The organism is Clostridium sp. Cult1 (genome assembly GCF_021655095.1).
Lineage (GTDB): Bacteria > Bacillota > Clostridia > Tissierellales > Tepidimicrobiaceae > Schnuerera.
This window is the reverse complement of record NZ_PPXW01000001.1, coordinates 2,030,924-2,079,501: the sequence shown is the minus strand read 5'-3', so window position 1 is coordinate 2,079,501 and position 48,578 is coordinate 2,030,924. Positions and strand designations below refer to the sequence as shown.

The window sequence follows — 48,578 nt, the reverse complement described above, 5'->3', positions numbered from 1 at the left end:
TCCTATAAATTAATTATCATTATAAAACAAAAAACTAACATAGTCTTATTATGTTAGTAAACAATTTCTTATATAATATTGATTATAATATTGATATTTATCCCCCGCTAAATCTTTGAATTTTGGGTGCCTCTTTTACAACTAACTTATAGAGTATATCATGTATAGAAATTATTTGCAAATGATCAATTGGAAATTCCTAAGTGTTTGGGTTTACTCCTATCATTATAACTATCTTATACTTGTATATCTTTCTATATTCTCATCACTTAAAAATTCATAAGCCTCATTTATCTGTTGAAATATACTGGTTGCATCTGGTGATTTGTTTAAATCTGGATGATATTCTTTAGCCTTTTTCCTATAGGCTAATTTTATTTGATATTTGTCTGCATTATAGGGTACACCTAACAGATCACAACTTTTCTCATATTTGTTTTTGAACTCTATATTAGGATTAGCATAATTGTACCCATAGTTAGTTTGCCCATCATAGCTATAATTCTCCCTTTGAGAATTTTGATATTCATACCATTGTCTAAATTGCTCTTCCCACTCTTTCTGTTGTTCAGCATAACGTCTTTCTTGTTCTCTTCTTTTTCTTTCTTCTTCCATCCTTTTATAGGCATATTTATATTCATCAAAAGATTGGAATCTATAGCTTATACCGTCAATTAAATAATTGGCCCGGTCAAATAAAAATTCAGTTAAAATATATTTTAGATATTTTAAATAGGATACAAATTTAGTGCCTAGAATTGGAAATACAACAAAGAACAATAAGGTTAATAATACTACAGGATTGGCCAATATTAGAATTCCAAAAGGGCCAGCCAAAAGCATAAGGATTAGACAACCTCCCATGCCTATTAAAGCTACAAATCCTATTGCAATACTTCTCACAAATGTTACTATTGTTTCTATTAACTTTATCACAATATCTAGTATAACTGATATTAGCTGGGCTATAGCAAATAAAATTTTGCCTAATATCCTTTTGAATATATCCATTTATATTTTAATCTCCCCTTAATTTAAAATTTTCTTCAGCTTTCCAGTTTATATTTTAAACTAATTATGTTGTTTTAGAAAACTTTGTCTTACATTTAGGACAAGTAATCATAATTTTCCCTTTTCCTTTTGGAAGTCGTAATTTGGACTTACAATTTGGACATTTAAAATATCTATGAGTTTTTCTATCTTTCATACGATTCTCTGTTCTTTTAAACCAAGCATATATAGGGCTTACAAACATAGCAAATTTATAATTCTCCATTCTACGCTTAGATATGTCTTTTGAAAAGATTCTATAAATGCTTATACCTAAAGGAATATAACTTATCAATAATAGTATTTGGATTTTTGTCAACTGTCCAATGAATGTTAATAATAATGATAATATTATCAAGATCATAGAAAGTTGATCTCCGCCATATCTTCCAGCCATAAGTTTTTTTAACCAATTCATTTACATTACTCCTATAATAAATATTAAGCCATTAAATGTAGCTTAATATTTATTATACATTCTTTTTGATAAAAAAGATAGTGAATCCCCTTATTAATAATCTATACTAGCTTTTTGTAAAATAAAATTTAAACTTTTTATTAGGAGCTAAAAAATCTATTAATAACTTAGCTTCTTTTGCATCAGCTACAACATTTACTCTCTCATCGGAAGGTAAATCTATTTGAAGAATTTGAAGCTCACCTTCATATCTATTATACTTTTCATTGTCAATTGTAACATAATAAGTATTTCTGGGTATACCATTATTATTAGGTATAATTTTTCCTTTTTTAATCAGTCGAGATTCTTGAGAACGAATAACATACTCTCCAGGATCTGAACGATTGGTATGAACCTGTTGTAATAAATCTAACTCTACTTCTGTTAGATTATCTTTTAATTCTATAGGAAGTAGAATAATATCCTTTCTAATAGAAGATATTATTTCTAATTCCTCTGTTGAAGCCATAGAATCTCCGATAATAATATAATCCAACCCTAATTGTAAAAGGTGTTGAGCTGAAATAATTGGATTAAGTTCTCTATGTTTCTCTAAGGTTGGTAATCCTTCATATACAGGTCCCCTTCTCCTATAATGACTGGCAATAAACCCCATGGTTTTTATACCATATTCATTAAATATTTTATTCTTTTCAATAAGCAATTCCTCAGATATTCCTGTATGTTTCCTAGGATAGAAATTATGACATGCATTTATTTTGTCAACTTTACCTCCATACTTTATAAATTCTTCAATTTGATTTTTATCAAATGTTGTAGCATTTACAGATATTCCAAAATCGTGTTTTTGTGTCATTTTAGCAGCTTCTTCTAATGTAAATCCATAATCTAACCTTATATAGTCAATTTTATATTTACTAAAATCTAATTGATCAAAGTAACCCTTTGATATATCTACAATAGTAGTAAAACCAAGTTTCGTACTTAGATTTAATATTGTTTCAAAATCTTTCATAAAATTTTTTTTTACTTCTGGTATATGTGCTGATGTAAATAGTAAATCTATACCTAAATCATTGGCTTTTTCCATGTATTGTAGTATTTCTTCTATGCTGTTATCCATACCTGCATAAACAGATATCCCTATCAAATATATCACTCCTCTTTACATAAAACTCAAGGCGAAATATTTCGCCTTGAGTTTTATGATATATATTAATCAACTGGATCCTTAAAACCTATTAAATATGTGGCAATAAATCCACCAATATAAGCTCCGATAATTCCTAACAAATAGTGCAATACATGACCTTGGTCAATAAGAATTGCTAAAGGTAACCCAGATATACCCATTCCCATGGCTCCGGCTTTAAATGGTGCAACAATGGCTCCACCTATAGCTCCACCTATACAAGCTCCAAGGAATGGCTTACCTAACGGTAAAGTTACCCCATAAATCAAAGGCTCACCAACACCTAGAATTCCAACAGGCAAAGCACTTTTGATTGTCTTTTTCAATCTTTGGTTTTTTGTTTTAAAATAAACTGCAAAACTAGCACCAACTTGACCAGCACCAGCCATTGCTAGTATTGGTAATAATGTTGTCACACCTGTATTTTGCAATAAATCTGCATGTATGGGAGTTAATCCTTGATGAAGTCCTGTCATAACTAAAGGTAAAAATGTTCCTCCTAATATTGCTCCTGTTAAAACTCCTCCTTTTTCTATAGCTCCTGTAACTGCCATTCCAATTCCATCAGAGATGGCTCCGCCAATGGGTTGTAATATAATTACTGCTACAAATCCTGAAATTAAAATGGTTAATAATGGTGTGAGTATCAATTCTACTGATTCATGAATAGATCTTCTTAACCTTTTCTCAAGCATTGATGCAAACCACACAACTAATAATACCGCTATTATTCCGCCTCTTCCTGACACTAATTCTCTACCAAACAATGTCAAACCTGCCAACCCTGGAGATATTGTAATTCCTGCCATTAAACCTCCAATTGCAGGAGAACCACCAAATACCCTAGCTGCATTCATTCCAACCATTATTGCCATATATCCAAATACCGCTCCTGAGAAAACTCCCAATAAGCCTGTGATATTAGGATTAATATTAGTTGTCTTCATGAGAATATTATTAATTCCCATTATTAATCCAGAACCAATAAATGCTGGAATTAACGGAATAAATATATCAGATATTTTCTTTAAAGTATCACTTGGAGCTGCTTTATATTGTTCTTTTACCTGTTTTTTTACTGTAGCAGCATCACCAAATTCTACAACATCCTCAACAGATATGGAAGTAGTTTCTCTAATCCTGTCTGATACTTTTGATGCAACTCCTGGTCCTACAACCACTTGAATTTGATCCCCTGAATCAACAATCCCCATTACTCCGTCTACCTTTTCTAAACCTTCTTTCTTAAATAAAGATTTATCTTTGAGTTTGATTCTCAATCTAGTCATGCAGTTCTCAAAACTAATAATATTGTCTTCCCCGCCTACGTTTTTGATTATTTCAGACGAAATTCTGCTGATTTTATCGGTCACTTTAATACCTCCTTTTATTATTTAAATACTCCCTGTTCACCCCTTTCGAAGTCTTTATATATAATCCTTCATCCAATCCAAATAGCTTGTTTGTTTTTACATTACTTAGCTGAATCTTCTGCAGCAATAGCCTTATATATAGAACCATTATTCTTTTCAAGAAGTTCTATGGCTTTTTCATAGCTGCATCTTGCTTCTATCATAACTATGGCGACTTTTGGTTTATTGTTTGATAGTTTTAAATGCCTTTCTGCCTCCTCTTCTTCAACTCCTGTAGCTTCCATAATGATTCTCTTTGCTCTATTCATTAATTTAATATTGGAAGGATTTAGATCTACCATTAAATTATTATATACTTTCCCCATGCCAATCATAGAAGCAGTTGAAAGCATATTTAAAACCATTTTTTGTGCAGTTCCCGCTTTTAACCTAGTAGATCCTGTAATTACTTCTGGTCCTACAATTGGTGTTATAGATATAGTAGCTATTTTTGTGATTTTACTATCCTGGTTACAAGATAAACCAATAGTTGTTGCACCTATATTATTTGCATATTCCATTGCCCCTAATACATACGGAGTGTTTCCATTGGCTGTTACTCCTACTACTATATCTTTTTCTGTTAAGCCTATCTTTACTAAATCCTCTTTTCCAGCTAGTGAATTATCTTCTGCTCCTTCAATTGCATCAGTTACCGCTTTCATTCCTCCTGCAATTATTCCGATAACTTGATCTTTATCTGTACTAAAAGTAGGTGGGCACTCAGAAGCATCAAGTATACCTAATCTACCACTAGTTCCTGCTCCTATATATACTAACCTACCTCCTATTTTAAAAGACTCAATTATCTTTTCTACAGCCTTTGCTATATTTGATAATTCTTTTTCCACTGCATAAGCTACAAGTTTATCTTCCTCATTCATAATCTTTAATACTTCTAGTACTGGTTTTTTATCTATCCCTTTAGATTTAATATTAGATTTTTCTGTTATTAAACTCATTTCCGCCTCCTATTTATACCTCTTATCTTCTAATGCTTCTCTTGTAGTTTTTAAATAATTAATAACTTCATCATAACGTTTACATGCAACTCCGATAAAAAGGCTATCTATAACTAACAACTGAGCTATCCTAGAAGCCATAGCACCACTCCTAAAGTTATTCTCTACGCTGGCAGTAAATAATACAATATCAGAAACATCTTGTATAGGCGACTTACCATATTGAGTTATGGCTATGGTAGTAGCCCCTCTCTCTTGAGCTATCTTCAGTCCTTCTATAACTTCCATGGTTCTACCTGAATTTGAGATTCCTATAGCTACATCTTTCTCAGTTAAATGGACTGCTGATGTTACTTGAATATGATGATCCATAAACATAATGGAAGGAATATTTATCCTAGCAAATTTGTATTGAGCATCTAGAGCCACTATTGATGAAGCTCCAATTCCAAAAAGGTGTATTTTTTCACATTTATCGATCACTTCAATAGCTTCACTCAAACCATGGGTATTTACCAAATTACAAGTATCTTGAATTGCTTGAATACTTCCTGCTGATAACTTGTTTAAAATAGTTCTAGGCGAATCATCCACATTTATTATCTCGTGAAGTATTTTTTCTTTTTTTGAATTTTGCGCTGTGTTCAAGGACAAGCCTATCTTTAAATCTTGATAACCACTTAATCCCAATGTTCTACAAAATCTAACTACACTGGCCTCACTTGTTTTACTTTTTTTTGCCATCTCCGAAACAGATAAATTTATAGCTTCCCTAGAATTATTAAGGATATAGTTAGCTATTTTCTTCTCTGATGGCCTGAAACTTGACATCCCCTGTTTCATTTTTGTAAAAATTGTACTATCCACCTTTACCAGCTCCAATTCTTTTATTATCTTTATTATAATATATGTGAAATTATTTTTCAATACTTTCTTTTATTTTTGAAACTTATTTTCATTTTTCAATAAAATAATAAGACAAAGGAGTGAAATCCCTTGCCTTATTATTGATATTAAGACTAGTATTTACTTTTCTTTAAAGTTACAGTCATTATATTCGACTGGCCTTTTTCTGCAACCCCATCTGCTTTTTCAATAGATTCTATTCTCCCCGTATTAGTAATAATTATTGGTGATATTAATGATTTCCTTTTTTCTTTAAGAAATTCTAAATCAGCTTCTAAAATCACATCCCCTTGTTTTACTTCTTGCATTAATGCTACATGTTGAGTAAATCCTTCTCCTTTTAATTTAATGGTCTCTAAGCCCACATGAATTAAAAGTTCTATACCTTCTTCAGATCTGATAACAACACAATGGTTTGATTTATAGGTACTAGTTATCTCCCCATCAAAAGGTGCTATTACCTTCCCATCGGTAATCTCAATTGCTATACCTTCTCCTAATCTCTTTTCAGAAAAAGCTTTATCATCTACCTCTTCTAATGGAATGATTTTACCTGACATAGGAGCTAGAATATGGATTGGTTTGTTTTTTTTGAAAAAATTCATCAAAACAGCATCACCTCTTCCGGTATTATTATAACTATTATACCACCATTAATTAACCTTTCCCCATACTTTGCATAAATTCATTATATAAAGGGTTAAATAAATAGAATATAATACAGTAATTAATGTTCCAAAAGTTAAAGTTATAGTGTTTACATCAAATATATCACCACCTATAATCCTTCCTAAAATAGACCCAATTATTAATAATCCTAATATTTTCAAAAAATAATTCTTCCCTATTTTTATCCCTTGTTTAAAAGAAAATCCTATACTCTCATCATAATATACTATATAACTCTCTGTAACTCTTATGAAGATTGAAAAAACAGCAAAGCCAACTAGGATAGTTATGCTGCTAAACATGAGTAACGTCATATTTTTTGGTGATACCTTGATTAATTCTATTAATAATAAAGTAAAAATAAATATGACTCCTGTAAAAATCAAATTAATAATCAATAGTCGTGGATAATAAGATAAGGCTTCTGAAAAAGATTCTTTTTGATCAACAGAATTATCTAAAGTGACTTTCTTTGCTATTATTAACCCATAGGCTGTTATGTATATTTCAATTAATGAAATTCCGATAATTTTAAGGAAGTTTAAGTTAAGAAGTAATTTAAAATCAAATGTTAAATCTATTTCTGAAGATTTAATGAGAGGTAAATCAAAATTTACTGTTATCAATGTAATAATTATTGATAATACAAGATAGATTAAAAGCTTGCTAAAATTATTCTTGAATATAATGAATACTTCTTTCATCATTCCAATTTCCCCTTTCGTTATATAATCCACTGGATGATATCCATCTTAAAACCAGATGGTATTTGGTTCTTATTACATAGTTCTATGTATTCTTTAATTATCCTTCTAAAATTTAAATTAATTGTCCAATCATCTAAAATAATTACCCCTTTTTCCTTATAAAGATAGCTGACTATTAAATATCCTATCACATATATATTTAAATACTTATTATTTTTACTATTTGTTTTCCCTGATTTAATATTTATCAGAATATTATTCATAAGTTCAAATTCATCTTTGGCAAATAGTAAATTTCTTCTAGTCAGACTCCCAGTTAAATCATCTTTCTCCAGATTAGCACCATGTTGAATAAGGCAAGCTATTCCCTCTTCAATGATTTTTCCAATACTTCCATATAAAAGTCTATTCTTTTTTGATATCAGTTTGAACATAAATATGATTTTACTTTCAATGGGAAGCTGCCTACTATGATACATTTCATGGCTCAATATTTTAATAAATTCTTCTCTTTCCCCAATATATCTTCCATAATTGATGAATATATCTTTTCTATTAATAGTAAAACCCCCATCTATTCCTCCGCTATAAAGATATATATTGGATCTAATTGGCATTTGTTTTGGAACGATTTTATATACTTCTTTTAAAGCTTTTTCAATTATAATATGACTATTTTTTTTAATGTATTTAATATCAAGTTTTAACAATTTTAAATTTTTCTTTAATTTTAGAAACTCATATTTATCTGCATAAGTTTCATTTTCAACAACTCTTTTTAATTCTTCTTTAATTTGAGTTGTATCTTTTAATTTTCCAATACTGTTTTGATAATTTAAAAATCCTCTCATCCCTTTTGTCTTTATAAAAGCATTCCACAGTGTTTCATCTAAAAATTCTTGCTCAAATATCTGGATTAATATCTCCATTGATTCCGTATCGATAACCACCCTATCCCCCCATTTCTAATGGCCTATATTAATATATACGACTATTAGAAATGGGGTATGAGTATTTAATCCTTATTAACCTTTTTCATCCATTTCTTAAACTCTTCCATTCTTTCCAATGTCTCTTCATATCCTTGATTGTAAAGATTATTTAATTTAAGGGGATCTTTCTCTAATCTATCCACCATCAAGGGGGCAATTGGTCTAAAAACAAATATATAACCTTCTCTTTCTAAATTTGCGATTTTTTCTAAAGTAATATTGTATTTAATATGCCTTTTTTTGATAGCCTGTAATATTGTAGGATATTTTCTCAAATAATGCTTCGAATATACTCCTAATTTTTGCTCTTCTTTTAAATAATCTTTATTTCTAGTAAGTACTACTACATTGTACTGGTTTCCATCCTCAATAGATTTTTCTATAGGAATAGAATCAGTAATTCCCCCGTCAAAGTAAAGCTTTCCGTTTATCTCAACTGGGGGTGATATAATTGGAAGACTACTAGATGCTCTTAGCACCTTATTCATAAATTCCTTATTGTCTCTAGATTGACTTTTTTCAAAGTATTTTGGATGTCCTGTTTCAACATCAGTTACACAAACTTTAAATATTGTTGGGGAATTGAAAAAAGTATCATAATCAAAAGGTACTAACTGATTAGGTAGTGTATCGAATAAAAATTTCATATTGAAATAGCTTCTTTCCTTAATTAAATGTCTAAATCCGGAATAATCCTTATGGGATACATAGTCTACAAAGACCTTTTTATTCCTTTCTTTCTGTTCTGCCACAAAATTAGCACCGTTATTTGCTCCCGCTGATACTCCTATTACATAAGGAAATTTAATACCTTCATCCATAAAGGCTCTTAGGACCCCTGAAGTATAGGCTCCTCTCATGCCACCACCTTCAAGGACTAAACCTAACTTTTTATTCATCTAATATCGCCTCCAACATAATATTACACCTATTGAAACCCTTCTGCATAGAATATATTTGAAGGGAGGAGTCAATGTGAATTATAAAAACAAAATTACAGCGTATGCTAAAATAATAGGTGGAAACATAGCCCCTAATATATATGGTAACATATTTTTTGATGATGTGGCAGGGGGAACAGAAGTCTATTTGGAAGTATGGGGTCTCCCCTTATACCAACCTGCCGAAAATGGAAGAGAACCTATAGGTCCTTTTGGTTTCCATATACATGAATTTGGTGTTTGTGAAATTTCAGATCCAGAAAACCCTTTCCAATCTGCCGGAGAACACTATAACCCAACAAATCAGCCCCATGGAAACCACGCAGGAGATTTTCCTGTAATATTTTCAAATAATGGATATGCAAGAATGAGCTTTTTTACTGATAAGTTTAAACCTAGGGATGTTATTGGAAAATCAGTAATAATTCATCAGAATCCTGATGATTATAGAACACAACCTGCTGGAAATGCAGGTAAGAGGATGGCTTGTGGAGTTATATGTAGACTTTATTAGGAAAAAAGGTCAGATTTTTCGTCTGACCTTGGGACTTATATTATTAAAGGAAATATAATATCTATCTTCGTTCCTACTCCTAAAGTACTTTCTACTTCTATTTCTCCATCATGAACTTCGATTATCTGTTTAGCAATAGTCATACCTAGCCCTGAACCTTTATGACTTTCACCTGTGTTTGTTCCCCTATAATATTTTTCAAACAGATTATCTAAATCTTCCTTGGAAATCCCTTTGCCATTATCTTCTATTTGAATATAGATTTTATCCTTTTTCTCCATCGTAATGATGATTTCCGTATCTTCATCATTATGAACTATAGAATTATAAATAAGATTGGTAAAAGCCCTTTGCAACAGAGATCTATCAAAGAAGAAAATAATCTTTTCTTTTTTTGGATTAAAGAGTATTCTCCTTTCCTGATAGTTAGGATTATTTAATACATCAATGGTAATATCTCTTATGACTTCTACAAGATCCTCCTTTTTGTGATTTATGGGTATTAAGCCTCTTTTTAAAACCTGAGTTAGCTTCAAATCCCCAAGTAATTTCTCCATATATTCAGCCTTTTCTTTAATTATATGGGAATATTCCTTTATTTCATCCTGGCTTAAAATATATTCTTCATCGGCCATTAATTCTCCATAACCTTTAATGGAAGCTAGAGGAGTTTTTAAATCATGGGATAGATTGTGAATCCATCCATTTTTAAGATTAAGTTCTCTAATTCCTTCCCTTTTTACTGTAGGGTTACCATCTTCTTCAAAAATATATTGGTCAAAGGTTAAGGAGAAGTTACCTAGCTGATTCCATTCTCCTTCAGAGTAGTCATCTGCTAGAAAAAATCTATAGATTATAAAGATATTAATATTAAAGGCAATAATAACAGATAATACAAGAATTAATAAAAACCTTAATAAAATTTTCCACTTCATTTTATTCATCCTCTATAACTAACTTATAGCCTAAACCCTTTGCAGTTATAATATATCTTGGATTAGCCGGATCGTCCTCTATCTTTCTTCGCAGGTGCCTAATATGGACCATCAATGTATTGTCATATCCCTCGAAATCATAGCCCCATACTTCTGTTAATATTCTATTTTTACTTAAAATTTGATTTGAATTTTGAACTAAATATAAAAGTAGATTATACTCCTTAGCAGTTAAAGTTAGAGGAATACCTCTTTTTTTAACTTCTCCTTTTTCTCTGTTAATTTCAATACTTCCAAAAGTTATTATGTCTTTTTCATTGTGTTGATGCTTTAAAGCCATATATTCGCTTCTCCTAAAATGGGCTTTAATACGATATGCTACTTCTTTTGGACTAAAAGGCTTAGTAATATAGTCATCTCCACCAATACCTAATCCTAAAAGCTTATCTACATCCTCATCCATAGCTGATAAGAAAATAATAGGTACAAGGGTGAATTCCCTTAGTCTCCTACAAACTTCAAAACCATCAATATCTGGCATCATTATATCTAAAACTATAATATCTGGACTTATCTCTTTTGTAATTTTGATAGCCTCATGGCCACAAGTAGCTTTATAAATATTTTTGAAATCTTCTTTTAATAGAACAGCTTCTAATAAGTTCAAAATATCAACTTCATCATCTACTAACAATATCTTCTTATTTCTAATATTGATCATATCTATATCAAGCAAAACCTCTCCCTCCTATTAAAGCCCGTTATACAATAATTCTTAATGATTTTCCTTTAATTTCTAAAATATCTTACTTCTTTAAGCAATATCCCTTTTTATAAAACTACTATATCCAAAACCAAATACACTAATTAGCAATATGAAACTAACAATATATACAATATTTCCCTTGCTGAAAATTTCCATATCACCTCCTAAAGCTGCCATAATAGGATAAGTCCAAGGATAAAGTATCCAGTACCTAGAGTTAGCTACTATTATAGCTGGTAAAGTTAATCCAATGCCAACTCCTAAAGGAATAGCCATATAGGAAAATCTAATACTTAAACTATAAAGAATAGCCATAATAGGTAAGGCTGCTATATACATCACCATAGGTTTTGTAAAAATAACTTTATAAGGTATATTCCCTTCAACACCAATAATTTTTCCTGCCGCTAACATACTTATAATCAAAACCAATATATTTATAAACACAAGTAGACATCCTAGGATAAACTTTATCCCATATACCTTTTGTTTATCTATTGGCAGACTAAGATAATGTTTCCAACTGTTATTGGTATTTTCAATTCTTGCAATTAAAGTCATAACGATGCTTACTAGAATTGGAAAAAGAATACTGGCATAAAAAATCATACTTTGACTATAAAGTTGTTCCCAAACATTTTGTCCCTTCCCTGTGAATAAATCATAATAACGGATTAAGTTAATAACCCCTTGAGCTACCATAAATATAGGGGCTAGAATAACAATCAACAATATTTTAGTATTTTTTAACTTTAAAATTTCGATTTTAAATATATCTTTCACTTAATTCACTCCTAACCTATTTCTTTTCTATTAAAGAAAAAAATCCCTATTAGTAAAAAGGCTATCCCAAAACCAAAACCATATTGTAGTGGAATATTAGTATTTATAGTTGGGTCTGGTAAGGTATAAATTGTATGGGCATAAGGAATAAATTTAGATAACCTTTCTGACTGTGCAAAAAACAAGGAAGACGCAACCCCTACAAATCCAATGGCTAATGCTATATTTGTATTACTTATTTCAGCACTTATAAAGCTTTGAACACTTATTAAACTAGTAATAGCAAATATCTGGTAAATAATGTATTTTGAAATTAATATAATATCTACTGTTTCAGGAAATCCTAATGCTCTACCTACAATAAATAAGACTATGCCATTGGTAAGTATCATTATGTTGCTTAATATAAATACTATAAACCACTTAGCTAAATATACTTTCTTCTTTGAAGCTGGAAGGGCCAAAGTGTTTTTCCAGTTATTTGACTTATATTCAATATAATATACCATTGAAGCAAATATAGTAACAACTAAGGGCAAGAACAAAAACCACATAAAGTGATGTTGCATTAGCAATAGATTCCATGAATTTAATCCTTCATTAGCTTCTAAGCTCATAAAATAATCATAGCGAAGATAAAGATTTATAAAACTAAGTCCACCTGCTAAAATCGGTGTTAATAAGGCTATAGGCCATAGAAAACTCTTTTTTTGTTTTAGAAATTCTCCCTTCAATAGTTGGTAAAATTCCATCATTACTCTATTCCCCCTGTCAATTCTAAAAAGACTTCTTCTAAGTTTTTCTTATTTTCGCTTAAATGAGAAACTCCATAGCCCTCTAATACCAATGTCTTGTTTAATTCTTTTATATTTATTTTCCCCTTAGATATATAAAGCTTTCCCTCTCTATTCTCCACAACATAACCCTTTCTTTTTAAAAATTTTTCTGCTTCTAAAAGTGGCTGCGCTCTAATAGCAATTTCAAGATTTCCCTTTGCCTTTAATTCCTCTAAAGTTCCCTGAAATAATAGGTTCCCCCTGTGAATAATGCCTACATGATCAGCTATTAATTCAATTTCACTTAAAATATGGCTGCTAATCAGCACAGTAGCTCCTGTAATTTCAGGAAGACTAATTATTAAATTTCTAATTTCCCTTACCCCTGCTGGGTCCAGGCCATTAGTAGGCTCATCTAGTATTAAAAGCTCTCTATTTCCCATTAAAGCTTGGGCAATCCCTAATCTTTGTTTCATGCCCAAAGAAAAGTTTTTTACCCTTTTATTTTTCCATTTAAATAAATTTACAATCTCTAAAGCTTTATCTATTTCCTTTTTATCTATTTGCAATATCTTTCTTATTATTTCTAAATTCTCATAGGCTGTTAAATTTTCATAATAAGAAGGAGACTCAACCATTGCCCCTACCTTTCTTAATATTTCCATACGGTGGATCCCAATATCTTTGTTAAATAAATAGACTTTTCCTTTTGTAGGTTTCATTAAGTCTAAAAGCATACGAATAGTAGTGGACTTCCCGGCACCATTTGGACCTAAAAAACCGTACAAAGCACCTTTCCTCACTTTAAGATTTACATTCTTTACTGCTGCAAATTTACCAAAATCTTTAGTTAATCCCTTTGTTTCTATAATTAATTCATCCACTCAAATCCCTCCTAATTAATTACTTTTGATCATTTATAATTTTATAGGGATCAACTTAACTCTTTATTAACAGAACCTTAATTCTACTTTAATTTTCATATGAATCCAAATCCAATTAAAAAAGAGCCTATAGGCTCTATAATAGTAATATCAATGGTTAGGTAATGTTTAACTTTCAGCTGTATTATTTTTAATATATCTAAACAATTCCTCAGGTAAATTGTAATCATTATCTTCCCCTTAATCAAATATACCTATTAAATTGAAGATTACCATATTTTATCCAACTTATCGGCATAAAAATTAATAGCCTTTTTATGCTTTTTTATATTCTCATCTGAGGATGTTTGGGCAATACTAAACAACAATATTTCCATTGCTTTAGAATACCATTTTAAATTGTACAAAGTCATTGCATAAAAAGCTTTCATTGCTTCATATTGAGGAAACTTTACCAATCCTTCCTCAAATATCTTTTTTGATTTTTCATATTTACCTAATATTCTATATGTGCTTCCTAAGCCTAAATAAGCACCCCTTAGTTCTTCATCAGGTAATCCTATTGAAATGGCTTTTTCATAATATTGTATTGCATTTTTTTCTAAACCCAGTGCATCAAAACTCCAGGAACAATGATAATTAACTATTGGATCATTAGGATATCTACCTACAAGCTCTAATAATACCTTATTAGTTTCTTTTAATTTGCCTTCTTTTCTTAATTGAATTGCTATTTCCAAATCCTACATGATTAGTCCTCCTATATTCAAGGATTAAACTTCCTTATAATATAGTACATCTTTAACCATCTCAGACCTAATCTCCCAAATATTAGCTTGGATTCTAAATATATCCCATTGGTCAATTTCAAATACCCTTATCCAACTATCCATTATCCTTTTTCTTTCTTCGGGATAAAAATGGATAATCTTCTCATCCATAACAGAAAAAGCATCTTTAAATCCTTTCCTTTTTATATCCTTTAAATATTCTTCTTCATCTTTCTCATCTTTCGGTATATATAAATGATTCAATACATAATCCCATTTCATCCCATCAAAATAGATGATTTCAGATTCATCTACTTCCAACACATAAACCACAGTATCTAAAGTTGGTCTCAACATATTTTCTTCACTAATTGAACACCATATAGGGAATTCTACCTCTTTAGGCTTAGGTACAATCTTGTTTGCCTCATTTGTAAACCAATTATAAAGTTTTATAATATAATCAGCTATTTCTTCAAACTTTTCCTCTAAATGTTTTCTTTTAATTCTAATTACTCCATTATTCTTTAAATCATCTAAACTTTTAATGTCCTGCCTAGTCCAAAGAATTACTTTTTTTGAATTGCTTCTATTATTGATCATTCCATTCACTCCCTTTCAAAAAATGCGACAGCAGAAACTGCCCTGCTGTCTTTCCTATAATGTTATAAATTGTACATCTGGTAAAGCATCTTGTAATTGTAATCCAATGCTTATATCATTAACTTTTTTGGTATCTGGAGGAGTTCCCATAACTATATGTGTAATATGATTTTCTTTCGCAAAATCGATCATAGCTTTTAAAATATTCTTGGACCTAAGGACCGTTAAATCTGCCCCTGCTTTCTTAGACACATTAAATAAATATTCTAAGGCTTCTCCATCGTCAATATATTCCAGAAACTTTTCTCCTTGGCTTACTACATGTATTACATACAGCTTATCATCTTTAGTTTTAACTAACTTATAACCTTCTAGTATTAATCTTTCACAGGTTTTTTGCTGGGTAACACATACCATAACTTTAGCATTTTTCATATGAAATCCCCCTTTAAAGAGTGATACCCATTACATTATAACATGAATTTATAAAAATGTTACCTATTCCGCTATAATTTATTGCTGAATTAAAAAAGAAGAATAGGATAGTCACATCCATCCTATTCTTCATCCATTAATTCCTTTTCTCCCATTTCTACTAGCTTCCTAGTCATAAGGCCCCCTACAGGACCTGCTGTGAATATATTAGTTACTGGATCTAGCTTACCCTTATTTGTAAAAGTATCTGAAACCCCTAATTCCTCTGCCAATTCCATTTTCATCTCATTTAATGCCTTTATAGCATTAGAATCAATAGGTCTTTTCTCCATATAATCACCTCTTAAGATAGAATTGTTTCTATCTTATTTTATCTAATAATGGAATATAAATACCAACCAATTTAAGGATTAAAGGTAAAATTTACCATATGTTTTAATTAAAAAAATAAGCAGCTAACGCTGCTAGTATTTATGGCGGGAGTATGTGAGAATCGAACTCACCCAAGAGGCTCCTAACCCCTCGCGCTGGTTTTGAAGACCAGAGGGCACACCAGCACCCATCTACCCCCATATTAAGGACAAATGTCATTATACAACATTTTTTTCAACTTTTCAAGTATTTATTCAAGTTTTTTTGCTATTACCATCGAATTATGTCAAAATAACAATTTGCCCACAAAGCCTACATATTTATACTTCAATACCCTTTCTTGCTTCTACACCTTTATTATAATAATGCTTAATCTCCTTCATTTCTGTTACTAAATCAGCTATTTGGATTATCCTTTCATCTGCATATCTACCTGTTATTATAACTTCTACATTTGATGCCTTATTATTAATTGCTTCTATAGCTTCCTCTATAGTAAATAGATTATAATATATTGCTATATTCAGTTCATCTAAAATTACTATATTATAATCGCCTTCCTTCAAAATATTTTTACATTTATCCAATCCAATTCTTGCTAATCTAATGTCTTCCTCTTCCGGGTCCTTATATATGAAACAGTCTCTGCCAAATTGCTCTATAACTAGATTAGGTAAATAATCTACACTTTTAAGCTCACTGTATTCCATTCCTTTTATGAATTGACCTATGAATACTTTTTTACCAGCACAAATAGCCCTTAGGGCTAATCCTAATGCAGCAGTAGTTTTCCCCTTTCCATTTCCAGTATATACATGTATGTATCCTTTATCCATCTTTTATTCCCCCTTAGAATTGATATGTTAATTATAACATACTGTTTTCTATGTAATTTTTTTACTTAATTTATTAGACCCCGTAGCTAGTTGGTATGATAGATACAATAAGATTTTCTACAAATGGGGAAGGGAGAATCCCCTTATAATTGTAGTTTTACCAGCACCATTTCTGCCAATAAACCCATATAAGTATTCCCTTTCTTTAGTGCATGACTTTGTTATAAATTATAGGGTTTAAGAACTAATAAAATGAGTCTAAAAAGTTTTAAGTTTCAATATCTATTATTATATTTATATAAAAAAACCCCGCCTATAAAAAGCGGGTATGCTTTATATACTTATAGCTACTAATCGATGGCAGCACTTGCTTTTTTGCTTCTAAAATAATATCCTACTCCCCATTTTGTATGAATATACTCTACATTACTAGAATCCTTTTCAATCTTTTCTCGTAATCGTCTTATATGAACATCTACTGTCCTTAAATCTCCAAAATACTCATATCCCCAAATAGTTTCTAGTAATTCTTCCCTTGTAAATACTTTTCCAGGATTAGATACCAATAAATAAAATAGGTCGAACTCTTTACCAGTTAAAGATATACTTTCATCTCCTATGGTCAATTTCCTACCTAGGGTATTTATAGTAAAATCATCTACTTTAATAGTTTGATTGTCTATCTGGAAGTTCTTCATATTTACCCTTCTTAATATTGCCTTAATCTTGGCTTTTAAAACTAAGATATTAAAAGGTTTAGTTATATAATCATCGGCACCGTATTCTAAGGCTAAAATTTTATTTATATCCTCTTCTTTTTCAGTTAAAATAATTATAGGCACTTGGGAGTTATCTCTGATAGTTTGACAGAGAGCCAATCCATTGCCATCAGGAAGAGCTAAATCTAGTATGACTAAACCATAATCCTTCTTTTTTATTTTTTCTACAGCTTCTTTTATGCTATAGGCTGCATCAACAAAATAATTGTCTTGCTCTAAACTATATTTTAATCCTTTTACAAAGAGTTTATCCCTATTTATAACTATAACTTTAGTACTCATCTACATCACTCCATGGTTAAAAAAGATAGAGTTTATTATTTTTCTTCTAAAAGCGTTCTTTTATCTCCATCCCTTTTGGTTATTTTCAATTGATCAAAATATTCTAATAACAGTAAAGCAACTTTTCTATTGGTATTCAATATATCTCTAAATTGGGCAACGGTAATATACTCATTCTCTTTCATATATTCTTTTAGTAATTGAATACCTTCTTCATAAATGGGTTTATATAGGTAAACTTCATCATTTAGTCTAAAAATCTCCCCACTGTTAACCAAAGAGTTTATTACCTCATCCACTTGATTGGAGTCATATCCTACAGTTTTTATGAGTTCTTCTTTTTTAGGTAATGTAAATCTTTTTTCTTTAAGGGCTTTAACTATACTATTTTTTATCTCTAACTGAATGTCACTGTATTCAATTTCAAAACCTGCCATATGAATACTTTCCATTTTTTGTTCTATAAGCCCTTTTTCTATTAATAAGTCTATAAACCTTTCACCTACTTTAGCAGGGGCATTGCTTAAAAATCTACTACGTATTTCTTCCTTAGGCATTCCTATTCTTAAAGGATATCTTTTATGGAAAGAATCTAACTCCTCAACAATCTTTTCACTTAACTCGTTAAAATACTCTGTATGAATTACATGAAAATCCTTAGTTAGACTAAATAATATAACTTTATTTGATTTAATCAAATTATTCACATCTTCTTTTACCTTTTCTTCTAACATGGCGGTAGTTGTAGAGATTCCCTTTATAGTTGGAAAGTATTTACTTTTATCTAGTATTATTTTTTCTATAATATCAATAGATTGTCCTTTTTCCTTTATTTTGAGTTCTTTTATAGCTTCTTCATCAAAAGGCTGCTTTTTAGAAGGATTAGGCTCTAGTATTTCTCCACCACCGATGGTAAACATAGGTGAGTAAAACCTGATAATAAACCGATCTCCCCTCTTAGCAACTACCTTTTCTTCTAATCGTAATTGAGCGTATGCTTCTTCTCCTGGGTTTAGGATTTCCTTGTCTAAAAGGACTATCCTGCAAAGCAACTCTTTAGTTCCGATATATAGTCTTAGTCTAGTTCTATTTTTAATTGATTTATCTATACCCTTTATAAGTTTAACCTTTACATCCAACATTAAGGTTTCCTTCATAGAATCTTTAGGAGCTATTACATCTCCTCTATGGACTTCATCTTTTTTAAGCCCTGCCATATTTATAGCTACCCTTTGTCCAGCAAAAGCAGTTTCAGTATCCTGATCATGGACTTGTAAGGTCCTTATTCTAGCTATGTTATTTCCAGGGAAAACTTGTATTTCATCTCCTATACTTAAACTTCCAGACAATAAAGTCCCAGTTACTACTGTTCCGAAACCTGATATTGTAAATACTCTATCTACTGGAAGTCTAGGCATATCCTCAGTTTCCCTATCTCCCATTTCCAAAGTCAACTCGTCTATCAACTTTATTACTTCATCAATTCCAGTTTTTTTAGTAGAAGATACAGGTATAATTGGGGCATTTTCTAAAAAAGTCCCTCTAATTTGTTCCCTTACGTCCTCTTTAACTAATTCTAACCACTCTGATTCTACTAAGTCTGATTTAGTTAATACAATAAATCCTTTTTCTATTCCTAATAAATCTAATATAGCTAAATGTTCACTTGTCTGGGGCATTACTCCTTCATCGGCTGCTATTACCAACAATACTATATCCATTCCCATAACACCAGCAAGCATGTTCTTTATAAACCTTTCATGGCCAGGAACATCTATTATACCTGCCCTTTTCCCACTAGGTAAATCAAAATAGGTAAAACCAAGTTCAATTGAAATACCCCTATCTCTTTCTTCTTTTAATCTGTCTGTATCTCTACCAGTTAGGGCTTTTATAAGTGTAGTTTTGCCATGGTCTATATGGCCTGCTGTTCCAACTATAATATGTTTCATATAATGCACCCTTTCACCTTATTTAATCCAAATAATAATCCATCTACTATTATATCAAATTCTTCTTCCCTTACTGTTCTTAAATCTATATATAGATTATCTTTATAAACCCTGGTGATTATTGGAATATTGTATTCCCTTAAGGCTATTTCAAGTTCTGTAATGCTCTGTTCTTCTAAACTTATCATTATACATTTAGTTGGTATTTTTTCTAAAGGTAAAGAGCCACCACCTACTTCTGAATAATTGTCAACTATTTTTAATCTACAGTTCTTAAGATCTATTTTTTCTATAATCATATTATATAGTTTTTCTGCTTTTTTTTCTAATTTATCAGTCCCTGCTGATAACATTTTCAATGTTGGTATTTTTTCAATTGCAGTTTTTTCATCAAGATAAAGTCTAAGAGTGGCTTCTAAGGCTGAAATTGTGAACTTATCTACTCGGAAGGCCCTAGTAAGTGGATTTTTCTTCATAGCATCTATATATTCCTTTTTTCCAACTATAATGCCTGCTTGAGGGCCTCCTAATAATTTATCTCCACTAAAAGTTACTATATCTACTCCTTTTTTAATGGATTCCTGTACTGTAGGTTCATATTCTAAACCAAATTTAGACAAATCTATTAATACCCCACTTCCTAAATCTTCGATTAAAGGAAGATTATATTTTTCCTTTAATGGATATAGGTCTTCTGCTGATACAGACGATGTAAAACCTAGTATCCTATAGTTACTGGTATGAACCTTTAACAATGCAGCTGTTTCCTCTGTAATGGCATTTTCGAAATCCCATAGATGGGTTTTATTTGTAGTACCTACTGCTCTTAAAATTGCACCACTTTGTTCCATTACATCAGGTATCCTAAAAGAGCCTCCTATTTCTATTAATTCTCCTCTAGATACTATTACTTCTTTTCCTTTTGCCATTGTACTTAAGACTAATAATACTGCTGCTGCATTATTATTAACAACCATTGCATCTTCCCCACCGGTAATTTCAACAATTATATCCTTTAAATGGCTATATCTTGAGCCCCTTTCGCCTTTATCTAAATCATATTCTAAATTAGAATAGTTAACGGCTATATCTTTAATATTTTCCATAATCTCTTCACTAATTAAGGAACGGCCAATATTAGTGTGGATTACTACTCCTGTTCCATTGATTACCCTTTTAAGTTTATAGGAGTTTTTCATTTTTGCTCTTTCTACTATTAATGATGGTAGGTTAGTATTCCTTTCCTTTACTTCTTCCTCTTTTAATGATTTGTTCTTTATATCCTCTCTTAAAAATTCTATCTCTTCTCTAATTGAATCTACTACTAATTTTCGTGGCATTTCTTTTACCAAGGTTTTTATGCTATCAATTTCTAATAACTCATCTACTTTAGGAATTAATTTAAATAAACTTTTTCTCTGATTCATGCAATCCCTCTCTTTTATTCTACTATTAAATAATGATCTTCTTTTTCCACTACTTCTCCTATTACTGCATACTTAGTTGAAATGCTGGATAATTCCTTTAATAGTTTTTCTACATTATCCTTCGATATGGAAATTAACAACCCTCCTGATGTTTGTGGGTCGAATAATATGTCTTCTATCTCATTTGGTATATTGTTTACAAATTTTACATTGTTACCTATATGTTCTCTATTAGAATAGGCTCCTGCTGGAACTAACCCCATTTTGGCATATTCAATTGCCTTAGAAATTATGGGTAAGTTTTTATGGTTTATTTTTATAGTTACTGAACTAGATTCTGCCATCTCTAGGCTATGGCCTAATAACCCAAAGCCTGTTATATCTGTTACACTATTAACTTGAACATTATCTACTGCTTCTTTTGCATACTTATTTAATGTAGACATTACATTAGTGGCTTCATCGTAGGCTTCCTTATCTGCTAATCTTCCTTTAATGGCTGTGTTTATTATTCCAATACCTAAAGGTTTGGTTAACACTAACAAGTCCCCAGGCTTTGCATTGCTATTGGTTAATACCTTATTAGGATTAACGAATCCAGCAACAGATAATCCATATTTAGGTTCATCATCTTCTACTGTATGTCCTCCTACTAAAATAGCTCCTGCTTCAGCTACTTTATCATGGCCTCCTTTTAATATTTGAACTAATATATCGGGACTCAAACAATTTGGAAAACCTACTATGTTCATGGCTAGTTTAGGCTCTCCTCCCATAGCATATACATCACTTAAAGAATTAGCTGCTGCTATTTGTCCAAACAAATAGGGATCGTCTACAATTGGAGTAAAAAAATCTAGAGTTTGTATTAAAGCTAATTCATCATTTATCTTATAGACTGCTGCATCGTCAGCAGTATCTAATCCTACTATTAAATTATCATCAAAAGTTTTTGGTAGTTGGCACAAAACCTGTGCCAATATATCGGGTCCGATTTTAGCTGCTCACCCAGAGCTTTTAGTTAATTCGGTTAATTTTTTATCCATATATATCACTTCCTTTACTTTACAATAATAAGTTCCTTAATGTTTTCAAATTTCTTTTCACCTATACCAGATACATTCATAATATCTTCAAGGGTTTTAAATGAAGTTTGTTCCCTATATTCTAGTATCCTTTCTGCTAGGACTTCACCAACACCTGGTAGAGACATTAGTTCTTCTTTAGTACAAGTGTTAATATTAATTTTTACTTTATTGTTCCCTTGACCTAAATTAGAATCCTCCAAGGGTATTTCTTCTTCACCAATTCTAGGTACATGGACTTTCTCTTCATCCGACAATTTCCTAGCTAAGTTTATTTTATCCGAGTCTGCATCTTTTTTCAATCCTCCTGCTAAATTTATTGCATCTATTACTCTAGAGCCAAATTTTAATTCTACTATCCCTGGATTATATACTTGTCCGCTTACATGTACCATTATATATTCATCTTCTTCATTTGTCTCTATATCTTCCTCTAATTTCATAAGAAGTTCTTCTACTTCATCTGGATTTTCATTGTAAGTATTATTGGCAGATAATAAATTTTTATTTATGTAATTAAAACCTGATATTAAAAATATGATAATTATTATTATGATTACAAGTAACTGTTCTTTTTTTGAAAAAAATGCCATGCCTTAAGTTCACCCTCTCCTATAGATTAATCCATAATATATATTCTATATCTTAACAGAATTTCCTTCTTTCTAAAAAAATTTTACATTTCTATTAATTATTTTGTTGTTTTCTGATATACTTATAATTAATCCAATAAAGGAGGGAGCTATTTGAAAAAAATCATATTAATTATATTACTCCTATTTTTTACTACATATAGCATCTCTTTTGCAGATAGCCTAAACCTTTCTGGTGAAGGTGCTATACTTATTGACTCAGATACTGGTCAGGTTCTATATGAAAAAAATCCTCATATGAAATTACATCCAGCTAGTACTACTAAAATTATGACTGGAATACTAGCCTTAGAGCTTGGCAATATGGATGATATTGTAACTGTTGACGAAGAAGTGGTCAGGCTTACTGATGGTAGTCATATAGCATTAGAGCCAGGTGAACAACTAAAGTTTGAGGATCTATTAAATGCCTTGCTAATTGAATCTGCTAATGATTCTGCCTTAGCTATTGCAAAGCATATTTCTGGTAGTATTGATGAATTTGTTAAGCTAATGAATGATAAAGCAAAAGAACTAGGTGCCCTAAATACAAACTTTGTAAATCCTAACGGTTTGTCAGATGATAGTCATCTAACTACTGCTTATGATTTAAGTTTAATGGCACAATATGCTATGAAAAATAACAGTTTCAGAGAGATTGTCTCCAATTATACTTATACTATACCTAAAACCAATAAAAAAGAAGAGGAAAGATATTTAAAATCTGCCAATAGGTTGCTCTATAGCACTCAAAAAATAAATGTAGATGGAAATTCTGTTCCCATAAAATACGAAGGTATTAATGGAGTAAAAACTGGATACACTTCAGTAGCCCAAAATTGTTTAGTTGCTTCCGCTCAAAGAGGCAATCAAAATTTAATTGCTGTAGTATTAAAATCCAATGGTAAAGAAGTTTTTTCAGATATACACAAATTGTTAAACTATGGATTCAATAATTTTGAAAAAGTTAATGTGACAACTAAGAATTATTTTGTTGATAATATTGAGATAAAAGATGCTATAAATCCTATTGTGGCAGGTATAATCAAAGAGGATCTACCTGTTTCAATACCAAAAGGATCCATAGATAAAATAGATAAAAAAGTCTATATTGATAAAGAAATAGAAGCCCCCATTGAGAAAGGGCAGGTTTTAGGAAAGGTTGAGTACTATTTGCAAGGTCAGCTTTTAGGACAAGCAGAGATTATATCTACTTTAGATATAGAAAAAATACCTCCTGTAACTATTGTTCAATGGCTTTTAAGTAAATGGTATCTATTATTAGTTGGTTTATTTGTCTTATATAGAGTTGTGGTTATTGTCAAACGTAAGAAAAATAGAAGACGAAGGCGTTCTTTATATAAAGTTCCAAGTTCTTTCCAATAAAAAAAGCAGCTATGCTGCTTTTTTATTTATAATACTGCTATGGCTTCAATTTCTATATTTCCGTCTTTCGGAAGTTTAGCTACTTGTACACAGGATCTGGCTGGTTTATGACCTTTAAAGAAATCTTCATATTCTTCATTGATTAGTGGAAAATCTTCCATATCCTTTATGTATATATTTATCTTTACTATATCTTCCAATCTAGCTCCACCAGCTTCTACCACTGCAAGTACATGATCCAAGCATAATCTAGTTTCCTTTTTAATATTCCCTTTTAACAATTCTCCTGTCTCTGGTACTATAGGTAGTTGACCAGAGGTGAATATTAGATTATTAGCATTCATACCTTGTGAGTAAGGTCCTACAGCTCCTGGTGCTTTATTTGTTGATATTGGCTTTGTTTTCATCATTTAACCTCCTAAAATTCAAATATTAGATAATACTTAGGATCTAAAGCTTATATTATAATATATAGTCCAATGTTAGTTCTTCACTATCAGCCCATAGCTTTTCTAAATCATAAAATTCTCTGTCTTCCCTATGGAATATATGGACTATTATATCCCCAAAATCCAACAAAACCCATCTACTACTCTCTTTACCCTCCTTACTTAAAAGCTCATATCCTGCTTTCATCATTTTTTCTTCTATTTCATCGGCAATAGATAATACTTGAGTAGTAGAATTACCGCTTACCAATATAAAGTAATCGGTAATAGTAGTTAGTTTTCTAATATCTAATCCTTTTATATCAAACCCTTTTTTATCATTACAGGCTTTAACTATAATAGATATTCTTTCATCAATATCTTTCACCAAATTACCTCCTGATTTTTTAATTTGATTCGCTTCCTTGATTTTCTGTATTTTCAACAGCCCTATATTCAGTAAATAAAGATTTAACTAGTTTGCCCGTCTCTTCTTCATCAGGGATAAAGTAGGATACCCCACTAATATATTTAGTATCCCCAGGCAATGTAGAAGCTTGCATAGTTTCTGTACTAAAGATTTTGGCCTTCATTGCAAACTTCATAATTACATCTAATGGTATATTTGTATCCACATTATCATAATAAGATTTTATCATTTGAGGAATATTTACAATATTTGATGGTCTTAAAGCTTTTTCAGCAGCAGCTTTAATAAATTCTTGTTGAGCTCTAATTCTTCCTAAATCTTGATCTGCATATCCTTTTCTAAATCTTAAAAACTGTAATGCTTTATCTCCATCTAATGTTTGATACCCTTTTCTTAAATCTATATATAAAGGTGGATCTGCAACTGGGTCACTATATTTCATATCCATTGGAACATCAATTTCCACTCCACCAATCAAGTCAACAAATTCTTTAACTATATTATAGTCAACTTTAACATAGTATTCCAAATCAACACCTAATAAATCCTTGACAGCTTTTACCGATAAATCTGGACCACCATAGGCATGGGCATGATTGATTTTTTCTTCATACTTTCTACCTCTTATTCTTGCTTTTGTATCCCTAGGTATTGAAAGAATAGATATATCTCCAGTTGATTTGTCGACTTTGCATAACATCATAGTATCAGTTCTAGTACCAGAACTTTTACTTACATCTTTAGAATCTACACCTAATAATAAAAAGGTAATATCATCTTTTCCATCTACTAATCTATCTATAAAGGTTTCCTTATATTCATTATCATCATCTTCTTCACCAGTAGCTTTAATAACGGTTTTATATATAAATCCACTCCATACTAATGAAAATATGATAAAAGAAACAAAAAAAGTTTTAAAAAATGTTTTTTTCACTGGACCTCACTCCATATTCTTTAGAATTATTAAATGATTTCTTGCCTTAATAGTATCTAAATGTATTAGATTCCCTTTTTCAATAACAAATTTCAATGTGTTATCCATTGCAAATAATAGAGATTTGTCAATATCTTCATAGGCTAATCTTCTTATTTCTTCTACACCTTGAAAATCTCTACCTGGTTCAATAAGATCGGCAATATAAACAATTTTCTCTAATAGACCCATGTTTTCTCTGCCAGTGGTATGGAAACGAATAGCATTTAAAATATCTTGATCCCCTACATTATATACTTTTTTTGCTATTTCTGCACCTAGATGGCTATGAATGAGCTCTTTATTAACTTTCATAACATTATCTAGAATTATATCAAAATCATTGGCCATTTTCAACAAATTTATTTCTCCCTGAAGTTTACCGCAATCATGTAGAAGTCCAGCTACTTTAGCTTTCTCAACTGAATAATTGTAGCATTTAGCTAGTTCTATACTTGTATTCATAACTCCTATGGAATGGTTAAATCTTTGTATTCCTATATCCTTTTTCAATTTATCATAAATCCATTGTTCTATCATTTTAAATCCTGCTCCTTATAAAGATTATTCTTATTTATATATAGTTCTACAGCTTTGGGAACTAAGTATTTGATGGACAATCTATTTTTTACTCTTTCTCTAATCTCAGTAGATGATATTTCAATTAAAGGTGATTCCAATATATGTATATTACTATTATACAATTGGCTTAATTCTTTAATTCTATTTTCTAATTTCCTATCGTCTAATCCCTTCCTTTTAGCTACTATAAAATTACATAAGCTTAATAGTTCTTCATAGTCTTTCCACTTATGTATCTGATATAAAGAGTCTGAACCTAATATAAAATAAAAATCTGTACTATTAGATTTAGTTTTTAAATATTTTATTGTATCTATTGTGTAGGTAATACCTTCCCTTTGTGTTTCAATAGATGATAAAAAATAATAGGGATTCGAATTTATGGCAAGTAAAGTCATATTATATCTATGAATATTCGATGTGATATAATTGTTATCCTTATGAGGGGGCTTCCCCGTTGGTATAAATAGTATTTTATCTAAGTTGAATTTAATTCTAGCATTTTCTGCTAATACTAAATGACCATTATGAACTGGATCAAAAGTCCCTCCCATAATTCCAATCTTCTTTCTTTTCAAGTTTTTCTCCTCCTGTATTTTAGCAAATAAAGATAAACTTCAGAAGGGTTAGTTCTGAAGTTTAAACTATTTATCTACTAAGGTAATTGAATTTTTTTGTTTTCTTTAGATTCCCTGTATAGAACTAATTTATTTCCTATACTTTGAACAAATTCTGCATTGGTACTTTCAGCTAAATCATTGGCTACTTTAGTTGCATTTAAATAACTGTTGTTCAATACTTTTATTTTTATAATTTCCCTAGCTTCTAGGGCTTCATCTACCTGTTTAATAAAATTATCTGTGATTCCATTTTTTCCTACTTGAAATATTGGATCCATAGTGTTGGCCAGACCCTTTAAATAACTTCTCTGTTTTCCTGTTAACAATTACTACACTCCTTTAGTTTTAAACTTCTATTTCTTTTCTAGATTGTCTTCTGTGAGATTCATAATTTTTGCTTCCTTTTTTCCATCCAGTTCTTGATTTTTCTGATGGTTTGTAGTTTCTATTGATTACTACTTCATTCTTTGCTAGGCAATAATATGTTGGTTGATTTTCTTTACAATTACCACAATTATAACAGTCCATTTTACACACAAGCCCTCCATTTAATCAAAAAATTCAAATTCATATCCACAAATAAATACTGAATCCTTTTCTTCAATTCCTAATTCCTTTAGTTTATCTACAACACCCCTTTTTCTTATAGTGTTTTGAAAATATCTTAAAGAATCATGGTTATCAAAGTTAGTTGAATATAGTAATCTCTCTATGAAGGAACCTTCAACAATATATTGTCCATTTTCCTTCTTAACAATAATAGTGTCTTCAGTCGGTCCTGTAACTGTTATGTCTATCTTTTCATCAAAGGTTTCATATTCAGTTTCAATATCTTTTAATGCTTCCCATATACCATATTTTAGTCTATTAATTCCCTCCTTAGTTGCAGCAGATAACGGAAAGACTTTATACCCTAAGGGTTCAAATTCCTCTTTTATTTTATTAAGCCAATTTTCTGATTCAGATAAATCTATTTTGTTGGTCACAATTATCTGATCTTTGTCTTTAAGCTTTGGGTTATAACGAGTTAACTCTTCGTTTATCTTGTAAAAATCCTCTATTGGATTTCGCCCTTCTATACCAGAACTATCTAATACATGAACTAGTAATTTTGTCCTTTCCACATGCCTTAAAAAATCATGACCTAGGCCTGCCCCTTCATGGGCTCCCTCTATCAATCCAGGAATATCGGCAATAACGAAGCTTTGCTCATCATCAACTCTAACTACTCCTAAATTAGGTTTTAAAGTTGTAAAATGATAATTAGCAATTTTAGGTTTTGCTTCTGACAAAATAGATAGTATTGTGGATTTTCCCACATTGGGAAATCCAATTAAGCCAACATCAGCCAATAGTTTCAATTCTAAGATAATCGTCTTCTCTTCTCCTTTTGTTCCTGGTTCAGCAAACCTGGGTGCTTGTCTAGTAGGGGTTGCAAATTTTGCATTACCTTTTCCCCCTTTGCCTCCTTTAGCTATTATAAACTTTTGATTATGTTCTTTAATATCTACTATTACCTTTTCTGTATCTCCATCTTTTATTAAAGTTCCTACTGGAACTCTAAGTACTAAATCCTGTCCTCTTTTACCAAATTGCTTTTTAGTTCTGCCATTTTCTCCGTTCTCAGCTTTATAAGAGCGTTTATATCGAAAATCCATTAATGTTCTTATACCTTCGTCTCCTTGTATAATTATACTTCCACCATCGCCACCATCACCGCCATAAGGACCTCCTGCTGGTTCATATTTCTCTCTTCTGAAGGCAACAGCTCCATCTCCACCTTTACCTGCTTTTAGATTAATCTTGGCTATGTCAATAAACATATTATCATCCTTTATCATTTTGTAATTTAATTATACCAACTTATAATTAGCTGTCAATAATTAAAAATTCTAAATGCTATTAATTTAAATATTATTTTATTCTAGTCCTTTAAAATTATTCTAATATTTTCTCAGAAAAAAAAGCCTACCATATTGGCAAGCTTTAGAATTTATGCTAATTCCTCATTAGGATATACGCTAACTTGTTTTCTATCTCTACCTTTTCTCTCGTACTTAACAACGCCATCTACTTTAGCAAATAGAGTATCGTCTCCGCCTCTACCTACGTTGTTTCCGGCATGAATCTTTGTGCCTCTTTGTCTAACAAGGATATTACCAGCTAATACAAATTGACCATCGCCTCGTTTAACGCCTAAACGTTTAGCTTCACTATCTCTACCATTTCTAGAGCTACCTACTCCTTTTTTAGAAGCAAATAATTGTAAATTTAGCTTTATCATCTTCTACACCTCCCTATATTTGAGAGTTATATACTCCGAGTAACTTTCTAATATTGATTTTATACCTATTTCAAAAGTCTTCAAAACTATTTCCGTTTTCATTCTAGTGCTTATATCTAGGGTATTTGGAAGGGTCACATTTAAGAATCCTTTATCATCTATGGAATAATCTATTTTTTTTTCTGGGACATTGCATACTTCAACTAAAGAGATTAATGTAGTCTGAGCTAGTACGGATACAGCTGCACATACTATATCTTTTCCTTTAATATCATAATCTGCGTGTCCAGAAACTTTATATCCTTCAATATAACCTTTCCTATCCTTAAATATAATAATCTTTATCATAATTAACCAACAATCTTTTCAATCTTTAATTTTGTATAAGGTTGACGATGTCCTTGTTTCTTTCTGTAATTCTTTTTAGCCTTATACTTGAAAACGATGATCTTTTTAGCTTTTCCTTGTTCTAATACAGTAGCTTCTACTTTAGCTCCTTCAACATAAGGCTTTCCAACGATTAAATCGTCTTCTTTTGAAACAAGAAGTACTTTAGATAAATCTATTTTTTCTCCTTCTTCGGTGTCAATTTTTTCAACAAATACAATGTCCCCTTCTTGAACTCTGTATTGTTTTCCACCTGTTTCTACTACAGCATACATCTCTACAATGCACCTCCTCTAACCAGTCTCGCCAATGTTAGGTGACTATGCTTAAACCCACATTGAGCGGCTACCTACAAACAAAAATTTTACCAGATAAATATGGATTTGTCAATACTTCTATCCAAAATTTTGCCTCTACCATTACAGTCTGGACATTTTTTAACAAATCTTGAACTCAAGCTATTTCTAACCTTTTTTCTAGTTAATTCTACTAATCCTAATTTTGTAATGCCAATTATATTAGCCTTATTTCTATCAAAACTTAAAGATTCTTCCAATTTGTTTAAAACCAAATCTATGTCCTTATTATGCTTCATATCTATAAAATCAATAATTATTATTCCAGTTATATCTCTAAGCCTGATCTGTTTTGATATTTCTTCGGCGGCTTCTAGATTGGTCTTAACCACCGTATCTTCAAGATTTTTACTACCTGTAAACTTGCCTGTGTTAATGTCTATGGCGGTTAAGGCTTCTGTCTCGTCTATTACTATATATCCACCGCTTTTAAGGGTTACCTTTCTTTCTAATGCAGTTTGAATATCATTCATAATACTTTCCTTTGACAATATATCGAAGCTTTTATCATAATGTATTCTTTCTTCTAATTTAGGAAAGATGATTCCTTGAAGGTTTAATAAACTTTCATATTTTTCCTTGTTATTTATGATTATCCTATGAATATTATCATTATAAACATCTCTAATGATTTGATGAGAAAGATCCATCTCTTTATATATTAATTTAGGACAGGGTAAAAAATTTCTCTCTCTTTCTATTTTTCTAAATATATTTATAAGAGTATTATATTCATCAATTAATATTTCTTTTGCTACGCCAGATGACTTTGTCCTAAAGATTAATCCCATACTGTCCCTTTGCATATCTTTTCCGATTTGGTTTAATCTTTCTATTTCTTCTATATCATCAATTTTTCTAGAAAAATTGATTTTGTCAGAGAATGGGGTTAGTACTACAAATCTTCCCGGTAAAGTAATATGAGTTGTTACTTTAGCTCCTTTATTTTGAGAAGCTTCTTTTAGTACCTGGACTATTACTTCTTCCCCATTCTTTATTATATCTTCAATCTTTATCTGTCCATCAATCTTTATCTGTCCATTTTTCTTAATCATCTCTTTAGGCAGAGCATTTTTTATATATAGATATGCATTTCTACCTTCCCCTATATCCACAAAGGCTGCTTCCATACCTGGCAATACATTGACTACCCGACCTCTATAAATATTTCCTGCTTGTTTTTTATAATCCTTTTCGTCTATATAAAGTTCTACAAGTCTATTTTCTTCAACTACACCTGTTATTTCAACATTATCTTTTGAATCGATAAAAATATAATTCATATTACCTCTCCTAAATTTTACATTGGCGATACAATTCTACCCTTATCTTCGGCTAATAGTTGGAGTCTCTTAATATCTACAGTATCAAAGTCTATACCTATACTAATATGTTTTTCCATAGCTTCTAAAAAATCTGTAGGTTTAAGATTCCCATTGTCTCCAGCTTTAAGGAGGCAATTCATTGCTATTGTAGTTTTAAAAGGTGAATCTGCTTCAACTCTGAAATCTTCTATTATAACATTACCAATAAAACCTCTAATATTTTGATCCCTTTCCCTAATTTTATTGCCTTTGCGTCTAACTTTTTTAATTATTATTTCTTCTTTCTTTAGCCAATCTTCTAAAAGTTTTTGTAATTCTTCTTTGCTGTTTATATCCTTGGCTATGAACTTTATTTGGTAATAGCTCCAACTAATGAGGGCAGAAATGGATTTACTGTCTTCTATATACTTAGCTTCAATAATTCTAATTCCCTCTGGTAATTCTCTATTCATCCTTTCCATAAAATCCTCTATGGGTATTTTATCATATAGATCAATATCCATATATTCTTCTACGCTTTCAATTCCCAAGGCTAATGGATTAGCTATAGAAAATTTAGGCTGAGGGTTAAATCCTTCAGAATATCTAATAGGTATATATCCTCTCCTAAAGGTCCTCTGAAATAACCTCATCAAATCTAAATGAGATATATACTTTAAATAGTCTTCCTTTGTAAATTTCACCCGTAGAATCATTTGCATACACCACCTGTAAAGCTTTTGTTGATCCCGCAATTAGTACATCCTAGCCTACAATCCCTAGTTAATTCCTCTTCTTTTGCTTTTTCATATTCTTTAATTAGATATTCTTTAGTGACCCCTGGCTCTATAAAATCCCATGGAAAAATTTCTTCCAGCTGTCTTTCTCTTAATGCATAAAAATCTCCATCTATTCCTGTTTCCTTAAAGGCTTCAATCCATTTGTCATAATCAAATTTTTCTGACCAACCATCAAATTTACATCCTTTTTCCCAAGCTTTTATCAAGCCTTTACCTAATCTTCTATCTCCTCGAGCCAGTACTGCTTCTAGATAACTAAGCTTTGGATCATGATAGTTGAATGTAACTTTTTTATCTTTTACATTTTTTTTAATTAAATCTATTTTTTCATAAAATTCATCAATGGAGTTTTGACCTACCCATTGGAAAGGCGTGAAAGGTTTAGGCACAAAACAGGAAGCACTAAGAGTTATCTTTAAATTTCCTCTACGTTTTTCTCTAGGTAAGCTAAAGAATATATCTTTTACTTTATAACCTAAATCTCTAATACCTAATAGGTCCTCTTCTTCCTCTGTAGGTAAACCTATCATAAAGTATAGCTTTATAGTAGACCAACCTTCCTCAAAAGCGTAGGTAGTAGCAGTGATTAAATCTTCTTCTGTTACCCCTTTATTAATTACATCTCTTAACCTTTGACTACCTGCTTCTGGAGCAAAGGTAAGACCAGTTTTCCTAACCTTCTGGATCTCTTTAAGAACTCCTATACTAAAAGAATCTAGTCTAAGGGAAGGTAGTGATACCCCAACCCTTTCTTCTTCATATCTATCCATTAGTTTTGAAATCAACAGTTGAAGCTGAGAATAATCACAGGAACTAAGGGATGTTAAAGATATATCTTCATATCCTGTGTTTTTTTCTAATTTATCCGCTAATTCTAATAGTCTATCAACTGATTTTTCCCTAACTGGTCTGTAAATCATACCAGCTTGGCAAAATCTACAGCCCCTTGTACAACCTCTAAAAACCTCTAATGGAATTCTATCATGGATTGTTTCTATATAGGGTAAAATTAATTTTTCTGGATAATAAACCGAGTTTAAATCCTTTATTATCCTTTTTTTTATGGTTTTTGGTGCCCCTGCTACTATGGGTTCCATCTTATCTATAGTATTGTCTTCTTTATAGACTACCTGATAAAAGGATGGTACATATACTCCTTCAATGCTACTTATTTCCTTTAAAAAGTCTAGTCTGCTTGCCTTTGCATCTTTATTTTCTTTATATTTTTTTAATATTTCTAGTGTGACTTCCTCTCCTTCACCAATTACGAAAAAATCTATTATATCTGCTAATGGTTCTGGATTATATGCACAAGGTCCTCCAGCTATTATAAAAGGGCTATCCTCTTTTCTATCTTTTGATAGAATTGGAATTCCTCCTAAATTGAGCATATTGATTATATTAGTATAACTCATTTCATATTGTAATGTAAAGCCAACAAAGTCAAAGTTTTTTATTGGCTCTCTATTTTCTAGAGTAAATAAAGGTATGTTTTCCTTAGTCATCTCTTCTTCCATATCCGTCCAAGGAGCAAACACCCTTTCACAAGCAATATCTTCTTCCTGATTTAACAGATTATATAATATATGAAGGCCTAAATGGGACATGCCTACTTCATATATATCTGGAAATGCAAAAGCAAATTTGACTTTTACTTTATTTAAATCCTTCTTAATAGAGTTTTTTTCCATACCTATATATCTGGCAGGCTTTTCTACCTTTTTTAATACTTTATCGAATTTATTAATATCTATCATCTATATCACCTTTTCTTTAGTACTCTAATACTATCTTACCATCTTTTTATTTCTTTTAATAGAAGAAAAACAAAACTGTCTAGGACAGTTTTAAAGTTTTTTATTAAATTCCACATAGTTCAATGGATCTACTGGTGAATTATCTACCCATATTTCAAAATGCAAATATTTATTTCCATCTTTATTGGTTCCCAATGTACCTATTTTAGTACCTGCCTCTATTTTTTCTCCTTCTTTTACATAGGCAGATACTAAGTATCCATAAACTGATACTATATTCTCATGTTCTATTGTAACAAAATATCCTTTTGATCCTCTATCTTCAATGGACTTTACAGTACCTTTTTCTATGGATACAGGTTCCTTTTCTTCCTCTGGTATTATATCTACTCCATTATTAAATGTAGTCCTTCCATCTAGATACATAGTTTCTCCAAAAGGATTATATATTACACCTTCTATAGGTGGTGGATATTTAGTAGAATTAGTTATGTTCAAAACGGACAAAGTTTTTTCTGGCAACATTAATATCTTTTTTCCATAATTGATTATTATTTTTCCATCTTTCTTCATACTAAATTCATAATTTACGCTGTTGTGAATTATCTGGATGATACTGGATGAAATCCTGTTGTTTATCATTTTTAGTATGAAGATTAAAATTAAAATGATTAAAACGCCTATTATCTTATTTAACTGTCTTTTATAATGAAATCTTCTTTTTAAATAATTTATAATACCTTTTAAAATACCTTTGTATTTAACATTGTATCTTCTTTTATACATAATTTCACCCACCTTAATCTACTATTATGATATTTATTAATGGTGGGTTTTATTACTTATTAATTTGGATTTTTGATCAATTTTAATTTGTTGTTTCCTAGTGAAAATTCTTCCATTATATTTTCATTAACGAATACTTCCCCTTGTTTTGTAATAAATATGGTTTCTATTCCTTCTAATGTATTTACTAACCTAGTTCCTTCATCTACTCCTAAGACAAATAATGCAGTAGATAATGCGTCACCGTCTATGGATTTATCTGAAATAATGCTTATGCCAGCTACCTCATTTTCTGATGGATAACCAGTTTTAGAATCGATAATATGATGATATTTTTGGCCTTCATATATAAAATATCTTTCATAATCTCCTGACGTAACTATGGATTTATCTCTTACATTTAATATACCTAAGTAATTACCTGTTACTTCAAAGGGGTCTTGTATACCAATTCGCCAGGCTTCTCCATTTTCCTTTACACCTAATGCATATACATTGCCTCCTAAATCGATTATAGCAGAACTGACTCCCTTTTCTAATAATATCCTCTTTAATTCATCTGCTGCATAACCTTTAACTATTCCACCTAAATCTAGCCGCATTCCTTTCCTCTTCAAATATACTTGATTATCATCCATTAGTTCTAAATCCTTATAATTTACTAAATCCATAGCTTTTTTAATCTCTTTTTCTGATGGAATAGAGTCTCTTTCATCTTTGTCTGTTCCAGTTATATTCCACAAATTAACTAGTGGCCCAATAGTTGGCTCATAAGCTCCATTAGTAATTGTAGCAAAATGTTTTGCTTGTTGAATAACATAATATACATCTTCATGAACTTTTACAGGTTGGATTCCAGCGTTTTTATTTATTAAACTTACATCACTAGTATCTATGGTTGTGCTCATTCTTGATTCGATTTCTTCTAATCTATCAACAGCTTCATCCAGTATCTTCTTATCTTTCTGGTCATATATCTTTAGTGTAATAACAGTATCCATTAAGAATTCCGTTCTAGTTAAAGGTCCTTCATTATCTTTTTTTTGGCATCCTGCATTAACAAAAGATATAATAATAGCCATTATTATAAGTACTAACGATTTTTTTATTTTCATAATGATTTACACCTCTTAGAATATTTAGAAAAACCCTAACATTACGTTAGGGTTTAATTCCTATTTTGCTTCTTCTAATGCTTTTTCAACTAGTTCGATCATAGTAGTTCTTGTATTAGTAGCTCCTGTAATAGAATCTACATCTAGGTTTTCAGTACCATTATTGTCAATTATTAATTTTTGAACTCCTTTAACTACATCAAAGGAATCTAAATAAGCATAGTTATCGGCAGATTTTCTTTCTCCAGCTTTAACTTCAACTGGTTCAGTTTTTGGTTTTCCATCGCTGTCTGTAACAGGTTTGTTGTCTTCGTCAAAAACTACTTTATTGCTTTCCATATCTTCTACAGCTGATTCAAAATAATCTATTCCAACAATTTGTCCGTCTTTTACTACTACCGCTACTTCTCCTAACCAACCATGGCTTTCTTCTTCAGCCTTAGCTGTGTATTCACCATCTTTGTATACTGGAGTGTATGTTTCGCCTTTTTCAGCTTGCGCTAGTAATCTATTAACTATATCCTTAAAAGCTTCTTTTGTATGAGTAGCGCCTGAAACAGCATCAAAATCCATTTCATTTAAATCTTTCTTTTCGTTAAATTGTTCATTAAGGTTTTTGATTACAGCTAGTCCATCTGGGTAATTATAATTGCCTTCGTTTTTCTCTTCTCCTGAAGTTGCTAAAATCTCTACATAACTAAATGAAGAAATTTCACCATTTGCAACTTCCATCTTTGCCATGCCATAGTTACCATGGTCACTTACAGGATCCTTAACTAAATAAGTCCCATCTTGAAGCTCCCCAGTAGCTACAGTTTCGTTAGAGTCCTCATCAGTTGTAGTACTTCCTGTATCTTGACTACCACAACCAACTAATAAAGCAGCGATTAGCACTGTAGCTAATAGCATAAAACCTAACCTTTTTTTCATTTGTATCCCTCCAAAATTTTAAATAATTAGGTAAGTGCTTGAAAACCCTTGTATATTATACCTAAATTTTATAATAAATACAATAATTGTTTGATTATTAACAATCATTGTATATTATTCTTGGTCTTTAACTTTGATTATTGGTATATTTGCTACTAAGGCAGACATAGGCATATTGTCTGATTCTCTTTTCATTCTAGTTAATTTAATATCTAACCCTTCTTCATCGATTTCTGCATACTCCCTTACTACCCTAATCATATCACCTTTAATCATTTCTAAAAATTTGGGAGATAAATCTGATCTATCATGGACTAAAACCAATTTCAATCTTTCCTTAGCTACATTCTTACTGCTTTGATTTTTTTTGCCAAATATTTTAAGAAAATCCAAGGTTATTCCCCCTTTACTTGCTAAATAGTAGTTTAATTAACTTACTAAATTTACCTTCATTGGTCTCTAGGTTAAGTAACTCTACTTCCTTTCCAGTTATTCTATTACAAATATTTTTAAATGCCTTTGCTGACAATGGTTCATCTTCAACTACTACTGGTTCTCCTTTATTAGTTGAAATTACTATGGCTTCATCATCTGGTACAACTCCTATTAAATCTACCGCTAATATATCTATTATATCATCTACATTCATCATATCTCCTCTTTTTACCATATCATGTCTAATCCTATTGATAATCAGCTTGGGATTATTTAACCCTTGTGCCTCTAGTAGCCCAATTACCCTATCTGCATCTCTTACGGCTGAAATTTCTGGTGTAGTTACTATGAAAGCTTCATCAGCACCAGCAATGGAATTTTGAAATCCTTGCTCTATTCCTGCAGGGGAGTCTATTATTATATAGTCAAATTCTTCTTTTAATTCATTTATTAGCTCTAGCATCTGTTCAGGTTTTACTGCAGTCTTGTCCTTCGTCTGCGCGGCAGGTAATAAGAATAATCCATCAAATCGTTTGTCTCTTATTAAACCTTGTTTTAATCTACAGGTTTTCTCTACTACATCAACTATATCATATACTATTCTATTTTCCAGCCCCATAACCACATCTAAGTTTCTAAGACCAATATCTGTATCCACTACTACAACTTTATTTCCTAATATAGCTAATCCTGTGCCAATATTTGCAGTTGTGGTAGTCTTACCTACTCCACCTTTTCCTGATGTTATTACAATTGCTTTTCCCATTTTTCTTCCTCCTCTTCATTATTTTCTCGGTAAATATGGCTCAATAAGAACTTCTCCGTCATGAATTTTAGCAATTTCGGGCAATCCAGAAGGGGCTATATCTCCATCTGGTTTTCTTCCAATAATATTTGCGATTCTAAGCTGGGTTGGTTGCAAATCATAGGCAGCTACAATGGCCTCATAATTTCCATCTATCCCTGCATGGGCTACTCCCCTTAAAGTTCCAAGTATTATGATATTTCCTTTAGCTTTAATAAGAGCCCCAGGATTTACATCACCTATTATTACTATGTTCCCATGGTATTCAATAACTTGTCCAGATCTAATGGTAGTGTTTATAAACTTTGTAATTCCTTCATATATACCTTCAAAGGGCTTTTCTTCTTTCAAACAGGAAGGTAATCCATCTTTTGATATATGTAGTTTATACTTATTTTCTATTATTCCAAGTAACTCTTCAACCTCTTTTTCAGAAATATTCTCGCCTTTAACACCTAATAAATTTGCTCCTTTAAAAAAATCTATGGAGTTTTTTAATTTCTTCTCCAGTTCTATTCTAATCTGTTGAAAATCACCTTCTTTAATATAAATATAAATTCCTTCCTTAATTCCTCTAAAATTTACTAGTCCTTCTTTCACTGGTATTACCTCCACAATAACTTCTCTATATATATTCTTCATTGATTCAATAAATCCTTCTAATTTGAAAAATTGAATTGGAAGGTTTATAAATTACCTTGCCAATTCAATTTCAAACGGCAATGTCTCCTTCTCATCAGTACTATTAAGACCGAAATATTCAGCAATGATTTCTCTTGCAATAGGACCAGCATAGCCACCACTTCCACCTTGAAATAAAACTATAGAAACTGCTATTTCTGGTTCCTCATAAGGAGCAAAGGCTACGAACCAAGCATAATCATCATAGGTATCTCCAGTGGCAGGATTGACACCTGACCTTTGGGCTGTTCCTGTTTTTGCTGCTACTGAGACAGGAAATTTACCAAATAAACTTCTTGCAGTACCTTCACTAGCTACCTTTCTCATTCCATATTTTACATGCTCCAAGTTTTCATAATTATTTAGCTTAATTCTCTCTGGATTAACTTCCCTTTGGTATAGAGTTTTGGAGTTGTCAAAATTTTTTATACTATCTATAACTGTAACCTTATGTCTATATCCTCCGTTGGCTATTGTTGCAATATAGTTAGCCATTTGTATTGGAGTATAAGCATTTTGTCCTTGGCCAATAGTAACATTTAAGGTGTCTGTAATATTCCATCCTGCAAAGTTTAAATAGGTATATTTAATCTTATCTGCTAAACCTTCTCTTTCTCCTTCTAGTCTTTTTTCTGGTTCTATTCCCATAGAATCCAATCTTCTAATTACTTCATTTCTAGTTAAGGATTCCCCTGCTTCAGTCCAGCTGATAATTTCTTCAATCTTCTCGTCTATTTCTTCATCAGAAAACTGCTCTTCTACCTTAATATAAGACCTAATATTTCTATTTAGATACCTTTTTAATAAGGTTTTAGTTATCATTATTTTGCTTTGAGGGTCTGGCACTCCTCCAGAGGCTTCACTAGGAATATCTATCTCTATCCCAGTTTTATCGTTTAATCCTAATTCCCTTGATATATTAGCAATATCTTCTATATCCACTTTTACGCCTAGAGCTTCACCTGTTCTTTGATTTCTTCCTAAGGCAACGGAATAAAAATAGTAGTTACATGAATCTCTAAGGGCATCATATACATTAACTGGTCCATGGGTGCCTCTATTTGAATTCCATAGCCAACAACCAAATCTTTTATTTCCCACATCTACATACCCCATATCCCTAATAGTTTTTGTAGGACTCAACCCTTTTTCTAATGCTGCAAGGGCAGTTACCATTTTAAATGTAGAACCTGGCTGTATGGCTGTTTGTATAGCTATATTATACAAAGGTCTTGCTGCTAATGGGTCGTCCTCATTTTCTGGAAATAAACTAGCCCAGTCTGTGCTGGATATTCCAGTAGAAAAAAGATTAGGATCATAAGCTGGATAATTAGCTAATGCTAACACCTCTCCAGTTTTTACGTCAGTAACTACTACAGCACCAGAAGTAGCATTTATATATGGTCTCCTTTTACTTCTACTTGTTCCAAATTTATAATCTCCCCATTTGCTTTTAAATGTTCCTCCTACTTGGATTTGCTCTAAACCGTGTTTTAAAGCCTCTTCTGTTACCTTTTGTAGTTTCATGTCTAAAGTCAAATATACATTATTTCCTGGGATAGCTTTTTTTTCGTCTATTGTATTAGTGGTGTTTCCTAAAACATCAACCTCTACTCTTTTTACGCCATTTTCACCTCTAAGTTCTGATTCGAACTTCTCTTCAACTCCAGTCTTGCCAATTATATCATTAGGAGAATAACTATTTTCTTTGACGTATTTCTCGATTTCATTATTTTGGGATATTTTACCTAAATAACCTAATATATGGGCTGCTGTTTCTCCTTCTGGATAATATCTTACTGGTTCTATAGATACTTGAATACCTGGCATTTCCATGAGGCCTTCTTCAATTTTTGCAACGGTAGTATCTTTAATACCATAGGCTATATTAATTGGTTGATAGGCCCTATGACCTTGTTTATCCAATTGATCATATAGACTCATTATCACCCTAGATTCGTATTTGCTTAAGTTTTTATCTATTTCATAGTATTCTATTAAATAAGCAAAAGCACCCTCTGGGTTCTTCTCATCAGGAATTTTAAATTTTTCATACCAATCCTTCTTATTTACTATAGATACATATTCCCATCTTGAAACAGATATTTTAGGATTATAACCCTTTTCCAATATGATCTCTTGAGCTATTCCCTTTATTTGATCATCGGTTATAAAATCTTCTAATATACCATTTTTCTTCCCAAATTCTATTAATGCGTCTAAAGGATTTTTATCACTAGATATACCCTTGTCTTTATAGCTATATAGTACAGTATTAACTTCTTCGTTAACTTCTATTGTAACGGGAGACTCTAAGTCCTTCTCTTCTATTTTTTCAATCAATATCTTTCCAGGTACAGTTGTCTCAATATTTCCCTTTTTATCTTCAACTTTAACTATTTTCTCCAACAAATCTGCTAATGAAGTTTCCATAACAATATTTATAAAATCATCTTTAGCATTTGTTTTAAAATTAATATCTTCAAAAGTCTTCATAAGGGCTCTTTTTTGTTCTAAGTATTCTTGATCAAAAGTTATTGAATACTCTTTTAAAGTAAAGTTAGTGTCTAAACCTTTTTCTTTCAATATATTATAAACCAATTGTCTTGAAATGGGATGATCTATTATTTTTCTAATAATATTTTTATCGTTATCAATCAATCTAATTATCGCTTCTTTAGCAGTGGCCCCTTGATTTATCTGGTAATGTTTTTTCCATTGTTCTATATCCTTGTCATTGTTATAATTTAATTCTACCCCATTTTGGTTTAGTGCAACATTAATAGGCATGTCAATCCCTTTAGTTTTAAGAGCATTTATTGCTTTATTTACTGTTATAAATTGATAATGTTCTTTATAATCAGAATGAATATAATAGGTATCCAGTATTTGAGGTAATAGATTATTAGATATTATAATATCTAATACCTTTTCTGTTGGTGTAATATTTTCTATTTCATAAATATCTTCTCTTTTATAATCAAAGATATTAAATTCAATAGGAAATTCGTCTACATATATAACACCGTCTTCTTCAAGTAATCTGGCCAATGTCAATAATGTATTATTTTTCTTATCCCTGTCTTTAATATTTAATTCATCCTTTAAAATCTGTACAGTAAAACTAGGTTTATTACCAGCTAAAAGTCTTCCATATCTATCTCTAATTTCTCCTCTTGGTGCAGTAATATATATTTCTTTTAATCTTTTATTATCTGATATATCCCTATAATAATCACCCTTTACTATAGTCAATGTGGCCAGTTTAAATGAAATAATTAACATAATAGTGGTCAGTATGATGATTAAAATATTATATCGATTTTTCAGTTTTTCTAGTATTTTCACATCCTACACCCCTATCGTCTTCCAAACCTAATTGAAGGAATAACAAATATCTTTGAAAACCATTTATATAATATAATTGATATGAAGCTATTATAGAGCATTTCAATAATTACTACGTCCTTAAAAAAGATAAGAAAAGATATATTATAGGATAAAAAGTACATAAATAGATAGTAGAATAAATGATAACATATAGTGGAGATTAAGGTCATAATAAAGGGAATCAATATATTATCCTTAGATAGCTTGTTTTCTGTCATTCCCACTAAATATCCTATAAAAAAATATAAAAATCCATTTATTCCGATTACAGGACTGAATATGATATCCTGTAGTAGACCAGCTATCAAGCCTACAATACTACCTGCTCTTTTCCCCTTGAGTAATGCTATTACAACTATGATAACAAGACCTGTATTTGGTACTACGTTGAATATATTAAAATATTGGAGTATTGTAGATTGGAGTATGAAATTAATTATGATTATTAAAAATGTAATCAATATAAACAATTTAAATCCCTCAATTTTAATTAGATATGATAAAAACCTTATATAGTTTCTTAAAATCAACAGCTGACTCTATTTCTATATGTTTCGTTAAATCTTCGTCTTTCTTTATTACATCTGTAATCTCACCTATATATAAATCTTTTACATATATGCCACCTAGCCCAGAACTAAAAAGCTTGTCTCCCTTCATTATATCAGCTTTGGTATCAAATAGGTAACCATTTAATCTACCGTCTACGCTGCCTGATATTATTCCTCCATCTTGGGTTCTTATTACCTTAAAGGAAATTTTACTATTTTCATCTATAATGGAAACCACTTTAGACCAATTATCCCCTACCTCAGCAATTCTTCCAACTATGCCTTCTTGAATTACTCCATCATCGGTTTCTACTCCTTGTATTACCGTATCTCCTTTTTTAACACCATCATTTAAACCCTTGTCTATTGTAAATCTATCAAACCAATTGCCTGGCTCTTTTCCTATGATTTGGGCAGTTATTAAGCTATAATTAGTATTGTCCATTAGTTGTTTTTCACTCTTCAAGTATTCGGCTTTTCCAATTAGATCCTCATAGAGTCGATTTTTTTCTTCTAATTCGGCAATTTTTAGCTTTAAATTTTCATTTTCTTCTCTTAAATTACCAATATCTTTAATAGAACTAAAAAAATTGGAGGATCTTTTCCCTATATTAAAGAAAAACTTCTCTACTGGTTTAATAATATCTCCAATAGTCTTCTCTATCTTCGATAGTCCTGTTCTTTTATTACTAGTAACTCCAATAACAATAATTAGAATGATAGCAACTATAGTTACTATCATTCTATTTTTATATTTCTTGAAAAAAAACATAATATCACCACTAACCTATTCTTTTATTATTTGATACAGTTTTTTTCAAAACCTCGATACTTTCTAATGCTTTTCCAGTACCAATGGCTACACAATCTAATGGGTTCTCAGCTACATGAACAGGCATTCCTGTTTCATTCCTAATTAGTCTATCTAAACCATCTAATAAAGCTCCTCCTCCTGTTAACATTATACCTTGCTCCATAATATCTGCAGCTAATTCTGGTGGTGTTTTTTCCAATGTGGATTTAATGGCATCTAGAATATTATATATTTGTTCTCTCATGGCTTCATATATCTCTTTTGAAGTTATTTCTATGGTTTTTGGTAAACCGCTTATTAGATCCCTTCCTCTAATATTCATTTTAGTTTCTTTATTGTTTATGTTGGCAGAACCAATGGTAATTTTTATATCTTCTGCTGTACGTTCTCCAATCATTAAACTATATTCTTTCTTAATATAGTTAACTATGGATTCATCTAGTTCATCTCCACCAATTCTAATGGATTTACTGGTAACTATTCCACCTAAGGAGATAACAGCTACTTCTGTTGTACCTCCTCCAATATCTACTATTAAACTACCAGTAGGCTCATGAACAGGAAGTCCAGCACCTATTGCTGCTGCCATTGGCTCTTCTATTAAATATGCATCTCTAGCACCAGCATGGATGGCAGCTTCTTCTACTGCTCTTTTTTCTACTTCTGTAACCCCACTAGGTACACAAACTACTACCCTTGGTTGAAATAATGAACGTCTTTGCATAGAACGTTTAATAAAATACTTAAGCATGCTTTGTGTTATATCGAAATCAGCTATAACTCCATCTCTTAAAGGTCTTATAGCTACAATATTTCCTGGAGTTCTACCAATCATTTTTTTTGCTTCTTCACCCACAGCTAAAACCTGTTTTGTATTGGTTTGAATTGCTACTACTGATGGTTCTCTAATGACGATATCTTTGCCTTTAATATAAACTAATGTATTTGCTGTTCCTAAGTCAATTCCCATATCTTTCGTGAATGCACTAAAAATTCCCATATCCTTTGCTCCTTCCTTTCTATAGGCTAAAATTTACAATTTAGATAATGTTCTTCTGTTTAAAGCTTATATATTTATTATCACCAATTATAATATGGTCTAAAACCTTGATTCCAATTATATTTCCTGCATCGATTAATCTATGTGTAATATTAATATCCTCTGTGCTTGGTGTTGGATCACCACTAGGGTGATTATGTACTAATATAATAGAATTTGCACTTCTTTTAATTGCAATATTAAAGACCTCTCTTGGATGGACAATAGATGCATTTAAATTACCTATGGAAATATTTTCAATACTAATGATTTGATTTTTTGTGTCTAGAATAGCTATTTTAAAATGTTCTTTAGTTAAATACCTCATCTCTTCCATAAGTAATTCTGCAATTACTAAGGGTGAGTCTACCTTTAGTTTGTCTTCTCCACTTCTGCTAGAAATCCTTTTGCCTAGTTCTATGGCAGCTATAATTTGAGCTGCTTTACATTGGCCTATGCCTTTTATACTAGTTAATTCCTCTACAGTTGCATGAGAAAGATACCCAATCCCTGTTTTATCCATGCTGAGAAGTCTATTAGCTAAGTCTATGGCAGTATCTTCTAAATGTCCTGTCCTAATAATTATGGCAATTAACTCAGCGTTAGATAAAGAACCAACTCCATATTTAATCAATTTTTCCCTAGGCCTTTCATTAAGTGGAAGATCCTTGATAGTATAAGATTTGTTAATATCAATTCTTTTTGCCATATATTATCACCTTTATTATTATAATAGACTTATGTCAAAATGTCTTTCTAATAAACTGTCTAATTTATATATGGGCAAACCTATTACATTAAAGTAGCATCCATGAATATATTCTACTAATATTCCTCCTAATCCTTGTATTGCATATCCTCCTGCCTTGTCGATGTATTCCTTAGTATTAATGTAGTTCTCAATTTTTTCATCGGTAAGTTCTCTAAATTTTACTTTTGTCCTTTCATAATCTATAATCTTTATATCTGTATTGGCTTTTATGATACTTATGCCAGTTATTACCTCGTGTTCTTTGCCACTTAAAAACCTTAACATGTCTTTTCCCTCAGTTTGGCTTTTAGGTTTACCTAAAATCTTACCTTGATAAGTTACAATTGTATCAGCTCCTATTATAATTTCACCCTTGTCAAATTGTTTTGCTACTTGGATAGCTTTTTCAAAAGATAAAGCCATAGCAATTTGTTCAGCTATTTCATCTTGGGATATCTTTTCATCAATTTTGGATTCTATTATAATAGGTTTTACATTATACTTCAATAGTAACTCTTTCCTTCTGGGAGATGCGGAAGCAAGAACGATTCTGTTCATAATATCACCTTAATTCTTAGAATAAAATATATTGTCAAAAGATTTTCTTAAGTTCTTTACTACAAATATAGAAACTAATCCAACAAAATACCCTGTAAATAAACTAGTCAATAATAATATAGGAAAATAAGAGAATATCCTAAAATTTTTCATTATTATACTAGCTACTAAAACTTGAGCAAAATTATGGGCTAATGCGCCAAAAATGCTAACTCCAATTAAGCTAAAAATATTTGAAAATTTATTATACGCTATAAACATCAATATACAACTAAAAACGGAACCTGAAAGACTATAAAAAAGACTAGTAACGCTACCTGTAACTAAAGTAAATATAACGGATTTAAGAATACCTACAGTCAAAGCTTCTTTAAAACCAAAAATTACCAATGTAATTAGTATGACCATATTTGATAATCCTAATTTAGCTCCTGGCGCTACGAAAGGTACCGGCATCATGGATTCAATGACGCTTAACCCTAGGCCAACAGAAACTAATAATGATAGAAAAATTAATCTTTTAATTCCTTTCATCTTTTCACCTCTAACGGCTTATATAGTCTACATCTCCTTCATCTACCCCTTTTATCTCAATTACCAATCTATTAGGCAAGCAAACGATGACTTCTCCAACTTTAGATATATAACCCTGTTTTACATCTAATTGATCAGGACAATCGGCTTCAATTACTCGCACTTTTTCTTTGCCTATTTCAATTAAATTATATCCATACTGGGTTTCTACAGGAATAGTTTTTCCAATTAAATTACTATCAAAAATAAACTTCTTTATCTCTTCTCCATTTACCTGTACGCTTATATACTTTTCTTTATAATTAAAGGCTGATCTTTTTACATAAGCTAAGGATAATATGCTAATAACTACAATAAAGATCATCAAAAACTTATCACCTTTTGTCAACTTATTCACCCTTTTGAATATATATTAATTCTGTGCATATTACAATTAGTTTATCATTTATACTTTCCATTTACAAGTTAGATTTCCTTAGATAATTAGAAAGAGACATTGTTTCTTACTCTACCTTTTATATTATAAATGAATTCTAGTAAAAATAAAAGAGCCTAAAAAATTTAGGCTCTATTGGGCTGCTGCTTTTGGTTTTTCTAAACTTGAAAATATTGCTTTTGTAGGACATTTTTCTGCACAAATGCCACAATTAATACATTTTTCATAGTTAATTTTTGCTAAATAATTTTCAAATGTAAAAGCTTCTACTGGACAATTTTTAACACAGATTTGACAACCTATACATCCAGTACTACAATTGGCTCTAACAACTTTGCCAGGATCCTTACTCTTACATTTAACTATTACTTCATTATCATAAGGAACAAGCTCGATTATTCCTTTTGGACATACGCCTATACATTTTTTACAGGATGTACATTTATCTTTATCTATAACTGCAACACCGTCTATAATTTGTATTGCATCAAATTCACAAACATCTTTACAAGTACCACATCCCAAACAACCATAGGAACAGGATTTACTACCCCCTGCTAATATGTTTTGGGCTCTACAATCTTTGATTCCTTCGTAAATATATTTTTCCTTCGCTTTATTACAATCTCCTTGGCACAATACAGTAGCTACTTCCTTAGTAGATTCTACTGCATTTACTCCCATTATTTCAGCCACTACTTCAGCTACTGGATTACCACCAACGCTACAGGAATTTACGGGAGCTTTACCTTCTGCTATAGCATTTGCTAGACCATCACATCCTGGGAATCCACAAGCTCCACAATTAGCCCCTGGTAATGCTTTTCTAATTTCATCTACCTTTGGATTGACTTCCACTGAAAAAACCTTAGATGCTAATGAAAGACTGGATCCAAATATAAGTCCTAAACCACCTAATACTGTAATTGGATATAATATTTCAATCATCTTATTACCTCCTATACAAGTCCATTAAATCCTAAGAATGCAATGGACATAAGACCTGCCGTTATTAATGCAATAGGGAAGCCTTTTAGAGCTTCTGGTATATCGATTACTTCAAATTGCTCCCTTATGCCTGAAATCAATACTAGGGCTAAACTAAATCCTACTGATGCCCCAAAGGCATTAAATATTGTTTCAACTAAGGTATATCCTTCTTGAATATTTAATATTGCTACACCGAGAACTACACAGTTTGTAGTGATTAATGGTAAATATACTCCCAATGCATTATATAATGTTGGGCTTATCTTTTTTAGTACCATTTCAACGAATTGAACTAATGCTGCTATAACAAGAATAAATACTATAGTTTGTAAATATTGTAATCCTAAAGTATCTAGAATAGCATGATGTA

At 31.1% G+C, this 48,578-nt stretch carries 57 protein-coding genes and 1 tRNA gene; 2 read left to right on the top strand and 56 right to left on the bottom strand.

Annotated features, from left to right (window positions below):
* Positions 1-231 precede the first annotated feature (231 nt).
* The 10 genes from C3E89_RS10410 to C3E89_RS10365 form a co-directional block, all read right to left on the bottom strand.
* Complete coding sequence (locus C3E89_RS10410) at positions 232-1,011, bottom strand: J domain-containing protein (protein WP_236912790.1); 780 nt, start codon at positions 1,009-1,011, stop codon at positions 232-234.
* Positions 1,012-1,075: 64 nt separating this feature from the next.
* A complete protein-coding gene (locus C3E89_RS10405; protein WP_236912788.1) occupies positions 1,076-1,468 on the bottom strand; it encodes a zinc-ribbon domain-containing protein in 393 nt (130 codons plus the stop codon).
* 106 nt (positions 1,469-1,574) lie between these two features.
* Positions 1,575-2,621 carry a MupG family TIM beta-alpha barrel fold protein gene (locus C3E89_RS10400; protein WP_236912785.1) on the bottom strand — a complete coding sequence of 349 codons (1,047 nt, stop codon included), beginning with the start codon at positions 2,619-2,621 and terminating at the stop codon, positions 1,575-1,577.
* 65 nt (positions 2,622-2,686) lie between these two features.
* Positions 2,687-4,036 carry a PTS transporter subunit EIIC gene (locus tag C3E89_RS10395; protein WP_236912784.1) on the bottom strand — a complete coding sequence of 450 codons (1,350 nt, stop codon included), beginning with the start codon at positions 4,034-4,036 and terminating at the stop codon, positions 2,687-2,689.
* 101 nt (positions 4,037-4,137) lie between these two features.
* Positions 4,138-5,037 (bottom strand): N-acetylmuramic acid 6-phosphate etherase, encoded by a 900-nt coding sequence (gene murQ / locus C3E89_RS10390; protein ID WP_236912782.1) that lies wholly within the window; start codon positions 5,035-5,037, stop codon positions 4,138-4,140.
* Positions 5,038-5,046: 9 nt separating this feature from the next.
* Entirely contained in the window at positions 5,047-5,904 is an 858-nt protein-coding gene (locus C3E89_RS10385) for a MurR/RpiR family transcriptional regulator (protein WP_236912780.1), read from the bottom strand.
* Between the two features lie 152 nt (positions 5,905-6,056).
* Positions 6,057-6,548 carry a PTS sugar transporter subunit IIA gene (locus C3E89_RS10380; protein ID WP_236912779.1) on the bottom strand — a complete coding sequence of 164 codons (492 nt, stop codon included), beginning with the start codon at positions 6,546-6,548 and terminating at the stop codon, positions 6,057-6,059.
* Between the two features lie 48 nt (positions 6,549-6,596).
* Positions 6,597-7,319, bottom strand: a complete 723-nt coding sequence (locus tag C3E89_RS10375) for a hypothetical protein (RefSeq protein ID WP_236912776.1) — start codon at positions 7,317-7,319, stop codon at positions 6,597-6,599.
* Between the two features lie 17 nt (positions 7,320-7,336).
* Complete coding sequence (locus C3E89_RS10370) at positions 7,337-8,269, bottom strand: DUF5700 domain-containing putative Zn-dependent protease (protein WP_236912773.1); 933 nt, start codon at positions 8,267-8,269, stop codon at positions 7,337-7,339.
* 65 nt (positions 8,270-8,334) lie between these two features.
* The gene (locus C3E89_RS10365; protein WP_236912771.1) at positions 8,335-9,210 is read right to left on the bottom strand and encodes a patatin-like phospholipase family protein; all 876 of its coding nucleotides are present in this window, start codon (positions 9,208-9,210) and stop codon (positions 8,335-8,337) included.
* A 76-nt stretch (positions 9,211-9,286) separates the two neighbouring features.
* On the opposite strand from C3E89_RS10365, the gene C3E89_RS10360 reads away from it, so the two are divergent.
* Entirely contained in the window at positions 9,287-9,766 is a 480-nt protein-coding gene (locus tag C3E89_RS10360; RefSeq protein WP_336512944.1) for a superoxide dismutase family protein, read from the top strand.
* A 35-nt stretch (positions 9,767-9,801) separates the two neighbouring features.
* Here C3E89_RS10360 and C3E89_RS10355 read toward each other — a convergent pair whose 3' ends face one another.
* The 16 genes from C3E89_RS10355 to C3E89_RS10280 all read right to left on the bottom strand — a co-directional run bounded on the left by C3E89_RS10355 (position 9,802) and on the right by C3E89_RS10280 (position 23,044).
* A complete protein-coding gene (locus C3E89_RS10355) occupies positions 9,802-10,701 on the bottom strand; it encodes a sensor histidine kinase (protein ID WP_236912769.1) in 900 nt (299 codons plus the stop codon).
* A 1-nt stretch (position 10,702) separates the two neighbouring features.
* Entirely contained in the window at positions 10,703-11,428 is a 726-nt protein-coding gene (locus C3E89_RS10350) for a response regulator transcription factor (protein ID WP_236913473.1), read from the bottom strand.
* Between the two features lie 87 nt (positions 11,429-11,515).
* Positions 11,516-12,250: an ABC transporter permease gene (locus C3E89_RS10345; protein WP_236912768.1), complete on the bottom strand. Its 735-nt coding sequence runs from the start codon at positions 12,248-12,250 to the stop codon at positions 11,516-11,518.
* 11 nt (positions 12,251-12,261) lie between these two features.
* Complete coding sequence (locus tag C3E89_RS10340; RefSeq protein WP_236912766.1) at positions 12,262-13,005, bottom strand: ABC transporter permease; 744 nt, start codon at positions 13,003-13,005, stop codon at positions 12,262-12,264.
* Positions 13,005-13,910, bottom strand: coding sequence for an ABC transporter ATP-binding protein (locus C3E89_RS10335; RefSeq protein ID WP_236912764.1), 906 nt, complete (start codon positions 13,908-13,910; stop codon positions 13,005-13,007). The genes C3E89_RS10340 and C3E89_RS10335 overlap by 1 nt, the downstream gene beginning before the upstream one ends.
* Positions 13,911-14,179: 269 nt before the next feature.
* Positions 14,180-14,650, bottom strand: a complete 471-nt coding sequence (locus C3E89_RS10330) for a tetratricopeptide repeat protein (protein WP_236912762.1) — start codon at positions 14,648-14,650, stop codon at positions 14,180-14,182.
* Between the two features lie 33 nt (positions 14,651-14,683).
* Entirely contained in the window at positions 14,684-15,283 is a 600-nt protein-coding gene (locus C3E89_RS10325; RefSeq protein WP_236912761.1) for a DUF3841 domain-containing protein, read from the bottom strand.
* A gap of 54 nt (positions 15,284-15,337) precedes the next feature.
* Entirely contained in the window at positions 15,338-15,718 is a 381-nt protein-coding gene (locus tag C3E89_RS10320; protein WP_236912759.1) for a universal stress protein, read from the bottom strand.
* Between the two features lie 122 nt (positions 15,719-15,840).
* Complete coding sequence (locus tag C3E89_RS10315; protein WP_236912757.1) at positions 15,841-16,050, bottom strand: small, acid-soluble spore protein, alpha/beta type; 210 nt, start codon at positions 16,048-16,050, stop codon at positions 15,841-15,843.
* 142 nt (positions 16,051-16,192) lie between these two features.
* Positions 16,193-16,289, bottom strand: a tRNA-Sec gene (locus C3E89_RS10310).
* 121 nt (positions 16,290-16,410) lie between these two features.
* Positions 16,411-16,926: a cob(I)yrinic acid a,c-diamide adenosyltransferase gene (gene cobO, locus C3E89_RS10305; protein WP_236912755.1), complete on the bottom strand. Its 516-nt coding sequence runs from the start codon at positions 16,924-16,926 to the stop codon at positions 16,411-16,413.
* Positions 16,927-17,276: 350 nt separating this feature from the next.
* Entirely contained in the window at positions 17,277-17,987 is a 711-nt protein-coding gene (locus C3E89_RS10300; protein ID WP_236912754.1) for a response regulator transcription factor, read from the bottom strand.
* 35 nt (positions 17,988-18,022) lie between these two features.
* Complete coding sequence (selB, locus tag C3E89_RS10295) at positions 18,023-19,939, bottom strand: selenocysteine-specific translation elongation factor (protein ID WP_236912752.1); 1,917 nt, start codon at positions 19,937-19,939, stop codon at positions 18,023-18,025.
* Complete coding sequence (gene selA, locus C3E89_RS10290; RefSeq protein ID WP_236912750.1) at positions 19,936-21,366, bottom strand: L-seryl-tRNA(Sec) selenium transferase; 1,431 nt, start codon at positions 21,364-21,366, stop codon at positions 19,936-19,938. Before selA ends, selB begins: the two co-directional genes overlap by 4 nt.
* Positions 21,367-21,380: 14 nt before the next feature.
* On the bottom strand, positions 21,381-22,412 hold the full coding sequence (gene selD / locus C3E89_RS10285; RefSeq protein WP_236912748.1) for a selenide, water dikinase SelD: 1,032 nt from the start codon (positions 22,410-22,412) through the stop codon (positions 21,381-21,383).
* Between the two features lie 14 nt (positions 22,413-22,426).
* Positions 22,427-23,044, bottom strand: coding sequence for a helix-hairpin-helix domain-containing protein (locus tag C3E89_RS10280; RefSeq protein ID WP_236912746.1), 618 nt, complete (start codon positions 23,042-23,044; stop codon positions 22,427-22,429).
* A 153-nt stretch (positions 23,045-23,197) separates the two neighbouring features.
* Here C3E89_RS10280 and C3E89_RS10275 point away from each other — a divergent pair, with 153 nt between their 5' ends.
* The gene (locus C3E89_RS10275; protein ID WP_236912744.1) at positions 23,198-24,469 is read left to right on the top strand and encodes a D-alanyl-D-alanine carboxypeptidase family protein; all 1,272 of its coding nucleotides are present in this window, start codon (positions 23,198-23,200) and stop codon (positions 24,467-24,469) included.
* 26 nt (positions 24,470-24,495) lie between these two features.
* Here the strand turns inward: C3E89_RS10275 and C3E89_RS10270 are convergent, their stop codons facing one another.
* The 30 genes from C3E89_RS10270 to C3E89_RS10125 all read right to left on the bottom strand — a co-directional run.
* Positions 24,496-24,876, bottom strand: a complete 381-nt coding sequence (locus C3E89_RS10270) for a RidA family protein (RefSeq protein ID WP_236912742.1) — start codon at positions 24,874-24,876, stop codon at positions 24,496-24,498.
* Positions 24,877-24,931: 55 nt separating this feature from the next.
* Positions 24,932-25,285 carry a ribosome silencing factor gene (gene rsfS / locus C3E89_RS10265; protein WP_236912741.1) on the bottom strand — a complete coding sequence of 118 codons (354 nt, stop codon included), beginning with the start codon at positions 25,283-25,285 and terminating at the stop codon, positions 24,932-24,934.
* A 19-nt stretch (positions 25,286-25,304) separates the two neighbouring features.
* Positions 25,305-26,264 carry an LCP family protein gene (locus tag C3E89_RS10260; RefSeq protein WP_236912739.1) on the bottom strand — a complete coding sequence of 320 codons (960 nt, stop codon included), beginning with the start codon at positions 26,262-26,264 and terminating at the stop codon, positions 25,305-25,307.
* Between the two features lie 6 nt (positions 26,265-26,270).
* Positions 26,271-26,843, bottom strand: coding sequence for a bis(5'-nucleosyl)-tetraphosphatase (symmetrical) YqeK (yqeK, locus tag C3E89_RS10255; protein WP_236912738.1), 573 nt, complete (start codon positions 26,841-26,843; stop codon positions 26,271-26,273).
* On the bottom strand, positions 26,840-27,463 hold the full coding sequence (gene nadD / locus C3E89_RS10250; RefSeq protein WP_236912736.1) for a nicotinate-nucleotide adenylyltransferase: 624 nt from the start codon (positions 27,461-27,463) through the stop codon (positions 26,840-26,842). Before nadD ends, yqeK begins: the two co-directional genes overlap by 4 nt.
* Before the next feature lie 77 nt (positions 27,464-27,540).
* The gene (gene yhbY / locus C3E89_RS10245) at positions 27,541-27,831 is read right to left on the bottom strand and encodes a ribosome assembly RNA-binding protein YhbY (RefSeq protein WP_236912734.1); all 291 of its coding nucleotides are present in this window, start codon (positions 27,829-27,831) and stop codon (positions 27,541-27,543) included.
* 19 nt (positions 27,832-27,850) lie between these two features.
* Positions 27,851-28,033 carry a hypothetical protein gene (locus C3E89_RS10240; RefSeq protein ID WP_236912732.1) on the bottom strand — a complete coding sequence of 61 codons (183 nt, stop codon included), beginning with the start codon at positions 28,031-28,033 and terminating at the stop codon, positions 27,851-27,853.
* A gap of 20 nt (positions 28,034-28,053) precedes the next feature.
* On the bottom strand, positions 28,054-29,328 hold the full coding sequence (gene obgE, locus C3E89_RS10235) for a GTPase ObgE (protein WP_236912730.1): 1,275 nt from the start codon (positions 29,326-29,328) through the stop codon (positions 28,054-28,056).
* Between the two features lie 170 nt (positions 29,329-29,498).
* A complete protein-coding gene (gene rpmA / locus C3E89_RS10230; protein WP_236912728.1) occupies positions 29,499-29,789 on the bottom strand; it encodes a 50S ribosomal protein L27 in 291 nt (96 codons plus the stop codon).
* Between the two features lie 3 nt (positions 29,790-29,792).
* A complete protein-coding gene (locus C3E89_RS10225; protein WP_236912726.1) occupies positions 29,793-30,137 on the bottom strand; it encodes a ribosomal-processing cysteine protease Prp in 345 nt (114 codons plus the stop codon).
* A gap of 2 nt (positions 30,138-30,139) precedes the next feature.
* Positions 30,140-30,451 carry a 50S ribosomal protein L21 gene (gene rplU, locus C3E89_RS10220; RefSeq protein ID WP_236912724.1) on the bottom strand — a complete coding sequence of 104 codons (312 nt, stop codon included), beginning with the start codon at positions 30,449-30,451 and terminating at the stop codon, positions 30,140-30,142.
* A gap of 89 nt (positions 30,452-30,540) precedes the next feature.
* Positions 30,541-31,815 carry an Rne/Rng family ribonuclease gene (locus C3E89_RS10215; RefSeq protein WP_236912722.1) on the bottom strand — a complete coding sequence of 425 codons (1,275 nt, stop codon included), beginning with the start codon at positions 31,813-31,815 and terminating at the stop codon, positions 30,541-30,543.
* Positions 31,816-31,832: 17 nt separating this feature from the next.
* Positions 31,833-32,552: a TIGR03936 family radical SAM-associated protein gene (locus tag C3E89_RS10210; protein WP_236912720.1), complete on the bottom strand. Its 720-nt coding sequence runs from the start codon at positions 32,550-32,552 to the stop codon at positions 31,833-31,835.
* Positions 32,549-34,384: a TIGR03960 family B12-binding radical SAM protein gene (locus C3E89_RS10205; RefSeq protein WP_236913472.1), complete on the bottom strand. Its 1,836-nt coding sequence runs from the start codon at positions 34,382-34,384 to the stop codon at positions 32,549-32,551. Before C3E89_RS10205 ends, C3E89_RS10210 begins: the two co-directional genes overlap by 4 nt.
* Positions 34,385-34,483: 99 nt before the next feature.
* Positions 34,484-35,179 carry a murein hydrolase activator EnvC family protein gene (locus C3E89_RS10200; protein WP_236912718.1) on the bottom strand — a complete coding sequence of 232 codons (696 nt, stop codon included), beginning with the start codon at positions 35,177-35,179 and terminating at the stop codon, positions 34,484-34,486.
* 59 nt (positions 35,180-35,238) lie between these two features.
* On the bottom strand, positions 35,239-36,294 hold the full coding sequence (locus tag C3E89_RS10195; protein WP_236912717.1) for an FAD:protein FMN transferase: 1,056 nt from the start codon (positions 36,292-36,294) through the stop codon (positions 35,239-35,241).
* Positions 36,295-36,354: 60 nt separating this feature from the next.
* Positions 36,355-37,224: an FMN-binding protein gene (locus C3E89_RS10190; RefSeq protein ID WP_236912715.1), complete on the bottom strand. Its 870-nt coding sequence runs from the start codon at positions 37,222-37,224 to the stop codon at positions 36,355-36,357.
* Positions 37,225-37,338: 114 nt separating this feature from the next.
* The gene (gene minE / locus C3E89_RS10185) at positions 37,339-37,623 is read right to left on the bottom strand and encodes a cell division topological specificity factor MinE (protein WP_236913471.1); all 285 of its coding nucleotides are present in this window, start codon (positions 37,621-37,623) and stop codon (positions 37,339-37,341) included.
* A 7-nt stretch (positions 37,624-37,630) separates the two neighbouring features.
* Positions 37,631-38,425, bottom strand: coding sequence for a septum site-determining protein MinD (minD, locus tag C3E89_RS10180; protein ID WP_236912713.1), 795 nt, complete (start codon positions 38,423-38,425; stop codon positions 37,631-37,633).
* An 18-nt stretch (positions 38,426-38,443) separates the two neighbouring features.
* Positions 38,444-39,064 (bottom strand): septum site-determining protein MinC, encoded by a 621-nt coding sequence (gene minC / locus C3E89_RS10175; protein ID WP_236912711.1) that lies wholly within the window; start codon positions 39,062-39,064, stop codon positions 38,444-38,446.
* 93 nt (positions 39,065-39,157) lie between these two features.
* Positions 39,158-42,493: a penicillin-binding transpeptidase domain-containing protein gene (locus C3E89_RS10170; RefSeq protein WP_236912708.1), complete on the bottom strand. Its 3,336-nt coding sequence runs from the start codon at positions 42,491-42,493 to the stop codon at positions 39,158-39,160.
* 11 nt (positions 42,494-42,504) lie between these two features.
* Positions 42,505-43,005 carry a rod shape-determining protein MreD gene (mreD, locus tag C3E89_RS10165; RefSeq protein ID WP_236912706.1) on the bottom strand — a complete coding sequence of 167 codons (501 nt, stop codon included), beginning with the start codon at positions 43,003-43,005 and terminating at the stop codon, positions 42,505-42,507.
* A gap of 16 nt (positions 43,006-43,021) precedes the next feature.
* Positions 43,022-43,858 (bottom strand): rod shape-determining protein MreC, encoded by an 837-nt coding sequence (gene mreC, locus C3E89_RS10160; RefSeq protein WP_236912703.1) that lies wholly within the window; start codon positions 43,856-43,858, stop codon positions 43,022-43,024.
* Positions 43,859-43,868: 10 nt separating this feature from the next.
* The gene (locus C3E89_RS10155; RefSeq protein WP_236912701.1) at positions 43,869-44,900 is read right to left on the bottom strand and encodes a rod shape-determining protein; all 1,032 of its coding nucleotides are present in this window, start codon (positions 44,898-44,900) and stop codon (positions 43,869-43,871) included.
* 40 nt (positions 44,901-44,940) lie between these two features.
* Positions 44,941-45,648: a RadC family protein gene (gene radC, locus C3E89_RS10150; protein WP_236912698.1), complete on the bottom strand. Its 708-nt coding sequence runs from the start codon at positions 45,646-45,648 to the stop codon at positions 44,941-44,943.
* An 18-nt stretch (positions 45,649-45,666) separates the two neighbouring features.
* A complete protein-coding gene (locus C3E89_RS10145; RefSeq protein ID WP_236912696.1) occupies positions 45,667-46,248 on the bottom strand; it encodes a Maf family protein in 582 nt (193 codons plus the stop codon).
* A gap of 9 nt (positions 46,249-46,257) precedes the next feature.
* Positions 46,258-46,782 carry a Gx transporter family protein gene (locus tag C3E89_RS10140; protein WP_236912695.1) on the bottom strand — a complete coding sequence of 175 codons (525 nt, stop codon included), beginning with the start codon at positions 46,780-46,782 and terminating at the stop codon, positions 46,258-46,260.
* Positions 46,783-46,792: 10 nt separating this feature from the next.
* Entirely contained in the window at positions 46,793-47,170 is a 378-nt protein-coding gene (locus C3E89_RS10135; protein WP_236912693.1) for a NusG domain II-containing protein, read from the bottom strand.
* A 180-nt stretch (positions 47,171-47,350) separates the two neighbouring features.
* On the bottom strand, positions 47,351-48,166 hold the full coding sequence (locus C3E89_RS10130; RefSeq protein ID WP_236912691.1) for an RnfABCDGE type electron transport complex subunit B: 816 nt from the start codon (positions 48,164-48,166) through the stop codon (positions 47,351-47,353).
* An 11-nt stretch (positions 48,167-48,177) separates the two neighbouring features.
* On the bottom strand, positions 48,178-48,578 hold a 401-nt coding region (locus C3E89_RS10125), incomplete at its 5' end, for an electron transport complex protein RnfA (RefSeq protein ID WP_236912689.1).

What these genes read in the sequence shown, in the direction of transcription:
- C3E89_RS10410 (WP_236912790.1), bottom strand. Translation starts at nt 1,011, where the DNA reads ATGGATATATTCAAAAGGATATTAGGCAAAATTTTATTTGCTATAGCC.
- C3E89_RS10405 (WP_236912788.1), bottom strand. Translation starts at nt 1,468, where the DNA reads ATGAATTGGTTAAAAAAACTTATGGCTGGAAGATATGGCGGAGATCAA.
- murQ (WP_236912782.1), bottom strand. Translation starts at nt 5,037, where the DNA reads ATGAGTTTAATAACAGAAAAATCTAATATTAAATCTAAAGGGATAGAT.
- C3E89_RS10380 (WP_236912779.1), bottom strand. Translation starts at nt 6,548, where the DNA reads ATGAATTTTTTCAAAAAAAACAAACCAATCCATATTCTAGCTCCTATG.
- C3E89_RS10375 (WP_236912776.1), bottom strand. Translation starts at nt 7,319, where the DNA reads ATGATGAAAGAAGTATTCATTATATTCAAGAATAATTTTAGCAAGCTT.
- C3E89_RS10365 (WP_236912771.1), bottom strand. Translation starts at nt 9,210, where the DNA reads ATGAATAAAAAGTTAGGTTTAGTCCTTGAAGGTGGTGGCATGAGAGGA.
- C3E89_RS10355 (WP_236912769.1), bottom strand. Translation starts at nt 10,701, where the DNA reads ATGAAGTGGAAAATTTTATTAAGGTTTTTATTAATTCTTGTATTATCT.
- C3E89_RS10340 (WP_236912766.1), bottom strand. Translation starts at nt 13,005, where the DNA reads ATGATGGAATTTTACCAACTATTGAAGGGAGAATTTCTAAAACAAAAA.
- C3E89_RS10325 (WP_236912761.1), bottom strand. Translation starts at nt 15,283, where the DNA reads ATGATCAATAATAGAAGCAATTCAAAAAAAGTAATTCTTTGGACTAGG.
- C3E89_RS10320 (WP_236912759.1), bottom strand. Translation starts at nt 15,718, where the DNA reads ATGAAAAATGCTAAAGTTATGGTATGTGTTACCCAGCAAAAAACCTGT.
- C3E89_RS10315 (WP_236912757.1), bottom strand. Translation starts at nt 16,050, where the DNA reads ATGGAGAAAAGACCTATTGATTCTAATGCTATAAAGGCATTAAATGAG.
- cobO (WP_236912755.1), bottom strand. Translation starts at nt 16,926, where the DNA reads ATGGATAAAGGATACATACATGTATATACTGGAAATGGAAAGGGGAAA.
- C3E89_RS10300 (WP_236912754.1), bottom strand. Translation starts at nt 17,987, where the DNA reads ATGAGTACTAAAGTTATAGTTATAAATAGGGATAAACTCTTTGTAAAA.
- selB (WP_236912752.1), bottom strand. Translation starts at nt 19,939, where the DNA reads ATGAAACATATTATAGTTGGAACAGCAGGCCATATAGACCATGGCAAA.
- selA (WP_236912750.1), bottom strand. Translation starts at nt 21,366, where the DNA reads ATGAATCAGAGAAAAAGTTTATTTAAATTAATTCCTAAAGTAGATGAG.
- C3E89_RS10280 (WP_236912746.1), bottom strand. Translation starts at nt 23,044, where the DNA reads ATGGCATTTTTTTCAAAAAAAGAACAGTTACTTGTAATCATAATAATA.
- C3E89_RS10270 (WP_236912742.1), bottom strand. Translation starts at nt 24,876, where the DNA reads ATGAAAACAAAGCCAATATCAACAAATAAAGCACCAGGAGCTGTAGGA.
- yqeK (WP_236912738.1), bottom strand. Translation starts at nt 26,843, where the DNA reads ATGATAGAACAATGGATTTATGATAAATTGAAAAAGGATATAGGAATA.
- C3E89_RS10240 (WP_236912732.1), bottom strand. Translation starts at nt 28,033, where the DNA reads ATGGACTGTTATAATTGTGGTAATTGTAAAGAAAATCAACCAACATAT.
- obgE (WP_236912730.1), bottom strand. Translation starts at nt 29,328, where the DNA reads ATGTTTATTGACATAGCCAAGATTAATCTAAAAGCAGGTAAAGGTGGA.
- rpmA (WP_236912728.1), bottom strand. Translation starts at nt 29,789, where the DNA reads ATGATAAAGCTAAATTTACAATTATTTGCTTCTAAAAAAGGAGTAGGT.
- C3E89_RS10225 (WP_236912726.1), bottom strand. Translation starts at nt 30,137, where the DNA reads ATGATAAAGATTATTATATTTAAGGATAGGAAAGGTTATATTGAAGGA.
- rplU (WP_236912724.1), bottom strand. Translation starts at nt 30,451, where the DNA reads ATGTATGCTGTAGTAGAAACAGGTGGAAAACAATACAGAGTTCAAGAA.
- C3E89_RS10215 (WP_236912722.1), bottom strand. Translation starts at nt 31,815, where the DNA reads ATGAATTATATTTTTATCGATTCAAAAGATAATGTTGAAATAACAGGT.
- C3E89_RS10210 (WP_236912720.1), bottom strand. Translation starts at nt 32,552, where the DNA reads ATGATTCTACGGGTGAAATTTACAAAGGAAGACTATTTAAAGTATATA.
- C3E89_RS10200 (WP_236912718.1), bottom strand. Translation starts at nt 35,179, where the DNA reads ATGTATAAAAGAAGATACAATGTTAAATACAAAGGTATTTTAAAAGGT.
- C3E89_RS10195 (WP_236912717.1), bottom strand. Translation starts at nt 36,294, where the DNA reads ATGAAAATAAAAAAATCGTTAGTACTTATAATAATGGCTATTATTATA.
- C3E89_RS10190 (WP_236912715.1), bottom strand. Translation starts at nt 37,224, where the DNA reads ATGAAAAAAAGGTTAGGTTTTATGCTATTAGCTACAGTGCTAATCGCT.
- minD (WP_236912713.1), bottom strand. Translation starts at nt 38,425, where the DNA reads ATGGGAAAAGCAATTGTAATAACATCAGGAAAAGGTGGAGTAGGTAAG.
- mreC (WP_236912703.1), bottom strand. Translation starts at nt 43,858, where the DNA reads ATGTTTTTTTTCAAGAAATATAAAAATAGAATGATAGTAACTATAGTT.
- C3E89_RS10155 (WP_236912701.1), bottom strand. Translation starts at nt 44,900, where the DNA reads ATGGGAATTTTTAGTGCATTCACGAAAGATATGGGAATTGACTTAGGA.
- radC (WP_236912698.1), bottom strand. Translation starts at nt 45,648, where the DNA reads ATGGCAAAAAGAATTGATATTAACAAATCTTATACTATCAAGGATCTT.
- C3E89_RS10145 (WP_236912696.1), bottom strand. Translation starts at nt 46,248, where the DNA reads ATGAACAGAATCGTTCTTGCTTCCGCATCTCCCAGAAGGAAAGAGTTA.
- C3E89_RS10140 (WP_236912695.1), bottom strand. Translation starts at nt 46,782, where the DNA reads ATGAAAGGAATTAAAAGATTAATTTTTCTATCATTATTAGTTTCTGTT.
- C3E89_RS10130 (WP_236912691.1), bottom strand. Translation starts at nt 48,166, where the DNA reads ATGATTGAAATATTATATCCAATTACAGTATTAGGTGGTTTAGGACTT.